36 protein-coding genes are annotated in these 42,756 nt (G+C 35.4%); 4 read left to right on the top strand and 32 right to left on the bottom strand.

Annotated features, from left to right (window positions below; all coding sequences use genetic code 11):
- Together DB891_RS11025 and porV are read left to right on the top strand one after the other, a co-directional pair.
- The coding region (locus DB891_RS11025; RefSeq protein ID WP_116763479.1) for a choice-of-anchor D domain-containing protein at positions 1-6,149 on the top strand (6,149 nt) is incomplete at its 5' end.
- Positions 6,150-6,294: 145 nt separating this feature from the next.
- Positions 6,295-7,350, top strand: a complete 1,056-nt coding sequence (porV, locus tag DB891_RS11020; protein WP_116763478.1) for a type IX secretion system outer membrane channel protein PorV — start codon at positions 6,295-6,297, stop codon at positions 7,348-7,350.
- A gap of 88 nt (positions 7,351-7,438) precedes the next feature.
- Here porV and DB891_RS11015 read toward each other — a convergent pair whose 3' ends face one another.
- The 15 genes from DB891_RS11015 to DB891_RS10940 all read right to left on the bottom strand — a co-directional run bounded on the left by DB891_RS11015 (position 7,439) and on the right by DB891_RS10940 (position 22,156).
- Positions 7,439-8,005 (bottom strand): YceI family protein, encoded by a 567-nt coding sequence (locus tag DB891_RS11015; protein ID WP_116763476.1) that lies wholly within the window; start codon positions 8,003-8,005, stop codon positions 7,439-7,441.
- A gap of 42 nt (positions 8,006-8,047) precedes the next feature.
- Positions 8,048-8,680 carry an NAD(P)H-dependent oxidoreductase gene (locus DB891_RS11010; RefSeq protein WP_116763474.1) on the bottom strand — a complete coding sequence of 211 codons (633 nt, stop codon included), beginning with the start codon at positions 8,678-8,680 and terminating at the stop codon, positions 8,048-8,050.
- A 2-nt stretch (positions 8,681-8,682) separates the two neighbouring features.
- Positions 8,683-9,144 (bottom strand): MarR family winged helix-turn-helix transcriptional regulator, encoded by a 462-nt coding sequence (locus tag DB891_RS11005; RefSeq protein WP_116763472.1) that lies wholly within the window; start codon positions 9,142-9,144, stop codon positions 8,683-8,685.
- A gap of 280 nt (positions 9,145-9,424) precedes the next feature.
- The gene (locus DB891_RS11000) at positions 9,425-10,162 is read right to left on the bottom strand and encodes a ZIP family metal transporter (RefSeq protein WP_116763470.1); all 738 of its coding nucleotides are present in this window, start codon (positions 10,160-10,162) and stop codon (positions 9,425-9,427) included.
- Between the two features lie 73 nt (positions 10,163-10,235).
- Positions 10,236-11,633, bottom strand: a complete 1,398-nt coding sequence (locus DB891_RS10995) for a DUF2252 domain-containing protein (protein WP_116763468.1) — start codon at positions 11,631-11,633, stop codon at positions 10,236-10,238.
- Positions 11,634-11,778: 145 nt separating this feature from the next.
- Complete coding sequence (locus DB891_RS10990; RefSeq protein ID WP_116763466.1) at positions 11,779-12,387, bottom strand: MarC family protein; 609 nt, start codon at positions 12,385-12,387, stop codon at positions 11,779-11,781.
- 287 nt (positions 12,388-12,674) lie between these two features.
- A complete protein-coding gene (locus DB891_RS10985) occupies positions 12,675-13,430 on the bottom strand; it encodes a DUF2490 domain-containing protein (RefSeq protein WP_116763464.1) in 756 nt (251 codons plus the stop codon).
- Between the two features lie 81 nt (positions 13,431-13,511).
- Positions 13,512-14,306 (bottom strand): hypothetical protein, encoded by a 795-nt coding sequence (locus DB891_RS10980; RefSeq protein ID WP_124019511.1) that lies wholly within the window; start codon positions 14,304-14,306, stop codon positions 13,512-13,514.
- A 17-nt stretch (positions 14,307-14,323) separates the two neighbouring features.
- Positions 14,324-14,695: a hypothetical protein gene (locus tag DB891_RS10975; RefSeq protein WP_116763460.1), complete on the bottom strand. Its 372-nt coding sequence runs from the start codon at positions 14,693-14,695 to the stop codon at positions 14,324-14,326.
- Positions 14,692-17,316 (bottom strand): arylsulfatase, encoded by a 2,625-nt coding sequence (locus tag DB891_RS10965; protein WP_223256091.1) that lies wholly within the window; start codon positions 17,314-17,316, stop codon positions 14,692-14,694. Before DB891_RS10965 ends, DB891_RS10975 begins: the two co-directional genes overlap by 4 nt.
- A 209-nt stretch (positions 17,317-17,525) precedes the next feature.
- Positions 17,526-18,140: an OmpA family protein gene (locus DB891_RS10960; protein ID WP_116763458.1), complete on the bottom strand. Its 615-nt coding sequence runs from the start codon at positions 18,138-18,140 to the stop codon at positions 17,526-17,528.
- Between the two features lie 39 nt (positions 18,141-18,179).
- A complete protein-coding gene (locus tag DB891_RS10955; RefSeq protein ID WP_116763456.1) occupies positions 18,180-18,662 on the bottom strand; it encodes a hypothetical protein in 483 nt (160 codons plus the stop codon).
- A 38-nt stretch (positions 18,663-18,700) separates the two neighbouring features.
- On the bottom strand, positions 18,701-19,399 hold the full coding sequence (locus DB891_RS10950) for a hypothetical protein (RefSeq protein ID WP_116763454.1): 699 nt from the start codon (positions 19,397-19,399) through the stop codon (positions 18,701-18,703).
- Between the two features lie 104 nt (positions 19,400-19,503).
- Positions 19,504-21,861: an arylsulfatase gene (locus DB891_RS10945; RefSeq protein WP_116763452.1), complete on the bottom strand. Its 2,358-nt coding sequence runs from the start codon at positions 21,859-21,861 to the stop codon at positions 19,504-19,506.
- Positions 21,862-22,057: 196 nt separating this feature from the next.
- Positions 22,058-22,156: a hypothetical protein gene (locus tag DB891_RS10940; RefSeq protein WP_394335996.1), complete on the bottom strand. Its 99-nt coding sequence runs from the start codon at positions 22,154-22,156 to the stop codon at positions 22,058-22,060.
- Positions 22,157-22,374: 218 nt separating this feature from the next.
- On the opposite strand from DB891_RS10940, the gene DB891_RS10935 reads away from it, so the two are divergent.
- Positions 22,375-24,387: a PAS domain-containing protein gene (locus tag DB891_RS10935; RefSeq protein ID WP_116763448.1), complete on the top strand. Its 2,013-nt coding sequence runs from the start codon at positions 22,375-22,377 to the stop codon at positions 24,385-24,387.
- Positions 24,388-24,681: 294 nt separating this feature from the next.
- The gene (locus tag DB891_RS10930; RefSeq protein ID WP_116763446.1) at positions 24,682-27,597 is read left to right on the top strand and encodes a PAS domain-containing hybrid sensor histidine kinase/response regulator; all 2,916 of its coding nucleotides are present in this window, start codon (positions 24,682-24,684) and stop codon (positions 27,595-27,597) included.
- Positions 27,598-27,604: 7 nt separating this feature from the next.
- On the opposite strand, the gene DB891_RS10925 is transcribed toward DB891_RS10930, so the two are convergent.
- The 17 genes from DB891_RS10925 to DB891_RS10845 all read right to left on the bottom strand — a co-directional run bounded on the left by DB891_RS10925 (position 27,605) and on the right by DB891_RS10845 (position 42,555).
- Positions 27,605-29,845 (bottom strand): ammonia-forming cytochrome c nitrite reductase subunit c552, encoded by a 2,241-nt coding sequence (locus tag DB891_RS10925; protein ID WP_223256090.1) that lies wholly within the window; start codon positions 29,843-29,845, stop codon positions 27,605-27,607.
- 149 nt (positions 29,846-29,994) lie between these two features.
- Positions 29,995-30,216: a hypothetical protein gene (locus DB891_RS10920; protein WP_116763444.1), complete on the bottom strand. Its 222-nt coding sequence runs from the start codon at positions 30,214-30,216 to the stop codon at positions 29,995-29,997.
- A 62-nt stretch (positions 30,217-30,278) separates the two neighbouring features.
- Positions 30,279-31,403, bottom strand: a complete 1,125-nt coding sequence (locus tag DB891_RS10915) for an ABC transporter permease (RefSeq protein ID WP_116763442.1) — start codon at positions 31,401-31,403, stop codon at positions 30,279-30,281.
- A 145-nt stretch (positions 31,404-31,548) separates the two neighbouring features.
- A complete protein-coding gene (locus DB891_RS10910; protein WP_116763440.1) occupies positions 31,549-32,655 on the bottom strand; it encodes an ABC transporter permease in 1,107 nt (368 codons plus the stop codon).
- A gap of 95 nt (positions 32,656-32,750) precedes the next feature.
- Positions 32,751-33,485, bottom strand: a complete 735-nt coding sequence (locus DB891_RS10905; RefSeq protein WP_116763438.1) for an ABC transporter ATP-binding protein — start codon at positions 33,483-33,485, stop codon at positions 32,751-32,753.
- 27 nt (positions 33,486-33,512) lie between these two features.
- Complete coding sequence (locus tag DB891_RS10900; protein ID WP_116763437.1) at positions 33,513-34,409, bottom strand: ABC transporter ATP-binding protein; 897 nt, start codon at positions 34,407-34,409, stop codon at positions 33,513-33,515.
- A gap of 84 nt (positions 34,410-34,493) precedes the next feature.
- Entirely contained in the window at positions 34,494-35,396 is a 903-nt protein-coding gene (locus DB891_RS10895) for an HlyD family secretion protein (protein ID WP_116763435.1), read from the bottom strand.
- A gap of 56 nt (positions 35,397-35,452) precedes the next feature.
- Positions 35,453-36,721 (bottom strand): TolC family protein, encoded by a 1,269-nt coding sequence (locus DB891_RS10890; RefSeq protein ID WP_116763433.1) that lies wholly within the window; start codon positions 36,719-36,721, stop codon positions 35,453-35,455.
- Complete coding sequence (locus tag DB891_RS10885) at positions 36,718-37,311, bottom strand: TetR/AcrR family transcriptional regulator (protein ID WP_116763431.1); 594 nt, start codon at positions 37,309-37,311, stop codon at positions 36,718-36,720. Before DB891_RS10885 ends, DB891_RS10890 begins: the two co-directional genes overlap by 4 nt.
- A gap of 147 nt (positions 37,312-37,458) precedes the next feature.
- Positions 37,459-37,653, bottom strand: coding sequence for a DUF6132 family protein (locus DB891_RS10880; protein WP_116763429.1), 195 nt, complete (start codon positions 37,651-37,653; stop codon positions 37,459-37,461).
- On the bottom strand, positions 37,650-37,952 hold the full coding sequence (trxA, locus tag DB891_RS10875) for a thioredoxin (RefSeq protein ID WP_116763427.1): 303 nt from the start codon (positions 37,950-37,952) through the stop codon (positions 37,650-37,652). The genes DB891_RS10880 and trxA overlap by 4 nt, the downstream gene beginning before the upstream one ends.
- A gap of 12 nt (positions 37,953-37,964) precedes the next feature.
- The gene (locus DB891_RS10870; RefSeq protein ID WP_116763425.1) at positions 37,965-38,156 is read right to left on the bottom strand and encodes a hypothetical protein; all 192 of its coding nucleotides are present in this window, start codon (positions 38,154-38,156) and stop codon (positions 37,965-37,967) included.
- Between the two features lie 11 nt (positions 38,157-38,167).
- On the bottom strand, positions 38,168-39,001 hold the full coding sequence (locus tag DB891_RS10865; protein WP_116763423.1) for a methyltransferase domain-containing protein: 834 nt from the start codon (positions 38,999-39,001) through the stop codon (positions 38,168-38,170).
- A gap of 2 nt (positions 39,002-39,003) precedes the next feature.
- Positions 39,004-39,207, bottom strand: coding sequence for a YgaP family membrane protein (locus DB891_RS10860; protein WP_116763421.1), 204 nt, complete (start codon positions 39,205-39,207; stop codon positions 39,004-39,006).
- Between the two features lie 364 nt (positions 39,208-39,571).
- Positions 39,572-40,984 carry an MBL fold metallo-hydrolase gene (locus DB891_RS10855; RefSeq protein ID WP_116763419.1) on the bottom strand — a complete coding sequence of 471 codons (1,413 nt, stop codon included), beginning with the start codon at positions 40,982-40,984 and terminating at the stop codon, positions 39,572-39,574.
- Positions 40,985-41,065: 81 nt separating this feature from the next.
- Positions 41,066-41,854, bottom strand: a complete 789-nt coding sequence (locus tag DB891_RS10850; RefSeq protein WP_116763417.1) for a sulfite exporter TauE/SafE family protein — start codon at positions 41,852-41,854, stop codon at positions 41,066-41,068.
- Positions 41,855-41,928: 74 nt separating this feature from the next.
- A complete protein-coding gene (locus DB891_RS10845) occupies positions 41,929-42,555 on the bottom strand; it encodes a Crp/Fnr family transcriptional regulator (protein ID WP_116763415.1) in 627 nt (208 codons plus the stop codon).
- Between the last annotated feature and the right edge of the window lie 201 nt (positions 42,556-42,756).

The following is a 42,756-nucleotide window of genomic DNA, read 5'->3' as shown; positions in this document are numbered from 1 at the left end:
TCCTGGGATATGTTGCATCTTTAAAAATACGAAAAATCCTGTTTTTATACAACTATTTTGCTATATTTGTTCGGAATCAAACGGAGGTTTTTTCACAGACTGCCGTTAATGGACTTCTGGGACTTACTCATTACTATTTTTCAGTAATTTCAGGAGACAGATGGAAGAATCTGTCTGAATTATCAAATAGTGTTGAAGGCACAACCAATGCTGGACCAAATATAAATGTAGATGACAATAGTAAAGATATTGTTATAAATGTTGATGGTAGTACTGCATTTAAAGGATTACATGATATTACAATTTTAAATAACGCAGAAGGTGTTTTGAAATGGGAATTTTTAGCCCGTCATAAACAAACTTCTATGTCCTTTAGTTCATTAAAACAAATAAACTACCCAATAGCGAAAACAACAAAAGTTGCCTCTTTGGGAAATATAGGTAAAATTAAATCTAAGGTATCTGCCTCTTCAAGTAAGGGAGTGGTTGCTCCATTTCAATTTACTCCGACAAACAAAAGTTATTCAGACTTTCCTACTGATATTATTGGAGATGAAGATGTCAAGCTTCCAAATTCAGCAGCTACAAAATACTTTGTAAGTGAAATTGATGGATTCAACTTAACACAAATTCAAACGTATTTAAACGTAAATCCAGATTTAGGGCCTGTTATTGTTGAAGTTTATAAAGGAACAGAACTCAATAAAAAAAATCTAATTTATGCACAAGAATACAATCCTGGGAGCGCTCAAGAAGATTTTGCCTTTATAAATTTAGATGAGCAACTCTATTTTCAACAAGGAGAAACTTTTTGGGTAGTGCTTCATGTTCCGCCTGGAAATCTGTATCCTTTAAGTATCGGTTTTGAAAATGCACCGGAAGGATCTGATAATTGCTTTATATCTTTTGACTTAGGACAAAGTTGGGGGTCGCTAGAAGTGGCTCTTAACAACAAAAATTTTGCATGGTTCAATATTGCAAGCAGCCAAAATAAATACTTAGGGGAATACTTGTCTTTAAATCCTAGTAATGGGGAAATAAACGGAAATGGTAACGGAAATGCTAGCCTTTCTGCTGATGGATCTACTTTGATAAATGGTACTTACTATGCAAATGTTATTTTAAAATCCAATGATGCAAGTAAACCTGAATTAAAACTTCCAGTTACTTTAAATGTATCAGGACAGCAACCGGTTCTTAAATCTATTGAAACACTTGATTTTTCAAGCGTTTTTAAAGGGACTTCCAAAGAAATGGAATTTGTAATAACTAATTCTGGTTTGGGAAATTATAATGATGTAACTCTAACTATTTCTAATCCAAACTTTAAACTTCTTGATTGGGCTCCTAGTCAGATTTCAGCTGATAGTGAAGTTCATCTTAGAGTTAAGTATACACCTACTACTGCAGGTAATGATAATGGTGTATTATCTTTAAAATCTAGGAGCAGTTCTAAAACCTTAAAAGTTATCTTATTTGGTGTAAGTTCTGAACCTGCCAAAATTGTTGTTGACCCTATGAGTCAAATGATAGATAATGTAACATTAGGAAATCAGGTTACAGCTACAGTTATAGTAGAGAATCGTGGGCAAGCTGCTTTGAAATATTTTATTCCAACCTATGATAAATCTGGTACTAGCGATAGTTGGGAGGGAGAATATCATAAATATGGATATAAATACCGAACAAATTATGCTTCAGAAACTACTCCTTTAGTCTATCAATATCAAGATATTTCTGGTACAGGAACAGATATTACAAATTATTTTAAATCAGATAGAAATAGGTATTATCCACTTGAAATGGGATTTGATTTTCCTTATTATACTGAGAAACTGCAAACCCTATATGTTAGCTCATTTGGTTTTTCTACATTTGACAATACTATAAATCCAGTCAATTTACCAAGTTTAAATGGAGCTCCTTATTCACCAAAAGGGTATATTTCTCCTTTAGGAACTTTTGTTGAATTAGCGGCTGGTGGTAGTGTTCATTATAAAGTAGAATCAGATAAAGTTATTGTCCAATTCACAAATATCGGTGATGGATATTCAGGTATTCTTTCTGCACAAATGGTATTGTATGCAGATGGAAATATTCGTTTTTACTATTCCAATATAACCTATTCTGTTGATGCTATTCCATACCTAAACATCCTTATAGAAGATATAGCACAAACTGATGGAATTTTAGTAAATGATTATTCTAAAGCAACAGCTATATATTCTGGTTTGGCTATAGGATTTGACTATCCTGGTCCAGATATTATTACTTCTATTAGTAATGCTGGAGGAATTTTATTACCTGGGGAAACTGCCAAGATGGATGTTGTCATGGAAACAACTAAATTGCATGAAGGGATGATTAAAAGGTATTTAAATATCATATCTAATGACCCATTAAGTAATCAAATTGTTCCTTTGGTGCAAATTAATATCACTGATGGTGGTACTCCAGGATTAACTATGTCTCATACCGACATTAGTTTTGGCGATGTATTCCAAGGAGAAATAACTTCTAGAAAATTCGCCTTTAAGAATAATGGAACTGCCCCTGTAACTCTTACGGACTTTACGTTAGATAATAATAAATTTCAAATAACAGGAAAAACAAACGCAACAATTGTACCTGGGCTTAGTGAAGTCTTTGAGGTTACTATGCCTACTGATGTTGTTACTAGTTTAACTGATGCTTTGCGAATTACGGATAGTGAAGGAGTTAAATATGTACTCACACTTTCAGGAAAAGTAATGGATCCGCCTGCTATATCAGTTACTAATTTAGATTTAATTACAGAGGTGTTAAATCATGGAGAAAAGTCTAAATACCCAATACTTATAGAAAATAACGGTATAGCAGACCTTGAAGTGGTAGCAACAGGTACTAATTGGTTGACAATGTCTGTGCCAGTAAGCGCTATGCAAGCAATTCCAAATTTCACCTATAGTTATGAAACATTTAATGATGGAACAAACTATCAATGGATTGATATCCGCCAAAAAGGAACTCATTTACCAGTGGCCAAAGATGTTTTTGACTTTGAACAATATTGGTCTAAAATAACACTACCAAGAGCCATTAGTTTTTATGGTAAAGAATATACTGAAGCGTATATTGGTACTACAGGATTGTTGACTTTTGATGAGCCAACAGAAATTGCTGTTTTTAATGGAGGTATGCCTTACGATAAACTTAAAACTGTAATAGCCCCTTATTGGACTTTTAGTGCCTTTGACACAACTACTTATCCGAAAGATGAAGTGGGTGTTTTCTATTATAGTGATGAAGAAAAAATCATTATTTCATGGGAATATTTTGTTAATTTCTTTGGAGGATTGGGTGATCCAGTATCAGCCCAAGTTATCTTTTATAAGAATGGAACCATGAAATTTCAATATAAAGTTAATGGTAGTCTGGATTTAACTACTAATTTATCATCTTTCGGGATCCAAAATGGCGATAGTTCCGATTTTGTTAATATATCAGACCATGCTAATGTAAATCATGGAACTGGTTTAGCTTATGTTCTTAGCCCAGCAAAAAAACATGTAATTCCAGCTGGATCTACTTTAAGTGCTCAAATAGATATAGACGCAAGTACTATTTATGCAGGGGAATATAATAGTACACTAAAATTAAGAACCAATGTTCCAAACAAGGAATTTCTTGAAAAACCAATACATCTAACTGTAAATGGCGCACCTACTATTACTTCAAATGTAACGGAAATAAATTACGGTGAAATAATGGTCAATTCTTTAGTAAGTAACACGAAAGAATTCGAAATTGAAAATTCAGGCAGTCAATCTCTTCAATTATCAAAAATGTCAATTGAAAGTGGTTCTGTTGAATATACCATTGAAGCATACACATTTTTTCAAGATTGGTTTTATGGGGATTATTGGAGCTGGGTAAATATAAATGACTTAGCGGGTAATTTTGCAACTATATTACCAAGCGAAAAAACCAAATTCAGAATTACTTATGTTCCATCGACTGAAGGATCTGTTGCTGATAATATTGTTATTGAAAGCAATGCTACAGTTCCGACAATGATGATTCCTATAAAGGCAGTTGTTACGTTAGCACCTGTTTTAACGATGCAAACAAAGCAAGTTAATAGTGTCGTTAATTATTTGACAGATACAGATACACAATTTGCTGTTTTTGATAATACTACTGGTGGTGGTACTTTGAAATATGAATTGAGTATTGACTATTTGAGAAAACCTATAACAGGGCTTAGTTCCCGCACACAATTATTTTCAAAAGTTGGAAAAGCATCCAATCTTGAGCATTTATTAAAATCTTCCCCTGTACCTAAAGGAGGTGGTATTAGTGCATTCTCTGCACCTACCTTTAATCGTGTATTGGCTTACGAAGATAAGATTGATGCTGATACCCATTTTGGTTACGATGGTGGTGAACCTTTTACAACTGCAACACGATTTAATGCGGGTAAAGATGGTTTTACTTTGTCACATTTTCAAACACACATGTCTGGTTTTACTAAACCGTCAGGGACTATTTTTTACGAAATACGAGCAGGTGGTACTTCTGTAGCAGATGCAACTATAATTGATCAAGGCTCTGTAGATTACCAATATGTTGGTGACAAAAAGGGTGCTTGGGTTACATTGCCTATAAATAAAGTACAAGGGCTTCATCCAAATGAAGATTTCTATGTAATCATAACCTATCCTTATGAATTGCCTTATGTACAAGGCTCAGTTTCAGGAATTGATAATACACCTGGAAGATATACCATAGCAACCGGTGATGGTGTTTGGTATGATTTGCAAGATGCGGATTTATTTCCTGGTTATGGATGGATGGTAAGAGCAGGAGAAGAGAATTATGCTTCTAACGCATGGGTTTCTATAAATGGTCTTTCAAATGGAGATATTGCTCCAGGTGAGAAAAAAGAAGTTCAATTAGACTTTATAGCAGCGAATGGATTTCGTGGAGACCAACATGCCGTTTTAAACATAAGATCAAACGATCCAGTTAATGGTCTAGGTCAAGTTCCTGTTAATTTGCATATTAATGAAGCCCCAATATTCTCCAAAATTCCTGAAGAAGTTGTTTTAGTAAATGAAACTTCCGAAGTGATTGTTAATGTAGGGTTGTCGGATAAAGAAGATAATAGTATTACTATTCAAGCTCCAAATGTACCTTCATGGGTGTCATTTGAAAGAATTGGTCAAGAAGTTTCAATCAAATTAACTCCAGGTTATGAAACTGCTGGAAAATACACATTGAACTTTAAGGCTGTTGATGAATTTGGTGCTTCAAAAGAAATGTCATTGAAAGTGGAAGTATTAAAAACCAATCGTGCACCTGTTGCTAAACAGTCTGAAGAACTAGTTTATTCTAAATTGAAGTATTTTGATGTGCGCCAATTTGAAAATTATTTTTCAGATCCAGATGCTGATAAAATGACTTTTAAAGCTTCAGTAGCAAATACAAGTATTGTATCTGTAACAACAGGGCAAGAACTTGGTCAATATGTAATTGAAACACATACTGCAGGTGAAACAATAGTAACCTTGACAGCCACAGATATTTACGGCTTAAGCACAGAACAACAAATAAAGGTTACCGTTGTAAATAATCGATCCCCTATAGCGCTAGGAGCACAAGCACTTGTTTATGATAGATTATTAGTTCAGGAATCATATAGTTTTGATAAGTATTTTAATGATCCAGATGGAGATGTATTGACCTTTCAAGCTACTATATTGGATCCAACGATTGCATCAATATCCACATCGGGGAATGGCTTTATAATTGAAAGCCTTTCAAACGGTGAAACTGAATTGATTTTAACGGCTACAGATACCTATGGAGCAAGTGTTGAGCAGCGTATAACGGTTATTGTGAACCAATCGGAAGTTACGGAACTCAATATATTTCCTAATCCCGTTGTAAACACAGTAAATATCAAGTGGGAAAACCGTTGGGCTGGAGATGTTGTCGTTGAAATTGTAGCTCTTAACGGGGCAACTGTTCGCAGGTATGAGATCAAAGATGTGCAACTTAAACCTTATAGTGAGTTAGACTTGAGCAGTTTGCCTACAGGAGCTTATTTTCTCCATGCAAGTGGAAAAGAAGGAACATCCTCAGTGCTCAAATTTATTAAAAGATAGTAAGAAGTAAACAACGAAATGATGTGATAAAATGCGTAGCGATACAAAATTTAATGTTTTAGAGGAATTTTACTTCACCACAAACAATAGGTATTGTATCGCATCACGTATTTTATTTTTAATAAAAAACAATTAACTTATACAAATGAAAAAAATATTTCTTTTATTTTCACTGCTCTTTGGAGTTGGAAATTTAATCGCACAAGAACAAAATCAGGGAACTGTCACCGGAGTCCCTTTTTTGCTCATCTCAGCAGATGCTAGAGCATCTGGTATGGGAGATATCGGAGTAGCGACCTCACCGGATGTTTTTTCACAACAATGGAATCCAGCAAAATATCCTTTTTCCGAAAATAAACTGGGCATAGGTTTGAGCTATACACCCTATATGTCTTCTTTGACAAATGATGTCGCTTTGTTAAATCTAAATTACTTTAATAAGATTAATGAAAGAAGTACTTATGCACTTAGTTTAAGATATTTTGGTTTAGGAGAAACCGTATTTAAACAAAATGAATCTGATCCAGGACAAGCTGTGACTCCAAATGAAATGGCGTTTGATGGATCTTATTCCTTAAAATTAAGCCAAACATTTTCGATGTCCGTTACAGGGAGATACATTCGTTCGGATTTAAAAATTCAAGAAGTTGATGCTACTGCCGGTGTTGCCAGTACATTTGCCGTAGACATTGCGGGATATTACCAGACAGCTGAAATATCCTATAAAAATTTTCAGGGTATTTGGCGAGCTGGGTTTAATCTTTCCAACCTTGGACCTAAGTTGAACTACGATGAAAATTCCGGATCTGAAAGTGTTTTACCGACCAATTTTAAATTGGGTGGAGGTTTTGACTTTATTTTAGACAAGGATAATACATTGGGAACTTCCATAGAGTTTAATAAACTACTTGTTGAGGGATCAAATGGTGTGACAACCGGACTTGGACTTGAATATTTATACCAAAACTGTTTTGCATTAAGAACAGGATTTTACAATGACAGTAATGGAATGGAGAATCGCAATTTTTTCACTTTTGGAGCCGGATTTAAATATAAGACGGTCAAATTTGATTTGTCATACCTAAATTCCACATCCAATCAGACAACGCCATTGGATAATGTACTACGATTTTCTCTATCTTTTAATATTGGTGACAATGCTGCTGATAACATTAAAGAAGAGGAAAAAATCAGTAACTAAAACAAGTACTGTTCTTCTGTATTTTAAATTATAACATAAAAAAAGCCAACAAGAAATTGTTGGCTTTTTGTTTACTTTATGTCGAAAATTAAACTTTCAAGTTTACTGTTAACTCAAAATCATCATAGATTGTTTTGTCTCCCAATCCTTCAAAGAAGTTAGCTGATTTGTATTTGATATCGTATTTTGTTCTGTCAATTTTTAATGCTGTTGTAGCAGTATTTCCTTTTACAGCAATATCAAAAGTAATTGGTTTTGTAATGGCTTTGATAGTTAAATCAGCAGTTACAGTATATACGTCATTTCCTTTTGCGGCAATAGTTTTGAAAACTAAAGTTGATGTTGGGAATTTATCAGTTCCAAAGAAATCATCTGCTTTCAAGTGACCGTTTAATTTACCTTGGTATTCTCCAGTTAAATCGGTAGCAGTTAATGATGTCATATCAACTGTGAAAGTTCCTCCAGTTAATGCATTTTTTTTGAAAACTAAAGCTCCACTTTTTATGGCTACAGTTCCAGAATGTTCTCCTGTTACTTTTTTTCCAACCCAGTTGATGGTACTTTTAGAAACGTCTACTTTTTTAGTTTGTGCAGTTACTGATAATGTAGATAAAGCTACTACGAATGCTAAGGCAATTGATTTTAAATTTTTCATGTGTAATTTGTTTAAATTGATTTTAATTTTAATTAGTAATTATTATAAAGTGATAAATAGGTCCTCTTGTGATTTTCTAACTTTTTTGTAAAATTGAGTCGCATCCTCTTCGTGACGGTATCCAACAGTTGCAATAAGGGAAGCATTAAGATGTAATTTGTCTAATCCTAATATTTCGTTTACTTGTGCAGGAACAAATCCTTCCATTGGTGTAACGTCAATTTTAAGTTCGGCAGCGGCATTCAATAAATTACCTAAGGCCAAATAAGTTTGTTTTGATGCCCAAACATTTTTGATTGCGGGTTCCAAAGTCGAAATTTTAGATTTCATGAAGTCTCCATATCCCGCCAATGCTTCAATTGGAGTTTCTCTAGTGATGCTTATTGTATTCAAATATTCATCAATTGCATCATCTCCAAGATTGGTATCATTAGCGAAAACAAACAAATGTGAAGCCTCTACTATTTGTAATTGTCCCCAGGCAGCCGGTTGTAATTGTGCTCTTAATTCAGGATTTTCAACGATAATAACTTTGTATGGTTGTAATCCGTAAGAAGAGGAACTCATACGAATCGCTTCTTTTAATGTATTTAAGTCTTCAGTAGAAATTTTTTTAGTGGCATCAAATTTCTTTGTTGCGTATCTCCAATTTTGATTGTTTAAGAAATTGCTCATAATTATATTAATTTAGTTCTGTATTTTTCTAATAAGGTATTCAGTTGTTCTAATTCTTCGTTATTTAAATTTTCAGCAAAAGCTTCTTCATGTTCTCTTACTTTCGGGTCCAGTTCAGTTAATAAATCCAGTCCTTTTTGTGTAATTAAAACTTCAATTTTTCTTCTGTTTTCAGGACAAACATTACGGGTAACCAAATCTTTCAATAATAATTTGTCGACTAATCGTGTCGTATTACTCGTTTTGGCCAGCATCCGTTCCTGTATGATGCACATATTGGCAGGACATCCTTTTTGCCCTCTCAATATTCGTAATACATTGTACTGTTCTCCTGAAAGATCATATGGTTTTATGATTTCATTAAAACTATCAGTGATGACATTTTGCGTGTACATGACATTCAAAATGGCGCTTGTTGATTTGCTATAATCAACCGTACTTTTTAATGCATCTTCAATCTTCATATTTGTAGGTGTCTTATTTGTTGGTACAAATGTAGTTGTATTTATATTTGTATATACAAGTGTCGTGTTATTTTTTTGTTAAAAAATAAATTATTAAACAGTTTATAATGGGATTTAATGACGTGATATCAATAAATATAGGAGTTGAAGTGGAGTTGAAAGACAATTTGTCAAGCATAATAAAAAATAAACATATAAGTCATATAAGGAAATTCAAAAGCGAATACCGTGAAAATATAAGACTGAGAAAAGAATACTTAAATGACTTATATGTTTTAAATTATGAATGCTCAAGTATAATAATAGATATTGAAAGGAAAAACCCTAAAACGGTCGCTACTCCAGCATGCTTTCCGCCGTGTTCATAAGCTTCAGGAATCATGGAGTTGGCCAACATCATTAATATGGCACCTCCTGCAAATGCTTGAATAAAGGACAACCATTTCTCAGACGTAGTAGTGAAAAGGCTAAATCCTGCAACTGTTGCAAGGGAACATACCAAAACTATAAAAAACCAGAGCAACGTTATTTTCTTCCTACTCCATCCATCACTTTTCATTCCGGATGATCCCGCAATGGCTTCGGGTAGATTGGATATAAAAACAGCCGCTAGCATAGCCAGGCTTATAGTCCCGCCTTCAAATAATCCCAATCCGATTACGATAGATTCCGGAATTCCGTCAAGGATAATGGCCAGTACCATAGGAATGATTAATTGGGAATGCCGTGCTCCACCGGTAGAAGAGGATTTTGCAGTACCCATTTTTGTAATCAACATATCACTGAAATAAAACGTAAAAGCACCGACGAAAAATCCATAAGCAGGAAATCCCGTTCCTCTACCAATTTTTACCGCATGAAAAATGAGCTCATAGGAAATAGTCGAAATTAATGTTCCGGCTCCAAATCCCATAATAATACCAACAGTATTCTTCTTTAAATTAAAAATTGAAGCAATCAATCCCCCAAATACCAAGGAAGATGTAGCCAATAAACCCCAAAGGAAAGCATTCAGCATAGTTGACGTTTTTTAGATTATAACCAAATTTAGTTAAAAATGAACGATTTGGAATCCATTTAAATTAAAGCTTTTAGGATTCGGATCTCGCAACTTGAATCCTTCCACTCGCTGCTGCCGTTTTCAGTGCTTGATGATCTTCCTCGGTCTGATCCGCATACGCAAAAGCAAAGCGAACCATGGCTTGATCAAATTCATCGCTTTTACCGAGATAGCCAGAAATCATGGCGGCATTGCCAGATTTGGCATGAGCCAATGCTAAAGCCTCTCCGCATAGCTTGCAGTATTCAGGATAGTTTTCAACGTTTACTTTGGCAGGATCAAACTCCACACCACCTTTCATGTCTCGTAACTGACGCACATAAAAATGAATACCATCGATTTCACCCCAACCGATAAAAATATCAGGTGCGGCTTGTAATAATCGTTGTCCAGCTACAACGCGATGTCCGTGATTTGAATAAGTAGATTTTGAAGTATAGGGTTCTAAAACAGAGGGTTGTGCTTCTTTTACCTGTAAAAACAAAGGGTCCTCAGAATTGTTTCCTAAGAGAAAAACAATCCAGCATCGCGTTCCTACACTTCCCACGCCAACAACTTTACGGGCCACATCCACAATGCGGTACTGTTTCAACAATTGGATACGGTCGTCAGCAAGGGAAAGCATGTAGGATTCGAGAAACAACCCTAACGCCTCATCAATTGGTCTACCATTTTTGGTATGTGTTTCGTGCACAATAAAAGGAGCATCATCCCGTAATCGATATTTAGCATCCACTATATTTGCGAGTTTGTCCAGTACCTGAAAATGGGTTCGTTCCCGGGCTTTATCAGTAAGCTTCTTCAGTCCTTTTTGCAGCGATGGGGGTAGTTTTTTCTGAAGATCCTTTTCGGTCATGGTGGCGTAAACCAATTCAATGTGTCCCATTGCGGAATAATTCCTCATGCTTTTTTTATACGAACTAACCGCTGCCAAAACACTTTCGGCACATAAATTCTTTTTGGCACCCAGAAATCTTCCAGACGCAACAATGCTAGCCACAAGTCTCTTTATGTCCCATTCCCACGGCCCTGGTAAGGTCTCGTCAAAATCATTGATACCAAAAATCAAAGTGCGTTCCGCAGATGCAAATAAGCCAAAGTTGGCCACATGCATATCACCACAAGTCTGAACATTTATTCCGGTAGGCTTAGGGCCAGCTGCAAGATCAGCGGCCATTATCGCAGCGGCCCCGCGAAGAAAGGCGAAAGGTGAAGTGAGCATTCGGGCATATCGAATCGGCACAAGTTCCGTGAGACGGGTTTTTCCTTGTTCTTCTAAAATAGAAATAGGATCGGCACGGTTAGGATCTGGTTTGTATTCTCCCTGTTCTTTTCTCGGGAATTTATCGCGTAGGGCTTTGCCTTCTGCAAAGCGTTCTTCAATCGTTTTAGGTTTCGATTTAAAGTAACTTATTGTTTGTTGGTCCATAACTTTGTTATTTATTGATTTTTATAGTGTTTATATTTTAGACCTGTTTTTTTATCTCTTAGGCAAAAGAGTAGGTTTACAAAACTGGAGTGATTAAATCGACCAACAGAATTATTCTTATAGTTTTACAACTTTTATCAGTGAGTTATAAAGCAAAGATTGTCTTGGTCTGATTGATGATAACCATTAGTCCTAGTGCTACTTGAATTATACCAAGAATTACTCCAAGTAAAGCAAGAATCAAAGAGAGGGGCTTAAAGAAACGCTTGGCTAAAAGCATTACAATTAAATTTAAAGACATAATTCCTATAACTATTGCGCCAACAGTTAGTTTTGCTTTTAAATCAGGGCTGATGGAGAGAAAAACAATGAGTGCCGCAATTCCATAAGGAGTTACTATAGCTGGAAAGGCAAGTGGATTTAATGCCATGTTCAATGTTGGATTTTTAATAAAATCCTTTTTTCCTGTAGGGGGAGTAAACTGCTTAATAACGTTAAGGAGTGCCACAAGAAAAAGTATGATTCCACCTGATAAAGCCATTATAGGCATAGGAATACCGTAACTACTCATAATTCTTTGACCGAGAAAAGCAGCAATTAACAAGACTGTACTAGAAAAAAGAGTAGCACGCAATGCAATATGTCGAGTAAGTTCTGAACTTGCATTCATAGTGATTTTTACAAATGGAATGACAACTTTAAAAGGTCCAAGCATAAGGAAAAGAAACGAGAATATCTGCATTTCGAATGACATCACTTAATGAATTTTATTATTTAATTAGTTTGCTTTCTTTTAAATAATTATTAGCCTAAACTTGTGTATTGGTTCAAAATACAAAGAAATGATTAGGTTGTAAAGTCTTTGAATAGTTATGCTGTTATTTTAAATAATGAATGTTTATTTGTTGTATAAATATACTGAATATTAGTGTGTTAATTGAATGTTCTGTTTTTTTTTTTATTTTACTTAAATAAAGTTTCTAGAGAATCCCCAAGTAAAATGGATGTTAGGATTTTGGTAGCTAACTGGTAAAGCAAATTTCACTTCTTTTCTAAGAAGACGTGTAGAATAATGTTAAGTGCGTAGAGATTTTCTGTACCATAAGTTTGATCGTACTGATACGTTAGATTGCTTTCTAATGCAAAGCGAGATCCCCGAGATACTATGGCACCACCTATCACGCGGGCTCGAGTAACTTTTGAATAGCGAGAATCCCAGTAGGGTTCAATATTTACGTATGGGACGATGGAACTCTTATCTGTTTTAAACTCTTTCTCAAGCATAAAACGGTAACGAAACCGATAGGAGAAGTTAGATTCCTGACCAAGCCAACGTGTATCGATTCTAAAACGATGTGAAAGCAATATATTTCTTTTCAGTGGTATCCTTTTGTGAAACTCTGTAAAAAACATACTTTCAGTATAATCATCTGCGTTCTCACCAAGGCTCCATCCTTTCATAAAGCCTCCTCTTATCATAAAAGTTCTCATTTTTTGCTCTTTTTCCTCATCCATTAGTCTTCTGTAGATCGTATATTTTGTTTTTCCCCAAGCGTAGTCTACTTGTAAATAAATGTTCAAATCACGGTTGCCACTTTCGTTGTATTTTGTTATTGGAAGAAAGGAAGAAAGACGCCATGAAGGATTCAATCTGTACCAAATATCAACTTCGGGCCATAATTCAATAGAGTGATTTTGTGCAATGCAACTATGAGTTGGACTTAAACTCACAAAGAGCAATAAACAAACTAGATTTATTCTGAATTTCAAAGTCATAAATATTTTAAAAATATTCATTGTTTAAATTTTTTAAATGATGAATGTTTAAGGGTAGGCTTTGATTCATTACTGTAGTTCCGTAGCTTTCGATATAAAGCTTTAAAAATTAAAACCAAATCGCAATACCGGCCCAGAAGTATCTACATTGTACATAAATCGGTTTTGTCCGGTTCCAGTTTCATAATCGAGACTAATAATTCTATAACCACCCGTGATTTGAAATAGCTTTGAAAATTGGTATCCTGCATAGGTTTGTATTTGCCAAGCTAAATCTGAACCAACACCAAAACCTCCAATTTCGCCACGAAACTGGTAAATAAATTTCTCTCCAGGTTTACTCTTAACTCTTGCGATAAGCATAGGGTCAAACCAAGTTTCGGTCATAGACTTGCTTTTAGTTGTAGTTCCTCCTCCAATAACATTCACGTTAAGATCAACCCCGGAATTAATAGAGTTTAAAAGACCTCCTATTCCTAATTCGAGCCATGGAGTTACGCAGTACAAACCCGATACTTCCCATCCAATTTGTTTGGCAGTTATTTCACCACTGTTAATTAAGTTTCTAGGGTCAACTCCTTGCGCAAGATTCATATAAAGAACATCGGAACCAATAGTCCACTTGCCAGTTGTTGCTTCGGCATTTAACATGAAACCCATTTTTAAATTACCAAAGATGTCATTTGAACCAGCATCGATTGTAGCGTCTGGTAAATCTCCTAATCCAACACTTCCATTCATACTCGGAAACATCATATAGGGTTCAACAAGAAAAGACCATTTGTTTTTTTGCGGTACAACTGCATTATTGTCTTGAGCCATTAGATTTCCTGAAATTAAAATCGAAAGCATAAGTGAAAAAAATGCGGGTTTAAAGTAAGTTTTAGTTGTTATCATGATGTTTTTTTTTTTGATTATATTTTATTCAGTTCGTTTGATGATTCGGGCTTTAGCAGTGATAACCAAATAAGGAGTATTGTTAAAATAACGTGTAAAACAATCGCCGGCCAAAGAAATTTACCCACAAATTCACGCTCTAACGCAACAGATGTAAGATAGATTGAAGCAAGCAAACTATAGGTTAACATTCCTCTAAGAGCAGTAGCGCTAGGCCAACAAGCAACTCCTAAAGCTATTAGTGAAATGCCAAACGTTCTCGCTATAGGTATGCTAATTCCAATAAGTTCCTCTCCAAGTAACAACTTTCCAACAAACGCTGGAACAATCAACAACATCAATCCAGTCAAGGCTTCACTTAGCGATGCAAATAAAAGTACTTTTTTCATTCTGTAAGTCTTGGTTTAGGTTGTGGTGCCGGTATCGGAAATGGTTTGAGTTTGAATGTAAGTCTATCGATTGTACCAGTGAAATTGAAAGGTGACTCATATCGATATTCTAACATCGAAACCCCTGTACGAGTGTCGCTACCTACATCGAAAGTTTCATCCTCAGGAAACGTAATTGGGGTTCCATTCTCCATCGTATTGGTAGCTACTTCTTTACCATCTACAATGAGGACTCCTTTACCACTCTTTCCTAATCCTGGTTCATCAGGCTTATAGTCGAAAACAATAGTATGCTTGCCTTCATCCAATGCTGGACCAGACCATACTGTACGTTTAAGATCGAGAAGATTGTATAGGAATACAGGTTTTCCTCGTCCAATATTGAAAATAGTAGTCGCAAATACTGAAACTATTATAAGAGAGCCAAAAATTAAGACGATTTGACTCATTCTCATTTTAAAACGTGACCAATTTTTGCTACGTCCACGCCAAACCAATAGCAATCCAACGACTAAGAATCCTAAGCCTATATTTCGAAACAAATCGGCATTTGACCACCAATCGAAAGCGGGACTCAAGAATAAACCGTAGCCACCAAATCGCCCACCATCGGTAACAATCATTCCTTCAGCTCCGCCATCAGGGATTGTAACTTCAGCAGTTATGGTATACGCTTTGTTAAGGATACTCGGGGCACCACTGTTCGGAATTCCTGTGATTATTCCTGAATAAGTGAATTCTGTACGTCCTGATGCCAAACCCGGTTTAGCTGCGTTCCAACGCGACAACGTCGAGTTGTCAAGCGGCAGTACGTCATACTTTTCAGCCTGAGCATAGAATAAATCTTGTAATTCCTTAAGCTTTTGAGGCATTTTTGCTGCTAAATCGTCAGACTCTGTTGGGTCTACTGCAACGTTATAAAGTTCCCATTTGTAACCTGTGAGAACATCGGGTGCTTTTCCCGAACTAAGTAGCCACGGAAGTGTTGCTGGAGTTGTACAAGCTACCCAACCTTCGTCATAAATGGCACGGTTGCCTAGCATTTCAAAATATTGCGTGGTATGTTTAGTAGGAGTATTTGTATTGGCTTTATCCCAAGTGTAAACCATACTTACACCGTCCATTTGGCGCTGTTTTATACCATTTATAGACTCAGGTTGCTCGATACCGGTAGCCTCCATAATAGTTGGAACAATATCAATAACATGATGAAACTGACGGCGAATACCTCCCACATCCTTAACGTGACCCGGCCATGACATTGCAACCCCTTGTGCAGTTCCTCCAAAATGAGAAGCTACCTGTTTGACCCATTTAAAAGGAGTACTAAATGCCCAAGCCCAAGGTGCTGCATAATGCGGAAATGTTTTCTCTGAACCCCAGAATGGATAAAAGAGATATTGCGCATTAACGGGTACAGGAACCCCATTAAATGTAGTGAACTCGTTTGGAGTACCATTAAGCATTCCTTCGGCACTAGCACCATTATCACCACTGATATAGATAATTAAGGTGTTATCTAGTTCACCTTGATCTTCAACTGACTGAATAACACGACCTATCTCATAATCGGTATAGGCTTGATAAGCAGCATAAACATCTGCTTGACGAATAAAAAGTTTCTTTTCCTTTGCACTTAGGGTTTCCCATTTCGGTAAGTCCTTTGACCATTCGGTCAATTTAGCATTTGGCGGCATAATACCCAATCGTTTTTGATTGGCGAAAATGGTTTCGCGCAATTTATTCCAACCGTTGTCAAAGAGATGCATGTCGCTAATTTTTTTAATCCATTCTTCGGTTGGATGGTGTGGCGAATGTACTCCGCCTGGAGCGTAATAAACAAGAAATGGTTTATCGGGTGCAACCGCCTTTATCTCCTTCATATATTGTATGGCTTCATTGGCCATTTCTGTAGTTAGATTCCAAGTTCCAGCAGGTTTGCCTTCAAAGGGATAAATAGGAGTTGTGTTTCTGTAGAGATTTGGTTGCCACTGGCTGGCATCACCTCCAACAAAACCGTAAAAATATTCAAATCCCATACCAATAGGCCATTGATCAAATGGTCCAGCTTTGGTCGCTTGATAAGATGGGGTATTGTGTTCTTTTCCAAACCATGAGGTAGCGTAACCATTCCCTTTTAACATTTCTCCAATGGTACCGTTCTCTTTTCTGATAACTGAGTTGTAGCCCGGATAACCTGTAACGATTTCGCCAACTACTCCAGTACCAGCGACGTGGTGATTACGTCCCGTGATGAGTGCTGCACGAGTAGGCGAACAGAGCGATGTAGAGTGAAAATTGGTATATCGCAAACCGCTTTTGGCAATACGATCTAAGGCAGGTGTTGGTATAACACCGCCAAAAGTGCTTGGCGAGCCAAAACCACAATCATCTGTAATAATAAGTAATACATTAGGTGCACCTTTAGGAGGTACTACGCGAGGTGTCCACCAAGGTTTCGAATCTGTTGCTTTTTTATTAATTACTCCTCCATATTTAGGGGCGGAATACGGGAGGTTTTTGCCCGCTGTAGTTGTGGCACCCGGCGATCCAGGAACTCCTGTGGTCTGAACTTGAGCGTAATTTAGGCAAGATACCAAGCAAAAAAATATAATGTTCAATTTAAAAAACGTTTTAGTCGCCATCTTTTTTGATTTTAATTATTATTTTGTTTTATTGACCATTTCCTAGTTTGTAACCTGAATTTGTTATCACAATTTTTAAATTTTGTGGAGGAGTATTAAAGGTTACATTGCCTGAATATAAAGTTCCGTCTGGTAAAAAATTAAAAGAGGCTAACCTTTCGGACAGCCTCTTTTTACAGTTTTGTTTATTTGAAGTTAAATCCAATTACTGCACCCAACCCAAATTGATAAGAATGGGCATAATCTGTTACAGTAACGGGGCCATAATAGCCCCAATATGTATCAGTACCAGCAGCAGCAATCATAGATTGAAGTGAAGCTTGAAGACTTATAGAAACGACAGAAGCTGTTTTTATTTTTACCCCACCTTTAATCTCCCATGCAAAGTTAGTGTCGCTTCCTGATTGAGGCGATTCTAAAATTCCCATACCAATTCCCCCACCTAAATAAGGAGTTACTTTGGTTCCTTTGTCAAAATAATAATTTCCATCGATTAATATATAATTGATAGCACCTTTGTCGTCTCCAGCATTAAGTTGAACACCTGCAGTTCCATAAAATGGCATTGCGGTATCTATTCTCAAGTATTTCAGTTCTAACGATGTTGATTTTTGTATAAAATACTCTAATCCAATTCCGTATTCAAAACCATCGTTTATTGTAGCGTGACCATAATCAAATTCTACTCGATCAGAAAAAACATAACTACCATAAAGATCAAGTACTATTGACCCTTTGTCTTGAGCGGTTATACCTATAGAAAATAAAAAAGCGATTAGTATTAAGCTGTAATTTTTCATAATTTAATTTGATTAGTTGTTAATTAATTTGCTGTTTATTTATTTGGCTTTTGCCGTATCTAACTCACCTACAAAAGGAATAGCATTTTGTATGCTGCTTCTAATTTCTGTTTCTAAATAGATTTCAAGTTGCATAAACTTTAGTGCATTCATGGCTCCAATTACTTTTTTTGTTTTATCATAATAAGCAGAATGTAATTTTTCGAATGCTGCAATATTTTTTAATGATCCTTTAGCAAGTACGTCTGCTTTGTCATCTGTTAAAGAAGCATAGTCTTTAGCATATTGATCAATTAGGTGTATTTTTTCTTGTCCTAATTTTTTTCTTTCTACTTCATAAGCTTCATACACTTTTGTAAATTCGGTGGCTTGAGTATCAGATAATGCCATATATTGAATTACCAATTCGGCTTTTGATTTTCCATAAAGCGATTGTACAATGTCTATATCATTTTTTGAAGTGTCTTGTGCGAATGTTGTAACTGAAAATGCTACTGCAAATAATAAAAATACTTTTTTCATGGTTGTTAGTTTGTTAGTTTTTGTTGTCTTAATAAAAATTATTTTACGCCCGCATTTTTAAATCCAGAATTTAAAATTTCTATTTTCAAGTTTTTTGCTGGCGCATCAAGGGTTGTAGTTCCTGGGTATTGTGTTCCATCTGGAAGGTTGCTATAGGTAATGTTGAATACTACTTTTTCCTTGGGGTCGTCCACGGAGGTACTTACATTCACAGTCATGATTTTTTGAGTAGACATATCAAGACTTATTGAAAGTAAATCTCCCGTCTCATTGTAATCTGGGAAGCTAAGTTTGAATTTTTTATTGGGTTCTAGTACTTGAATGGCTACTTTTCCGTCTGCGTAAATTTTTTGAATTTTTTGAGAATTGGGAGGTAAATAGGTATGAATTTTTGCAATAGCTTTTTTTACATAATCTGACATTTCAGCCTTTTTATTTTCAACTATTTTGCCACGTAATCCTCCAGGTTTTTTAGCTTCGGTAGAACCTCCAGTTTCAACTTTGGTAAGTTTTCCATCTACTGCATAATAACATTGTTTTTGAGTGACCCCTTTTTGTTCTCCATTCAAAAAGGTTGTGGTGGTTTCAATCCATTCATACTTTTTCATGGCCGCCTTACTGTCTGTAAGGTTCTTTTTTATTATTTCTATGTTTTTCTTTGTATCTTCAGTCTGAGCAGATACTTTAGTTGTTCCAATCAATAGTGCCAGAACAAGAAATAAATACATTTTTTTCATGATTTTTATTTTTTTAAGGTTGGAAAACGACTTGACAATTTAATTTTTTTTTAAGTAAGCCTTGTCGAATATAGAAGATTGCGATAAGGCTGTTTGTCTAAAAACTATTTTATTCTTTCAATCTTTACCTTACCTATCTTTCCATTAAACTTAGAATCAGGACCATAATCGGATACTGGTGTTCCTTCATCAACACCTATATCAGCCAAATCGTCAACTGAGAATACACCTGGCTGTGTTTTTGAAAGTGTTCCCTCAGCTATCTTCTGGCCATTTGCGGTAATGGTAGATCTTCCACCTTTTCCTGCGCCTACACCATCGTATTGGAAATTATATACCAGCGTGTATTTGCCAGCAGCAAGGGGTTTTTCTGCCATAATATTTTCAGATTGCAAACCCAGGTAGTTGTAGGTAAAGGTGGGTTTGCCATTCTTCATATAAAAAACCAAACCACCAAAACGACCACCTTGACATACAATTACACCATTTCCGTTAGCCTTTACTTCCACATCGGCTGTTATGGTATAAGAGGTATTTTTAAGGTCAATAAAAATATCAGTACCCATTCCTTTCATGCCCTCTCCATACGTTACCGATGTTCTTTTGCCCATCACTGTTGGTCTGCCCATCAGTCCAGCATCCATTCTTTCTAAAAGGCGATCATCCAATGGCAATACATGATATTTTTCAGCCTCTGTCATAAACAATGCCTGCATGGCTTTGAGTTTGTCAGGATTTTTTGCTCCCAAATCATTCGCCAAGCTAAAATCATTATTTGAATTATACAATTGCCAAACATCTTCTGAAAGAGGATGGTCTGGCTTCGAATTCCAAGCTACTCTATGAATCGTACGAGCTAGCCATCCATCCTGATAAATAGCCCTGTTACCAAACATTTCAAAATATTGCGCGGTATGTTGCTCAGGTGCAGCGACAGCATTAAATGTATAGGCAAGACTTGTTCCTTCAATTGGGTCTTGCTTAATACCATTTACCGTTGTTGGTGCAGGAATTTTTGTAATTTCAAAAACAGTTGGGGCAATATCAATTACATGACCAAACTGCGAACGTACTTCTCCTTTGCTTTTGATACCTGCTGGCCACTGAATAATCATACCGTTTCTTGTACCTCCAAAATCAGAAGCTACTTGCTTGGTATAAGCAAAAGGGGCATTCATTGCCACAGCCCATCCTGCTGCATAATGCGGATAAGTGCTTGGTCCACCCCATTCATCAAGATGCTTTAACATATCAGGAACAGTTTCTGGTACCCCATTAAAAAAAGTCATTTCATTGTACATACCGTTCATTTGACCTTCGGCACTGGCACCATTATCTCCGTCAATGAATATGATTACTGTATTATCCATTACGCCTAATTCTTTAATAGTTGAAATAAGCCTTCCAATTTCGTAATCGGTTTGTTCGGCAAATCCGGCATACACTTCCATTTGGCGTGAAAATAATTTTTTCTCATCTGACGAAAGTTTAGCCCAGTCTTTTATGTCTGTATGTTTTTGTGCCAATTTTGTGCCAGCAGGTACAATGCCGAGTTTTATCTGACGTGTCAAAGTTATTTCACGCATCTTATCCCAACCCTGATCAAATTTGCCTTTGTATTTATCTGCCCATTCTTTTGGAACATGGTGCGGTGCATGCGTTGCACCCGGAGCGAAATACATAAAGAAAGGTTTGTCAGGAGATAATGCCTGTTGAAAACCTACCCAGCTTATAGCTTGGTTGGCCATATCGGTAGTGAAATGATAATTAGGATCTTTAGGAGTTTCAACTATAGTAACACCATCATAAATTAATGGAGCATATTGATTGGTTTCACCACCTATGAAGCCATAAAATTTTTCAAACCCTGAATGTGTAGGCCAACGATCCATTGGACCCGAATTTGAAATTTCCCAGGGCGGAGTTTCGTGATATTTTCCAAAAGCTGCTGTATTGTATCCATTCTGTCTCAACACTTCTGCCATTGGTGTTATAGTTTGAGGCCTTACCGCCGTATTTCCCGGAAAGGTGGTAGCTGTTTCACCAATACTGCTCATATTATTACTGTGATGGTTATAGCCCGTAAGCAACGCTACCCGTGTTGGAGAGCAAAGTGCAGTAGTATGAAAACGGTTATATTTAAGACCGTTAGCTGCAAGGTTGTCCATAGTTGGCATGGCAATAGGGCCACCAAAAGCTTGAGACGCTCCAAAACCCATATCGTCAATTAAGACAACCACCACATTGGGTGCTCCTTTGGGAGCTTTCACTTCCCACCGTGCCGGAGCAGTGGCATTTCGAACATCCAGTTCTTTGTAGGTTTGACGAACAGGTTCCTTAATAGGAAGTGTGGTACGATCAAATTCACTAGTTGTGTTTTGTGCCTGTACCGATACTATTGCTAATAGTAAAGCACATAAGTGAATAGTGTAAATCTTTCTTAGTTTTTGTTTTACTTTCATTGGTTATTTGGTATAAGTTAATATTTACTAGAAAAAAAATTAAAGTTTTTAAATTTAATCATTTTTTCTTTACAAAAGAAAATTAAGTTAATGATATTTTGTGTTAATATTTAAGTAGTCAGTTAGTTAAGTGTGGGTAAAAAGCATAAAAAAACCGAAGCAATTGCTTCGGTTTTTATGAAATTTTGTTCCAATTCTAGTTTTTCACACCTAATTTACTTAAAATATCATCCATCAAGCACCATTTGGTTATAGACGATTGTAATAAATTGGCGCCAACAAAGGCCGTAAACAACAACCAGTTTTGATTTTTGGAAATTGGCTTTGGCTTTATCTTTGTAGCTTTATCCTTATAGCTTTAAAAAAATGTAAATGATAAGAATTAGAATCTAAAATGCTTTGCGAATAATCGCATTTATTTTTTTTTAAAGGTGTCTGATTTAGGTATGACTATATTATATTTGTAGAATAATAGCTCCCAAATAACCAACCAACCATTTTGAATTTTATACAATGATAAATGTAAAACCAACCTATGAAGAATTACTTCAGAAAGCAAATAAACAAGAAGCGATAATCAAAGATTTAATTTCTGAAAAAAGTTTAATTGCAAATTTTGAATTTTTCGTAAATGAATCGACTGATTTAGTGTGTATTGCGGATTTTAATGCCTATTATAAAGTGGTAAACCCTGCATTTACAAAAGTTTTAGGCTATTCAAAAGAAGAATTGTTATCTAAACCGTTTGTTGATTTTGTTCATCCGGAAGATTTAGAAAAAACACTTGCAGAAGTGCAGTTTTTGACCAATAATAATCCCACTATAGATTTTGAGAATCGCTACATTACACAAAATGGTAATGTGGTTCATTTGCAATGGAAATCTAATTTGAATTCATCCAATAATTTGATATATGCCATCGCAAGAGATATAACGGAAACTAAAAAAACACAGGAAAAACTATTGGCCAGTGAGAAATCACTCAATGAAGCCCAAAGAATTGCTAAAATAGGGAGTTGGGACTTTAATTTAATGACGCAGGAATTGAACTGGTCGGATGAGTTATATAAAATTTTTGAAGTCAAAAATGAACCAAATAATCCGAATCTTTACGGAGAATATTTGTCTCGTTTTGCACCTGAAGATGCTGAACAATTAAATGTAAATGTTGGAAACACTATTGCAAATAATGTTCCTTACGAAATGGAACACCAAATAGTTTTGGACAACCAAAAAACGAAATGGGTTTTTTGCACAGGGGTTCCAATTGTTGATGATAATAAGAATGTTATAGCTCTAAAAGGTGTAGTACAAGATATTACACAAAAGAAGCAAATTGACGAAACTATTAAAGCCAAAGAAAATGCAGAAGCGGCAAATAAGGCCAAATCTGACTTTCTGGCCAATATGAGCCATGAAATAAGAACACCATTAAATGGGATTGTAGGTTTTACCGATTTGTTGTTGAAAACGAATTTTGATAAAGACCAATTGGAATATCTCAATACGGTAAATGAATCGGCAAATACATTAATGGATATTATCAATAATATTCTGGATTTTTCTAAAATCGAAGCGGGTAAATTGGAATTGGATTTTGAAGAAATTGATGTCCATGAATTATCCCATCAAATTATTAATTTATTTAAATATGAGGCTAATTATAAAAAAATAGATTTGATAATTAATATCGATACCAACGTTCCTCAATATATAATTGGGGATTCTATTCGATTAAAACAAATAGTATTGAATTTATTGAGTAATGCCATGAAGTTTACTTTTTCTGGACATATTAGATTGAATGTGAATCTTGTGGAGGAAAAAGATAATTTTTCAAAAATAAAATTTTCTGTAAAAGACACTGGGATTGGAATAAAAATTAAAAATCAAAAGAAAATATTCCAGTCTTTTGTTCAGGCAGATAGTACAACGACCAGAAAATATGGAGGTACAGGTTTAGGATTGGCTATTTCAAATCAACTTTTGGGATTGAAGAATAGTGAGCTCAAATTAAATAGCACTTTTGGTGAAGGAAGTGAATTTTTCTTTACAATTGAGTTCGAAAAAGTGAATAAGAAAGAGGAGAAATTGTCTTTTATTCCTGAAATAAGAGTAGAAAGCGAAAAGAAAGTCTCTAAACAACATTCTGATTTGAAAATTTTGATAGCCGAAGACAACAAAATTAATATGCTTTTGGCGAAGACACTCATCAAAAATTTATTTGCTAAATGCACCATTATTGAAGCAACGAACGGCTATGAAGCGGTACAAAAAGTACAAATGACGATTCCGGATATCGTTTTAATGGACATTCAAATGCCTATTCTTAATGGGTACAATGCCTCTCTGGAAATTAGAAAATTAAATGAATTCAATCACATACCTATAATTGCATTAACGGCAGGAGTTTTAAGCGGTGAAAGAGAAAGATGTTTAGAACATGGCATGTCCGATTATATAGCAAAACCCATCATTCAATCCGAGTTAGAGGAAACGGTATTTAAATGGTTGAAGGAATCATAGTAAATGAGAGTATAGTATACTTTTGAATCCACAATAGTTTCATTTTAATCGAAAACAATCTGGTCTTTCTTTATTTTTTTAAATAGAGAAAGATTTTTTTTGCGCTTATATTTTTATTACTGGTCAATTAAAGAAGGGTTAGTTTTTTTGATATAATACATTTCTTATTTATTGTGTAAATAATGAAATTTGTTCTAATTAATTTAAGCTTAAGATGTTATCTAATGTAAAATTTATATCTTTAAGACTGATATATTTGTTACTAGGTTTTGTTTGTTAATTCAATTTTTGATTATGAAAGAAACTATACTATCTGTTGAAGAATTACTCCAAAAAACAAAAAAGCTCGAGTTAGAGCTCCATAAATTGCAGAAGAAGGAAGATTCAATTGTTAATTTTGAATTTTTCACTCGGGAAACATCAGATTTTATATGTGTTACGGATTTTAATACTTATTTCAAAGAATTTAATCCTGCCTTTATTAATAAATTAGGATACTCCAAAAGGGAATTACTACAGAACAGTTATTTAAATTATATACATCCAGACGATATTGACAAGACCAATAAGGCCTTACAAAAACTTTTGCAAGGAACCACTTCTGTAAATTTTGAAAACAGAACCCTAAAGAAAAACGGTGAATATTTTTTAGTGCAATGGACCACAATTGTCAATCTTTCCAAGAAACTCATTTATGCAATCGGAAGAGACATCACCGAAATAAAAAAAATTCAGGAAAAATTAATTGCCAGTGAGAACTTATTAAATGATGCCCAGAAAATAGCCAAAATTGGCAGTTGGGAGTTTAATTTGATTACGAATGGTTTAATTTGGTCCGACGAATTATTTCGAATTTTTGAAATTCCCAAAGGATCTGATGAAGATTTGTATACTAATTATCTAACTCATTTTACACCAGAAGATAGAGAAATGCTAAATAATAAGATAAGTGAATCTATCGCCAATAAAATACCTTATAAAATTACGCATAAAGTACTTTTGCCAAACAATCGTTTTAAATGGGTATATGGAACTGGGATTCCTGTAGTAAATAAAAATGGGGATATTATAGCTTTAAGAGGAATAGCCCAAGATATAACCGAGAAAAAACGAATTGAAGAGGAAATTATAGCCAAAGAAAAAGAAGTAGCTGAGATTAAGGAAAAAAAACAAGAACAAGAGAGTAACGCCAAATTTAGAAATTATGTTGAGAATGCTCCAGATGGTGTTTTTGTGGCTAACGAAAAAGGCTTTTTTTTAGAAGTAAATCCTGCTGCAACAAAAATCACAGGTTTTTCTAAAAGGGGGTTATTAAAAATGTCCCTTCAAGATTTAACTCCTCCAGCGGCATTAGTCAGTGTTATTGCGGATTTAGATGCGCTTTTGCAAAAGGGAGTTTTAAACGTTATCAGGCCCTTTATTCATAAAAATGGAAACATTCGGTGTTGGTCTATTGATGCCGTTAAACTTTCGGAGGTACAGGTACTTTTGTTTGTAAAGGATGTAACAGAACGTATTCAGATTATAGAGTCATTAAGAGAAAAAGAAGAACGGTTTAGGATTTTGGTAGAAAATGCTCCAGAAGCCCTTGTTGTAATAGATATGGAGGAGCAAAAATTTGTTACTGTTAGTCAAAGTGCTTTGGCCTTATTCAAAATGACAGAAAAAGAATTGTTGCAATTAGGGCCTATAGACTTAAGCCCAAAATACCAACCCAATGGTCTTTTGTCAACAGAACTGGCAGATGAAAAATTTTCAGAAGCTATAGCAGGAGGGAAGCCCACATTTGAATGGATTCATACAGACAGCAAAGGGAAGGCTCTTTTTTGTGATGTTCGATTGGTACGATTACCTGCCGAAAACAAAACGTTAATTCGAGCCAGTGTTATTGATATTACCGAGCGTAAGCTTATGGAAATGGAATTGATTAGTGCCAAAGAAAAAGCAGAGGATAATGAAAAAGATTTACTCATCAAATATATAGAGTATGAAGAAATTAATGAGAAACTGAAACAAACCAATGCAGCACTAACAAAAGCCAAACAGCAAGCCGAAGAAGCCAATAAAGCAAAGTCGAATTTCTTGTCTAATATGAGTCATGAGATTAGAACTCCATTAAATGGAATAGTTGGTTTTACGGATTTGCTGATGAAAACAAATCTTGAAAAAAATCAATTGGAGTATATGTCAACCATTAATGTATCTGCCAATTCATTGATGGAAATAATTAATGATATTCTCGATTTTTCTAAAATTGAATCTGGAAAATTAGAGTTGTATATCGAGCAAACCGATCTGTACGATCTTTTGCATCAGGTAATAGACTTATTTAAGCATCAAGCCAATTTAAAGAATATTGATTTATCGCTAAATATTGATGACAAAGTACCTCAATATATCTACGCCGATTCTATTCGATTTAAACAAATATTAGTCAACTTAATTAGTAATGCCTTAAAATTTACTTCGTTTGGTTTCATTCGGTTAGATGTTGATTTGGTAAAAATGAGTAAGAAAGATAAATCAACCATTAAGTTCTCTATTAAAGATTCCGGTATAGGGATAAAACAATACAACCAAAAGAAAATTTTTCACTCCTTTGTTCAAGAAGATAATGCTACTTCCAAAAAGTTTGGAGGCACAGGTTTAGGATTGGCTATATCTAATCTTTTGCTAGAGTTAATGAAGAGTAATTTGCAATTAAAAAGCAAATACGGCGATGGCAGTGATTTTTTCTTTTTTATTAAGTTTAAAAAGGCAAAGTCAATAAGCGATTCCTTTGTAGAATTGAATAATTATACTATTCAAAGAGAAGTGAATGCATTGAAAAATGCAAATGTTCTAAAGGTTTTAATAGTTGAAGACAATAAAATCAATTTGTTTTTGGCTAAAACGTTGGTTAAAAGAATTATTCCCAATGTTATCATTTTTGAAGCCAGAGATGGGAATGAAGGTGTTGCACAATTTGAACTAAATCGACCAGATTTGATTTTAATGGATGTTCAAATGCCTATAAAAAATGGTTATGAAGCAACAATAGAAATCAGAAAACTAAAAAAGACTAAAAAGATTCCCATAATTGCCTTGACAGCTGGGATTATGGTTGGAGAAAAAGATAAATGTTTAGAATACGGGATGAATGATTATGTATCAAAACCTATTATTGAATCTGATTTAGAAGCGATACTACATAAATGGTTGCCACAATAACTTACTACTACACACCCAAATTTTTAAATAACTCCTGATAATTAGGGTTGTTTGGATCCAATTGTTTCAATTGAAAAGCAGTTTGTTGTGCTTTTGTCTTGTTCCCAGTCTGAATATAAACAAAAGTGAGGGCATAATAAAGATCAGGAGTACTAGGGTTTATGGCAATTCCTTTTTGCAAAATACCTTCAGCCTCTTTGAACTTTTTGTTGGCATTCAACATCAAACCATAATTATAATACACTCTTGGATTTTGAGATTTTAAGTCAACTGCTTTGGCAAATGATTTTTCGGCCGCAGGTTTGTCATTCATTTCATTATAAAGCAAAGCCATATTGTAATAAATGCGTTCATTGGTTGCATCGTTTTTTAACGCACGTTGCAGCATTTTTAAAGCAGCATCATTCTTTCCAACGGTATTATACAGTGTGGATAAATTGAGCAAGGCATAGTTCATTTGACTGTCTTTTCTAAGTCCTTTTAGGTAAAAAAGTTCCGCATTCGTGTAATCCTGCATTTTAAGATAATAATCGGCAAGCATTATATTCCCTGTCGAAAAATCAGTTTGATAGTGAAGGTATTTTTGTAATTCTATATGTGCAGCATCAAAAGCACTTGCGTATTGACTTGGTATTTGATCTTTGGGAAGCGTTATAAATAAATCGGCGGCAGCGATACGAACGGCTCTTACTTTATCTGATACTAATGGAGCTACATTGTCTATCCAACCATTTGGAGGAAAATTCGACAAACTGCGTAAAGCCCTATATCTCACTTGTGCATCTTTATCATTTAAGCAAGATAATAAAGTAGCTAGACTCGTTGGAGTTGTAATACTACCCAAGTAAAAAGCAGCTGTAGCTTTTATAATTTCTGGAGTGGTTTTAGTATTGATTAATCGGGCTAAATGGGCTTCACTTTTAGCATCCAATTGGCTTCCCGGAATCAAATCATCGGCAAAATGGTGTTTTCTATTAGGACCATACCATTTGATTACAGCATTGGCCAAGGCTTTTTCGGATTGGTCTTTATGGCAGTTGCTACAAGCATTTGGAGTGCCGTATTTTGCAGAAAGATCAGGACGGGGAACTCTAAAACTATGATCATGACGCAAATCATTTCCCATATACAATTTTCCGGGCATGTGGCAGTTTATGCATGATGCTCCCTTGGATCCCAAGGGGTGAAAAGTATGCTTTGGGGTATCATATTTGTTCGCTACATGGCATTGCACACAGGTTTGGTTGCCTGTGTGTTTCAATTTGGTACTATGCGGATTGTGGCAATTGCTGCATTTTACTCCTTTGCTAAACATTTTACTTTGTAAAAAAGAAGTATAAATATAATCTTCGTCATCTACTTGTCCGTCGGCATGGAAATTCTCGGTATCTGGAATTTGCGGAATGTAATTGTCCATGATTTCTTTGCTGTCGATATGTTTAGGACTAATTTCGGAGACACGGGCATGACAAGGCGCACAGGTATTGATTTGTTCCAATTGACCGGATTTTTTACCTAATTTAAGAAAACTTCCTGTTATTTTATCCCCTGATTTATAATCGGCACTTTTTACATACCCAAGGTGTTTTTGACCTGCGCCATGGCAGCTTTCGCAACTTACATTGATGATGCTATAACTGGTTTTATAAGTGTCTGTTTTGGTGTCGTAATTTTTATGCAAGTTGGTCGAATGGCAGGAGGCGCACATGGTATTCCAATTTTGGGAATTACCAGTCCAATGGAACCAATCATGAGAAGCTATTTTTTGACCGGAATATTGATTGAACCATTTTTTTTGATTGACATCCCAGCTCAGGCGGGGTACTTGCATGCGACCTCCCGGAAAATGAACCAGATATTGTTGTAAGGGTTGGTATCCAAAGATATATTTTACCTCAAAATCGTGGTTTTTTCCATCGTCTCCTTCAGTATTGATAAAAAATTTAGAGCCTTTTTTGTAGAATTTACTGGTAATGCCATCCGCAGTGAAAGTCACATTGTTAAAATCTCCTTTTACTGTCGAATCATTCGCAGGAAGCATAGACATATAATGATCGGATTGTTTCCATTGGTGATGCTCGGTAGTATGGCAATTTTTGCAGGATTGATCGCCTACGTAAGCGTTGTTGGAAGAGAGAACCTCGGTATATTCGGCATCTTTTGAGCTGCAACTGTCTACAATAAATACTCTGAAAACAATAAATAGTATGAGAAGTATTGCAATAACAATCGATGATTTTTTGAGCATGAAAAATAAGTTTTCTCAAAAATATAGAATTATAAAATAGCAGCAAAGGTGTTTTTGGTAATAAATGGTCTGTAAATGAGTTTTTTGCAAAAAAAAAGAGTGTTTGAACCTTCAAACACTCTTTTAGGGTCATTATAAATTAAATTACATTACGCTTTCTTTTCAGTTTTAGCAGCACAACAAGCTTTTTTTGTTTTATCACAAGCTTTCTTTTCTTCAGCAGAACAGGTTTTGTGATCTTTTACGCAAGCTTTTTTATCTTTTGCGCTGCATTCTTTTTTCGGAGTTTCTTTTTTCGGAGTTTCTTGAGCACTCACATTCATGCCTGCTGAAAATAATGTTACGGCCAAAACTGCAATTAAGTTTTTCATATTTTTATGGTTTTTGATTTTAATGATGATTCAAATTTATTGCTTTTTTTGAAAATCTGTCATTAATTAACTTTTTTATAACTCAATACAGCAAGAGTATTTAAAACAATGGCATAGCCAGTTATAATAGAAAACTGAGTTGTTATATCCGAAAAAGTGGCTCCTTTGAGCATGACCATCCTTATGATTTCGACAAAATACCGAATGGGGTTGAACAACGTAATGTTTTGTGCCCAGTGCGGCATACTTTCAATTGGGGTAAATAATCCACTCATCAGTAGAAAAATAACCATAAAAAACCAAGCAATAAACATGGCTTGTTGTTGAGTATCTGAATGGTTGGAAATGAATATTCCGATGCCGAGAATGACTAATAAATAAATAGATGTAAAGGCGTAAATCAAAACCAAACTACCTAACATGGGGACATTGAAAACGAATTTTGCAATTAATAAACCAATAGATAAAATGACCAAACCTAGGATCCAAAAAGGAAATAATTTGCCAATAATGAATTGGTGTTTTTTGATAGGAGTCACATTGATTTGTTCTAAGGTTCCAATTTCTTTTTCTCGTACTATATTCATAGACGACAGAAAAAGAGTAATCATGGTGACCAATAACACCAAAATTCCAGGCACCATATAGGTTTTGTAGTTTAGCGTATTGTTGTACCAAAAGGAAGGAATGGTGACTATGTTTTGTGGCGAAACAAAAGTACCGTCATTGTATTGAAAGAGTTGACTTTGTGTTTTTTGGTTGTACGTCCCAATGATTTGCGAAATGTATACATTCTCAACTCCTGCTGATGCCCCATCGATAGCATTGATACTTACGGATAGGGTGGTGGCTTTTTCGGTGATGAGGTTGCGTTCAAAATGAGTAGGAATTTCAAGAATAATATCGACGTTTCCTTTTTGCATTTCGATATTGGCTTCTTCTTTAGTATTGAATTGATTTACTATTTTAAAAGATTTTGAAGCCTGAAATTTACTAATGAGTTCTCTAGATGCTGCTGAATGATCATGATCGATATAAGAAAACTTGATGTTTTGGACTTCAAAACTGGCGGCGTTGGATAAAATCAAAAGTTGGATAAGTGGTAAAATAAATATAATAGGTAACATTCCTTTGTCTCTAAAGATTTGTCTGAATTCTTTCTGGATGATGAATATGATTGTTTTCATTTTGATGTTTTTTACAGCTGAGTTTTTTCACCGCAAAGGCGCAAAGACGCAAAGAGGATTGTGTTTTCAATGCTAAGGCACAGAGATTTCAGTTTTTTGATTTCGTTGTCTATTTTCTCTACTCTTAATTCTTTTTTCTTTCTCACTATTCTAGACGAATTTTATATTTTTTGATGCTTACGGCTATGAAAAACAGCGTCATTCCGATGAGGATTAGTGTTTCTTTCCAGATGGTATGGATGGTGGCTCCTTTGAGCATAATGGCTTTGATGATGATGATGAACCATTTGGCTGGAATGATGTTGCTGATGATTTGTAGTGGTACAGGCATACTCGAAATGGGGAAAATGAAACCCGATAGGATGATGACGGGCAGCATTAATCCTGCTAAGGAAAACATCATGGCGGTTTGCTGTGATTGAGCAATAGTGGAGATTAAAATTCCCAGTGACAATGCGGTAATGATGAATAAGATACTTTCGAGGGCCAATAGAAAAAGACTGCCTTCGATGGGCATTTTGAACACAAATATGCCCAAAAGCAAGATGATAGTTGCATTGATTATCGATAGAAAAATATATGGAAATACTTTGCCAATGACCACTTGAAAGGGTTTTATGGGCGAGACTAAAAGCACTTCCATGGTGCCCATTTCTTTTTCCCGCGTGATGGAAATGGAGGTCATCATAGCCGAAACTAACATCAAAATTATCGTCATCACTCCCGGGACAAAAGTGAAAACACTCTTGAGTTCGGGGTTGTAATAGAGTTGGGTTTGGGTCTGGATTTGGTAAAGGGGTTTACTGTTTGTATTGATTTCCTGTGAATAGTTTTGTAAAATGGCATTAATGTAATTGGTGATGGTATTGGCCATATTGGGGTCGGTGGCATCGGTGATGACTTGGACTTTGGCTGTCTTTTTGTTTTGTAAGTTTTGGATAAAGTCTTTCTCGAATACCAAGACGGCTTTTACTTTTCCGGTTCGGAAAATGCTTTCTATTTGGGCTTCGTGGGTGATTTGGCTCTCGATTTTAAAATACTTCGAAGCACTTATTTTATTGATTATTTGTTGGGTTTCGCTGTCTTTGGATTGGTCGAAAATTGCGATATTGACATTGTTGACTTCATTGGTAATGGCAAACCCAAACAGCATAATTTGAACCATAGGCATTCCAAAAAGGATAAACATAGTTCGTTTGTCCCGAAAAATGTGGTAGAATTCTTTTGTTACAAAACCGATGAATCTTTTCATTTTGACTGCTTAGATTATTAGATTGTTGGATTATTAGATTTTTTACTGTTTTTGTCTGTATGTGATACTGCAATCTGAAAACTGTAACCTGCTAACTATTCTACGTTTCGGGCGAGTTTCAGGAAAACATCATTCATGGAATCGACATTGTATTTTTGTTTTAAATTTTTTGGACTGTCGAGGGCTTCTATTTTTCCTTCGACCATAATCGAGACTCGGTCGCAATATTCGGCTTCGTCCATATAATGTGTGGTGACAAATAGCGTCGTGCCTTTGTGGGCTTCTGCATAAATCATTTCCCAGAATTGTCTTCGGGTTATGGGGTCAACGCCTCCTGTGGGTTCGTCGAGAAATACAATTTTGGGCTCGTGCAACAATGCCACTGAAAAGGAAAGTTTTTGTTTCCAACCCAAAGGAAGTGCTTTTACCAGCTTGTCGGCAACATCTTGTAAATTCAAATCCTGAATTAATTGTGTTGTTTTTTCTTTGATTTTGGCACGGGACAAACCATAGATTCCGCCAAAGAAAGTGATGTTTTCTTTGATGGTCAAATCGTCATACATGGAAAACTTCTGACTCATATAGCCAATGCTTTTTTTGACCATTTCGGCATGGGTTTTTACATCAAATCCCGCCACGAGAGCTTCGCCAGAGGTGGGTTTTGAAATCCCGATAAGCATTTTTATAGCCGTCGTTTTTCCGGCTCCATTGGCACCAAGAAACCCAAAAATCTCCCCTTTGTACACATCAAAGGAAATGCCGTCGACAGCGGTGAAACTGCCAAATTCTTTGGTGAGGTTATTTACGGTGATGATTTTTTCTTGGTTCATTGTGGATGGAGATTATTTAGTAATTAATTACAAATCCATAAAAACATCTTCTATGGTTGGTTTTGTTATTCGAATTTCTATTTCGGCATGTTTTTTTTCTTCTAGATATTTATGCAATTCGTTACTATCAAATTCTGTTTTTTTATCGATATAATGAATGGATTCCCCAAAAGCAAAAACACTGTATTGACTCGGATAACTTTTTAAATCGAGTAGGAGCTGATAAGCGTTCTTGGCTCGAACGTCATAAATGGTTTTCTCATATTTCTCGATAATGTTATTAGGAGAATCAATTATTAATATTTGTCCTTTCTGGATTAAGGCAATTCGGTCACACATAGCCGCTTCATCCATATACGGTGTTGAAACCAAAATCGTAATTCCTTTTTGTTGTAATAGCTTGAGCATTTGCCAAAATTCTTTTCGGGAAACGGGATCTACTCCTGTTGTGGGTTCGTCCAGAAATAAGACTTTTGGTTTGTGGATTAAAGCACAGCACAAAGCCAGTTTTTGTTTCATTCCGCCTGAAAGTGCTCCCGCTCTTCGAGTTTTAAAAGGCTCTATCTGAATGTAAATATCTTTGATTAAATCATAACTTTCTTTGATGGTAGTGCCAAAAAGTGTCGCGAAAAAAGTCAAGTTTTCTTCAACGGATAAATCTTGATACAAAGAGAATTTTCCGGGCATATAACCCACGCAATTTCGTATGGATTTGTATTCTTTGACGACATCAAATCCCGCAACGGATGCAGTTCCTTCATCGGCAATCAGCAAAGTGGTTAATATCCTGAAAAGCGTTGTTTTTCCGGCTCCATCAGGCCCAATGAGACCAAATATTTCACCTTCATTTACGGCAAAAGAAATGGCTTCAACCGCTTTTAACTTGTTGTAGGATTTGGAAATGTTTTGGACTTTTATACTCATGGTCAATGGCAATTTCAATAACAATGGCAATCAAAGAAAATCAAAAATCAAAAATCGTTAATCAAAAATCTGCAATCAAATTTATCATTTTATCCTTAACTTAATATCATTGGGGGCTATCCACATTTCGGCGGGCATTCCTATTTTTAAACCGCCATCATTTTTCACTTCCATTTTTACGGCATAGACTAAGTTTACGCGTTCTTCTTTGGTTTGAATGATTTTTGGAGTGAACTCCGCTACCGATGAAATCCAGGAAATTGTTCCGGGATAGGATTTCATTCCGGTTCCGTTATCGATTTTTACAGTTACTTTTTGATTTAATTTTATTTGCGGGAGTTGGGTTTCGCTAATGTAAACGCGTAACGTCATTTGGCTGAGGTTGGCTATTTTATAAAGCGGTTTTCCAAAGGAAGCTGTTTCATTGGGTTCGGCATATTTGGCCAAAACGGTTGCTTTTATCGGATTGATTATTTTGCTGTTCTTGATTTGGTCATTAATCTTCTTGATTTGAACATCAATTGAGGTGATTTCGTTTATAATTGGTGCATTTTGGGTTTGAACTCCTTTTATTTGTTCTTTAATTACATTCACTTTTCCTTCTATTTCATCAACTTGACGTTTGGTGGCGGCGTTTTCGGCAAACATATTCTGAATCCTTTTTTGCTCTTTCAATGTGGTTTTGAGTTGTGCTTGCAATACGCTGATTTGTGATAATACATTTTCCGATTTGGAATACACTGTCGCCTTTGAAGCTACGAGTTGCTGCTTGTTCAAATGCAATTGAATGGTATCGACCAATCCTACCAAAGTATTTGGCTCGATTATATCACCTTCTTCAAGATTTAAATACTCCAGTTTTCCATTGGCTTCCGCCGAAATGGTGACTTCGGTCGCTTCAAAATTCCCGTAACCATCGGCTTTTTCGTTGCTGCTGTTGCACGAAAACAGGCTTAACAGAAGTGTTAGGATAAATATTTGTTTCATTTTGTTTAATGGTTTAAAAGTTTAATTGTGTCGCCCTATTTATCCCCCTTTAGGGGCTAGGGGCGGGGCGGGGGAGGACTTCCAATAACGACTTGATAATTGGCTTTTGCCAGTTCCAATTGTATTTCGTGAATTTTTTGGCTGTTTTTAGCTTCATACAAATTGGTGAATTCGGTCAAATATTCGGAGGCGGTGATGACGCCATTTTTTAATTGTGAACTGGCCGATTTCTCTACATATTCTCGTAGAGTGATTATGTCGGTATCGGTTGCGATGTTGGCTTCCGATTTTTGTATTTCTGCATTGATTTCTTGCAGTTGAATGTTGTTGTTGAGCAAGAACGTTTCTTTTTCGGTAGCGATGATATCGGCAGAAACAATAAGTGCTTCCTTCTCTGATTTTGATTTGTTCCAGTCAAAGACATTCCAATTGGCTTTCAATCCTACCATGAAAATGGGTTCAAACGAGTTTTCAATCATATTCAAACCTGGATTTCCGTAACCTGCGATTCCAAAGGCATTTATTTTGGGTAAATTATTTTTGGTCAATATGCTTTTTGAAGCATCGATTTGTTGTTCCTGTAATTCGAAGTAATGTATTTCTGGTCGGTTAATGGTTGTATTTGTTGGTGTGGTAATAATTGGTTTATCTAATTCTGTTGTTTCCGGAATTGTGGTATAGGTTATGGAAGAAAGATTTTCAAACAACCTTTTCCTGTCATATTGAATTTCCGAAAGTTGCTGTTTGATTTTAAGATTTTCGGCTTCCAATACTTTCTCGGAAGCGGGTAGAATGGCACCAAACTGAATGCCTGCCTTGACCTCTTTTATTTTAGATTCCAATTGTTTTTGCTTGGCAATCAAAAGGTCTTTTCGCTCCTGCAAAAGTAAAATAGAAAAAAATAACTGATTTATTTTGGACTTGAGTTGGTATAAATTAACCTCGACTTGTTGCTGTTGGGTTTTGGTTTGCGCTTCTTTGAGTTTGGTATTGGCATCAATTAACCCGCCATTATAAAGCAACTGGTTGATATCTAAAGTGGCTTTGTATTGGTCTTTGTTCAGTGGTGTTACAAATGGATTTGGAATTTCGGTAACTTGATTTTGATAGGTTCCTTGTGCATTCAAATCTATTTTTGGCAGTTTTCCAGTTTGTAAAGCATTCACTTCGTAATCGGATTTTTGCTGTAATAATGTAATTTGTTTGGCTGTTGGATAATTTTGATGAACCAAAGAATAACAATTTTCCAGTGTCATTTTTTGCTGTGCTAAAGCAAAAATGGGGAATAAAAAAAAGATGCCAATGGTGTATTTTGAAGTTCTCATTTTTTTATCGAATTAATGATTGTTTCGGCTATGCTAGTTTTTCGTTCTTCCATCATTTCATTGAATTCTGTTTCGGAAAGCTGAATGATTCCTTTCACCATCATTTTGGCGGCAAAAGGAAAAACCGTCATCGAAAAAATGTCCAATAAAAGCTGTTTTGGATGGATGGGTTTGATTATTCCATCGGCTATTTCTTTTTCGATTTGGGCTAGTAATGGAGTAGGGTTGGGTTTGTTTTTGTGATTCAAAAATGACATTACAAATTCGGGATTGTTGTTCATTTCCTGAATTACAAATGGCGGTAAATAAGGGTTGACAATGACAAACGAAATGTAACTGTGCGTGAATTTTCTAATTTTCTCAAAAACCGTTGCATCCGAATTGAAAATCTCATTAATTTGTGGAGCCAATTGGCTGAAAGCATTCATAAAAACGGCTTCAAAAAGTAACTGTTTGCTTTTGAAGCAATAATGAAGCATTGCTTTGTTGATGCCAGCTTGGTCTGCAATTTCTTGCATGCGTGCACCAGCGAATCCCTTTTTTTGGAATACAATTCTAGCGGCGTTGAATATTTTTTCTTCTGTGGTCATTGGTGTTAACTGTTCGGTTTAACCGTTTGGTTAACAAAGATAAATAAAAAAAGTATTTCGAGTTGAAATACTTGTGATTTTTTTCGCCACTGATTACACAGATTTCCACTGATTAATTTATGAAATTAGTGGCTACTATTTTTTTATCTATTTTCTTTCTTCTTTTACAAACATATTAAACAATAATCCGCCGAGTAAACTACCATAAAGTGTCGAGTTTACTGGTTTTGATGTTATGGCACAACTGCCAGAAGCACAACCCACAAAGTGATAATACAAATAGCCGCCAATCGCACCAACTAGAATTCCTATACTAGTAATAATGATCGCTTTTTTGGTCATGAGTTGCTCTTTTCTACTATTACTTTTATTAAATCCGAAGCGCTTAGGACACCGGATTGTCTCCACAATTGTTTCCCGTTTTGGAAAAGAATCATAGTTGGAACACCGCGAACTTGGTATTGCGAAGCGATTTGTTGGTTTTTGTCCACATCAATTTTGATGATGGAGATACGATCACCCAAATTGTCTTTGACTTGCTTTAAAATAGGAGCCAATGTTTGACAAGGGCCACACCAAGTAGCAAAAAAATCAACCAAAACTGGTTTCTCGGATTGTATAATATTGTTGAAAGTACTCATTTTTATTGTTTTTTATTTTTTTCTGGGAACTGCACACCCTTTTGGCCCGCAGCCCGTATTGAAAATGGCTTGAACAAAGAAAAATAGCCCAAAAGCAATGAAAAACCATTCATGAGTATTATAGGCTTGTGCAAATAAGAATATTCCAAAAGCCAAACGGAAAATGCGCATTACGTGCCAGTTGGAGAATAGTAAATCTTTCATTTATTTATTTTCTAAATCTTTTGAGTTATTTTATATTTATCATCGTAAGCAATTTCTTTTTGCAAAATTTCTAAATCAATTTCATTTTGACTTACTATTAATACTTCGGCAAAATTACTACTCATACTTACATTGAGAACGCCTTCAATTGCTGCATATTTTTCGGAAACGGTATTTTTACAACCACTACAAGTGATACCTTCAAAGGGATATAGACTGACAAGAACTTCGTTATTTTTTTGCAATTCGATAAACAATTCGGATTCAGCTCTTGGAGTGGCAGAATTTTGGCAAACCTCCATTTTTTGAAAATTAAAAGCTTTTTGAAAAAGCAAATTATATTCTTCTTGGCTTCCACCAAAAGGAGGGCCACTTTCGAAGGTTCTATTGAATAATAATCCTGTAATTTTTCCGTCTTTGGCTAGTAGCTGATGCATTTTCCAAACGTATTTTTGGCGCAGGGTGGGAGGTAAGGCACAAAAGAAGGTTTGTTCGATTATTAAATCATATTCGCCCTGATGCTCAAAAAAATCTCCCAATACGATATTGATGTTGGGGTTGTCTTTGAATTTTATTTTTAGATTTTCGACCAATGTTGGTGCAATATCAATAACGGTAACGTTTGTAAATCCTTTTTCCAAAAGATATTCCGCTTCATAAGTATTCCCACAACCTGGAATCAATACCCGAATGGTTTTATCTTTTAAAGTATCGACATAACTCTTTATGGGCGGCGATACTTCGCCAAGATCCCATCCTATCGTATTGGATAGATATTGATTGTCCCAATAGGATTGGTCCAACGGTTTTTCGCAGGATACTATACAACATTTTAAATCTTCCATATTTATAATTTTTTATTGGTGTTGATACCTAAAATTTTATACAAAGGGCAAAAACTAATAAAACTAGTTAGTAAAAATACTATGGCAAAAGCCAATAAAACAATTGCAAGTTTACCATTTATCACACCGGAATAATAGAGTATAGCAATAATTATCCCAATTACTGAGCGAATCATTTTGTCTGTTGAACCCATATTTTTTTTCATAATATAAAGTGTTTGTTGGATGATTAATTGTTGTTGTATTTTCCGAGTTATTTAAGTGAAAACACACCCCTAACCCCTCTCGAGAGGGGAATACGACTCCGTTAACATTTAAACTCTAGTTGTTTTAATTAAATAAGTTTGTTTTTTTTTGAAATTGAAATTGTCATTGCCATTTTTTCTGGTTTAAACTAAATAGTGTCGATATAACGTAAGCGTGAGGGATAGAACAAGGCGCCATAGCGCTCGTGATAGCCCGACCGTGTGGAGCAAAGGGGCTCAATGAGCAGTGCTATAGGTAAGCCCCTTTGCTCAACGCGGTCACGCCCTAATTATCATTTTATTTTTGAATTTACCTTTGTCATTGCTATTGAATTTTACTTTGACAGATAAAATCGGTTCTTGGAATTGTAGTCTTGGCAATAGCATTATATCCACCTTCTATTTCTGTGAAATTTCTAAATCCACGAGCCTGTAAAATCGATGCTGCAATCATGCTACGATACCCCCCGGCACAATGCATAAAGAAATGTTCCTTTGGGTCGATGTCTTTTATCCAATCGTTGATGTTGGCAAGTGGTTTGCTATACGCTTCTTCTATATGTTCTGCACTATATTCTGTGGCTTTACGAATATCGATAATTTTGCTTTCACCAATTTTTACTTGTTCATTAAACTGTTCGGCATTGATGCGGTTTACGGTGTCAATTTCTTTACTAGCATTTTTCCAAGTTTCAAAACCACCTTTTAAATGGCCAATTTGATTGTCAAATCCTACTCGGCTCAAGCGCGTTACGGTTTCTTCTTCTCTTCCAAGTTCGGTCACCAATAAAATAGGTTGTTTTACTTCAGCTATCAGGGCGCCTACCCAAGGGGCAAAGTCACCATTAATTCCGATGTTTATGGATTGCGGAATGAAACCTTTACAGAAATCACCATTGTTTCGAGTATCTAAAATTAAGGCACCCGTTTCTTCAGCCAGAGCTTCAAATTCGTTAACTGTTAACGCTTTCATGCCTAAATCCTTTACATGTTCAAAACTGTCGTATCCTTTTTTATTCATGGCCACATTCATCCCAAAATAGGCTGGGGGAGGAAGAAGTCCATCGGTCACTTCTGTAATGAATTCAGCTTCGGTCATATTGGCTCTTAATGCGTAATTGTTTTCTTTTTGATTTCCAATAGTAGATACCGTTTCTTTACTCATATTCTTTCCGCAGGCACTTCCAGCTCCATGAGCGGGATATACAATGACATCGTCTGCCAGTGTCATCACTTTGTCTCTTAACGAATGGAATAATAAACCAGCCAATTGCTCTTGAGTCATAGAAGCTGCTTTTTGAGCGAGATCGGGTCTTCCTACATCTCCAATAAATAGGGTGTCACCAGAGAAAATAGCATAGTCTTTTCCATTTTCATCTATTAATAAATAAGTACTACTTTCCATGGTGTGACCTGGGGTGTGGAGTACTTTTATTTTGATATTTCCTATTTCGAATATTTCGTTGTCGATGGCTATTATGGCTTCAAATTCGGGTTTTGCAGTTGGTCCATAAACGATTGTTGCTCCCGTTTCGTTACTTAAATCAAGATGGCCGGAAACAAAATCGGCATGAAAATGAGTTTCGAAAATATATTTTAGTTTGACCCCATCCCGTTCAATTCTGTCCAAATAGGGTTGTGTTTCTCTTAGTGGATCAATTATAGCTGCTTCTCCATTGGAAGTGATATAATAAGCTCCTTGAGCCAGACATCCTGTATATATTTGTTCTATTTGCATGGTGTTTTTTGTTTTAATATGGTACAAAGTTAATTTCGTTTTTTGATACTATTTGTGACAATTGTTACTTTTAACGAAAGTTTATTTTAAGAAAATTTCTTTGATAATGATATAGATTCCCATAACCAAAATAAACCAACCGAAAATAGGTTTTAATTTATCTCCGTCTAGTTTTTTTGAAAGCTGAGTTCCTATTAACATTCCGAAGAAAGCAATTGAAGAAATAGTTAATAAAAAAGGATAGTCAATAGCTGTTCCAATATATAAATCGCCCATAAAACCGATAGAAGAGTTGATAAATATAATAAATAAGGAGGTTCCAACCGCTTGTTTCATAGGTAGATTAGCAAAAAATAATAAGGCAGGGATAATTAAAAAACCACCACCAGCACCCAGAAAACCTGTTACAATCCCTACAATAGCACCTATAAATGCCAATTGCCAGTAATTGGTGCCAGCTGATTGTATGTTTGAATTGGTTTTGCGAATCATCGAAAAAGAAGCAGCCATCATCAAGACTGCGAAAATAATCATGATCAGAAAATTTTTGGTCACTTGAAAGTCATCGATTGTAAAAAGTACATTTGGAATTTTTAAAAAAATTACTTCTCGTATAATTAAAATCGAAAAAACAGAAGGAACCGCAAAATACAAAGCCGATTTCATCTTAAGGTTTCCCATTTTATAATGACTGAAACACCCAGATAAAGCGGTAATTCCAACGATAAATAGTGAATAAGTAGTCGCTAATTTTGGGTCTATTTTGAATAAATAGACTAAAATAGGAATTGTCAAAATAGAACCACCACCACCAATAAGACCTAAAGAAAGCCCTATTATTATTGAAGCCAAATAACCAAAGTATTCCATTTGTAAATATGTTTATGCAAATGTCGTGCTTAAAAATGTGGTAAAATGTGATTTTTGTCACATTGAGTTTTTCTTTACATCAATATCTCTATCTGATTGCGATGTAGTTTTACCAAACCTCTTTGTTCCATTTTCTTGAGAAGTCTCGAAATAACTTCCCTTGAAGTATTCAAATCCGATCCAATTTCTTGATGAGAAAGTTTCAATTCTTTGCAACCACAAGCTTCAACTTGGCGTTTTAGGTAGAACTCTAGGCGTTCATCCATGGCTCTAAAAGCGATACTGTCAATCACTTCCAGAACTTCTTCAAACCGATTGCGATAGGTGCCAATTACAAATTCGTACCAACTTCTATGTTCCATCATCCATTTATCCATTAAAGACAAAGGCACCATTATCACTTCGGCATCTTCAACTACTTTGGCCATTATTTGGCTTTTTTCATTCTTGGTGGCACACACCATAGAAAGTGCACAAGCTTGGCCAGGTTTTAAGTAATACATAAAAAACTCACCACCATCATCGTCTTCACGATAGACTTTGATGGTTCCCTTGGTTACCAGTACCGTATTTTTGATATATTGCCCAGTACGCATGATAATTTCACCTGAGCTAAAGTTTTTGATGACTTCGTTTGCTTTTATATCTTGAATTAATTCTTTGGAGAAAGAAGGAAATAGCTTTTGTAGTTGGTCTGACATTTTTTTTAATTTGAAATTAGCTAGGTACTAATATTGTAAAAGTAGTAAAAAAAATAGCTTCTTAGTCATTATTGAAGAGATGGGTTTTAAAGTGAATTTTCGAAAAATTGAATTATTGAAAATGAAATTTACTAAGTTAAAAACAGCTCTGTTTTATGGTTTACTAAGTTAAACGTTAAATACACTGCGTTTTAGTGTTTT

Origin of the sequence: Flavobacterium laiguense, assembly GCF_003097655.1 — a bacterium.
Classification (GTDB): domain Bacteria; phylum Bacteroidota; class Bacteroidia; order Flavobacteriales; family Flavobacteriaceae; genus Flavobacterium; species Flavobacterium laiguense.
The sequence above is the reverse complement of the archived record's forward strand: the minus strand, read 5'-3'. Positions and strand labels throughout refer to the sequence as shown.

Coding starts and splice junctions, on each gene's coding strand:
- DB891_RS10865 (WP_116763423.1), bottom strand. CDS start 39,001: ATGGAAGATTTAAAATGTTGTATAGTATCCTGCGAAAAACCGTTGGAC.
- DB891_RS10960 (WP_116763458.1), bottom strand. CDS start 18,140: ATGAAAAATTACAGCTTAATACTAATCGCTTTTTTATTTTCTATAGGT.
- DB891_RS11010 (WP_116763474.1), bottom strand. CDS start 8,680: ATGAGCAATTTCTTAAACAATCAAAATTGGAGATACGCAACAAAGAAA.
- DB891_RS10905 (WP_116763438.1), bottom strand. CDS start 33,485: ATGAACCAAGAAAAAATCATCACCGTAAATAACCTCACCAAAGAATTT.
- DB891_RS10955 (WP_116763456.1), bottom strand. CDS start 18,662: ATGAAAAAAGTATTTTTATTATTTGCAGTAGCATTTTCAGTTACAACA.
- DB891_RS10855 (WP_116763419.1), bottom strand. CDS start 40,984: ATGCAAATAGAACAAATATATACAGGATGTCTGGCTCAAGGAGCTTAT.
- DB891_RS10975 (WP_116763460.1), bottom strand. CDS start 14,695: ATGAAAAAAGTACTTTTATTTGCATCGCTAAGTGAAGCCTTGACTGGA.
- DB891_RS10915 (WP_116763442.1), bottom strand. CDS start 31,403: ATGAAAACAATCATATTCATCATCCAGAAAGAATTCAGACAAATCTTT.
- DB891_RS10860 (WP_116763421.1), bottom strand. CDS start 39,207: ATGAAAAAAAATATGGGTTCAACAGACAAAATGATTCGCTCAGTAATT.
- DB891_RS10890 (WP_116763433.1), bottom strand. CDS start 36,721: ATGAGAACTTCAAAATACACCATTGGCATCTTTTTTTTATTCCCCATT.
- DB891_RS10950 (WP_116763454.1), bottom strand. CDS start 19,399: ATGAAAAAAATGTATTTATTTCTTGTTCTGGCACTATTGATTGGAACA.
- DB891_RS10845 (WP_116763415.1), bottom strand. CDS start 42,555: ATGTCAGACCAACTACAAAAGCTATTTCCTTCTTTCTCCAAAGAATTA.
- DB891_RS10980 (WP_124019511.1), bottom strand. CDS start 14,306: ATGATAACAACTAAAACTTACTTTAAACCCGCATTTTTTTCACTTATG.
- DB891_RS10985 (WP_116763464.1), bottom strand. CDS start 13,430: ATGAATATTTTTAAAATATTTATGACTTTGAAATTCAGAATAAATCTA.
- DB891_RS10995 (WP_116763468.1), bottom strand. CDS start 11,633: ATGGACCAACAAACAATAAGTTACTTTAAATCGAAACCTAAAACGATT.
- DB891_RS10895 (WP_116763435.1), bottom strand. CDS start 35,396: ATGAAACAAATATTTATCCTAACACTTCTGTTAAGCCTGTTTTCGTGC.
- DB891_RS10920 (WP_116763444.1), bottom strand. CDS start 30,216: ATGAAAAACTTAATTGCAGTTTTGGCCGTAACATTATTTTCAGCAGGC.
- DB891_RS11005 (WP_116763472.1), bottom strand. CDS start 9,144: ATGAAGATTGAAGATGCATTAAAAAGTACGGTTGATTATAGCAAATCA.
- DB891_RS11000 (WP_116763470.1), bottom strand. CDS start 10,162: ATGCTGAATGCTTTCCTTTGGGGTTTATTGGCTACATCTTCCTTGGTA.
- DB891_RS10935 (WP_116763448.1), top strand. CDS start 22,375: ATGATAAATGTAAAACCAACCTATGAAGAATTACTTCAGAAAGCAAAT.
- DB891_RS10885 (WP_116763431.1), bottom strand. CDS start 37,311: ATGACCACAGAAGAAAAAATATTCAACGCCGCTAGAATTGTATTCCAA.
- DB891_RS10925 (WP_223256090.1), bottom strand. CDS start 29,845: ATGCTCAAAAAATCATCGATTGTTATTGCAATACTTCTCATACTATTT.
- DB891_RS10850 (WP_116763417.1), bottom strand. CDS start 41,854: ATGGAATACTTTGGTTATTTGGCTTCAATAATAATAGGGCTTTCTTTA.
- DB891_RS11015 (WP_116763476.1), bottom strand. CDS start 8,005: ATGAAAAATTTAAAATCAATTGCCTTAGCATTCGTAGTAGCTTTATCT.
- DB891_RS10870 (WP_116763425.1), bottom strand. CDS start 38,156: ATGAAAGATTTACTATTCTCCAACTGGCACGTAATGCGCATTTTCCGT.
- DB891_RS10880 (WP_116763429.1), bottom strand. CDS start 37,653: ATGACCAAAAAAGCGATCATTATTACTAGTATAGGAATTCTAGTTGGT.
- DB891_RS10930 (WP_116763446.1), top strand. CDS start 24,682: ATGAAAGAAACTATACTATCTGTTGAAGAATTACTCCAAAAAACAAAA.
- DB891_RS10990 (WP_116763466.1), bottom strand. CDS start 12,387: ATGTCATTCGAAATGCAGATATTCTCGTTTCTTTTCCTTATGCTTGGA.
- porV (WP_116763478.1), top strand. CDS start 6,295: ATGAAAAAAATATTTCTTTTATTTTCACTGCTCTTTGGAGTTGGAAAT.
- DB891_RS10945 (WP_116763452.1), bottom strand. CDS start 21,861: ATGAAAGTAAAACAAAAACTAAGAAAGATTTACACTATTCACTTATGT.
- DB891_RS10900 (WP_116763437.1), bottom strand. CDS start 34,409: ATGAGTATAAAAGTCCAAAACATTTCCAAATCCTACAACAAGTTAAAA.
- trxA (WP_116763427.1), bottom strand. CDS start 37,952: ATGAGTACTTTCAACAATATTATACAATCCGAGAAACCAGTTTTGGTT.
- DB891_RS10910 (WP_116763440.1), bottom strand. CDS start 32,655: ATGAAAAGATTCATCGGTTTTGTAACAAAAGAATTCTACCACATTTTT.